Raw genomic sequence first — 57,671 nt, forward strand, 5'->3', positions numbered from 1 at the left:
ATATTGAAATAGAAAAACTATATGTAAAGAAAATGATAACAAAAAAGAAGTCCTATTCTCGTTAAGAGAAAGGACTTCTTTTTTTGTATTAAGACTCTGTTGTAACAACATTTCCGTCTGCGTGAGGTGTATCTTCGCCGGTATTTTGTTGTTGTTGTTGTTGCTCTTGTTGTTTCTTAGCTTCTTCTTCAGCTTTTTTTCTAGCTTCCTCTTCAGCTTTCTTTTGAGCCTCTTCTTGCTGTTTACGTTGTTGTTCTTGTTGTTTTTTAGCTTCTTCTTCAGCTTTTTTTCTAGCTTCCTCTTCAGCTTTCTTTTGAGCTTCTTCTTGTTGTTTACGTTGTTGTTCTTGTTGTTTCTGAGCTTCTTCTTCAGCTTTTTTAGTAGCTTCTTCTTGTTTTAATTTGTCTTCATTGGCCTTTTTCTGAGCTTCCTCATCAGCTTTTTTCTTAGCTTCTTCTTCAGCCTTCTTCTTAGCAGCCTCATCTTCAGCTTTCTTCGCGTCTGGAGTTCCTCCAGGCGCAGTGAAGGATGCACCAACGGCAGGGCTTGTTCCAGTACCTTTTTTCGCTACTACAGAGAAGCTGTAAGTAATGCCTGGTTTAATACCACCAAGAGTAGCTGTCGTACCTTTTATTGATAAACTACCACTTGAACCGTCAGTCGCTTTATAGCTTGCGGCATACGCATCAACTTCTGCTGGTCCAGACCAGTTTAGTGTAACTGTGCTAGCGCCATCGAAAGTGACATTAAGACCACTAGGTGCATCTACTTTAATTTGTTTCACTGCATCCTTTTTAGCGCCTTTTACGTACAATTCACCATTTAATTCTTGTACAGAAGAAGGGCGTTCGAAACGAGTTTTATCTGTAGCGAATTTACTCATCATTACTTGGAACATTTGCTGTGCAATTCTAGTATAACGATCACTAATGTAGTTTTCTGGGCCATTTTTTTCGTACCCAGTCCATACTGCCATTGTATATTGCGGTGTATATCCAGCGAACCAGCTATCTCTGTTTGCATCAGCTGGAATACCATATTCTTTTATAACGTCTGCATCAAAGTTTTGTGTTCCTGTTTTACCGGCAACATCAACACCTGAAACGTATGCTGTTGGACCCGTACCACCAGAACCAGGTTTTACTACGTCACGAAGAACGTCAGTCACCATGTAAGCTGTGTAGTCTTGCATCGCACGTTGTTCTTTCGGTTTAAAACTTTTCTTTTTCCCATCTGGGAAGATAACTTCTTTTACGAAGTGCGGTTTATTGTAGTTCCCACCGTTACCAAAGGCTGCATATGCACCTGCTACTTGTAATGGAGAACTATCGTTACTACCAATTGCTGTTGATTCATATGTTTTGCCGTCTTTAAATGTCATACCTAAACCTTCAGCAAACGCTTGTGACTTAGGAAGACCAACCGCTTGAGCTGTCTTTAAAGCGGGAATGTTTAATGATTTTTTCAAAGCTTCACGTAGTGAAACGTCACCTTTGTAACTATTTGTTGCATTTCGTATTTTTTTACCATCGGAATACGTATATTCTGAGTCATTTAATTGATGGTATGTAGACCATTGTAAATTCTCAATTGCTGGACCGTAGTCGAAAATTGGTTTCATTGTTGAACCAACTTGGCGTTTTAAATCAGTGGCCATATTATGACCTTTGAAAGTAGACTTACTTTCTTTACGCCCAGCTCCAATTGCTCGAACTTCTCCAGATTGTGTATCCATAAATACGAATGATCCTTGGAATTGATCGTTCGGATACTTAATAAGATTGCCATCCATAATTTTATCAGCATAATCTTGCGCATCTTGATCAAGTGTTGTATGAATCGTTAAACCATCTGAACCGATATTTACATCGGGATATTCTTTTTCAACTTCTTTTACAACAGCATCTAAAAATGCTTGATACTTCATCTCCGTTACTTCTGAAGATGGTTGAAGACCTTCAGTTACAGGGATTTTCGTTGCGTTATCCATCTCAGCTTTTGTTATATAACCATGTCGATTCATTAATGATAATACGACGTTTCGACGTTGTGTAGCTCTTTCAACGTTGTCTTTTTTTGTAGGATCATAAATATTAGGACCTTGGGGTAAACCTGCAAGCATTGCAGCTTCATGTAACTGTAAGTCTTTTAAATCTTTGTCATAATATTTTTTTGCTGCTGTTGCAATACCGTACGAACGGTTACCTAAGTTAATCTTATTTAAATACATTTCTAAAATTTCATGTTTAGAGTATTGTTGCTCTAATTTGTAAGATAGGTACCATTCTTGCACTTTTCTCTTTGCAGTTTTGTCCATCGTTAGAAAATAGTTTTTGACTACTTGTTGTGTAATCGTACTACCACCTTGAGATCCGAATCCCCCAGTGACATTTTCCATAACTGCTTTTGTAGTTCGTTTAAAATCAATTCCATTATGATCATAGAAACGTGAATCCTCAGTTGCAAGGAATGCATTTTCAACTACTTTTGGAATTTGATCATACGTAACGTGGGTTCGTTTTTCAGCACCGTATTCATAGAAAAAGTTCCCGTTCTTATCAAGAAACTTTGTTGATAAAGGGTTGACAAGTTTTGATTTGTCTAATTTTGGAGCATCCTTCACCATAACAAAGAAAGCGGACACGCCAGCTACAAGACCAACGATACCAAGAAGTAGACAACCTATAAGGAATTTTTTAAAAAAGGAGCCTTTTTTCTTTGGTTTTTTCTCTGTATTTGTTTCTTGCTTTTGATTTTTTACATGATTTCGTTCTGTACGAGAACGATAATTATCTGACATTATACTTTCTCCTACCTTTCATTCTCTCCCCAAAAGTCGAAAAAAGAGCCTTAGTGATGACTCTATCACGAAAAATAAACCGTGTCTAGTACACGGATATAATCAATCCGAGGGTGATAACCGCATGATAATAAAGATCCATGCTCTTCTATTTCTTCTTTCGTAATCGATTTTCTTCCACCTGTATTTTGACGATTCCAAAATGCAATAATATGTTTTGCATCTAATAAATAAAGTTCATCAAAAAGTGTAAATTTAATAATAACAAATGCAATTCCATTATGAGCGATTACTTGCTTCATATGCTCAATTTGATGAAGGTGGAAGTTTTGAAGTGGAAAACTCGTTTTATTTTTTGTTTCTTTCGCTTCAAAATCGATGTATTTCCCTTTATATACACCGTTGTAATCTGTTGTAGAAGGTTGTTTAAAATACGCTTCTTTTACCACTGCAGCACTTCGAGCGGGGTAATCCACTTTTACAATTTGAAGAGGTGTAGGTTTTTTATGTACGCATGCAATATTATGGGTTAAGTAATATTCATTCGTTTCATTCAATTCCTCTTCAAGGGACATACCTCTATTACTGTAAGTATGTTTTTTAATTGGTGTTTTATGAGGTTGTGAAGCTTGATTGTACCGTTTTCCATTTGGGTAACGAATGGTCATAGTGTGTCCACTCCCAACTTGCTAAGAATTACTTACAAAGGTGATTATAACAAAAAATGAAAAAAGATGTGACCTTTTTCAAGAAAGGTATGAGGACTTCTTTATGTTTACATGGAATGATTATGAAAAAATCAAGCAATATCGTAAAAAGATGATGGTCTGTACAGAAGAGGAAAAAACAATCGTTTACAACATTAAGAGGGAAATAGAAATAGCTAATATGGACAACATTTCTCGAACAGAGTGTTATCAAGAATATTATGTAAGAAATAGTGAGATTAGGTGGGCTTTTTTAGCAAGTATGGTCTCAAGAAATGCAGGATGGAATATGACTGATTTAGAAGGGAGATATTATGCTACTGTTTTACCTCAAACAGTAAAAAAACATTTGTTTTTAACTTACGAAGAAGCAAATTGGATTATTTTTTTAGATGCATTTCCTCAGCTGTTGTTATACGAAGAAAGTAAGAGGAGGCAGATCCCACTATTCCATTTGTTACAATATTTTAACGTATCCATTTTTATGGAAAAAGAATGGATATATTTTTGGGAGAAAAAAGATATAAATAGACTTATGACAGCGCTTATTATAAATGAACAAAATAAAATTCAAAAACCAGTTATTGAGAATGCATACTTTAAAAAACATGTATTCCATACAGCCCTTTTTAAATTACAAGAAATGCTTCATATTAGTGCCGTTATATTCCCAACCGTTGAAGGGAAGGTGTATGGTTTTTCAGTTTATCAATTTGAAACGTTACAGAAGCGTATAGAACTAGGAAAGAAATTAGCAGCGTTACTGTTCCATCCGAATTACAAAAGTTTATTCCATAGATTTGCATCGCAAACGATACACACAGGATCAAGAACAGATTATGAATGTTATGTAAGTGAAGCTAGAAAATCTTGTACACCAGCTCTTAGAGAAGTTTATCCTGCTGTTGCACATGATGAAATAAGTATGAGAGATTGGTTTTGTAGAGATACGGAAATAAATGAACTATTTTTACGAGAAGAGTATACGGGTGAAGTTGATATAACAGAATGGTATAAAAGAAAGAGGGAGCAAATCTATATTGCTTCCACCGTAAATCGTTTTGTTAAAAGGATGGATGAGTTCGTGATATAATAAAAAAGAAGTCCCGTCTTCATAAATGAAGACGGGACTTCTTAATGTGAAGTAACCCTACTATGCGTGGTAAACATTTAATCTCAAAACGTAATGAATATAAGAGATTAAAGAAGTTTCACTTTATGTAGCAGGGAAGTTTGGACCATCTAATTTTGGATTGCCAGTTTCGGGTTTATTTTGTTTATTTTGTTTTTTCTTTTTTTCGTTTTTGTTCTTTGCCATTTTCATGCACCTCCTTTTTGTATTGTTACCATTTCTATAAATGACATACAAAATGATTTCTTTGACGAATAACAACTAGTTTTGTCATGTGGGCAGGAGTGAAGAATCATTCGGCGAAATTACATGACAAAGGAAAAGCAAAGAAGGAGGCGTTTTGTATATGGCGATGGTTCAGAAGGAAGATGTAATGAAAACAATGGATCAAATGTTAAGTTCTCTCGATTTGCTGGAAATGAATATAGGGATTAGAATGAATCATGCATTAAAGGATAAGAGTGAAAAAATATGCAACAAGATAGAAATAACAGAAATGCATATTGAGCATATGGAAAATAAATTAGTGCATCACGAAGAAAAAGGGAATTGGGTGAAGGCATTTCAAAACGTCGTAGTGAGTGCATAATAAGGTGGGAATAAAATGAAGTATGAAGCATTAATACAGTCTTCGGAAAAACTTATGCAACATAATAATGAAGCGAATGTGAAAAAAAGAGAAATGATTGAATACGATTTTTATAAGGATATGAAACCGTTTGTAGATATGGTAGATGAGGAATTAAAAGTGTGGAAAGAATTAGCTTATGAATGGATTAAGGAAGAAAAACCGAAGTATATACATGTACAGCAAATTGATCAAGTGTACGATAATTTACAAACAAATGTGTTGCAATGCTTTGTAAATAAGGGTAAAGGTAAGCGATTCTTTGAAACGCATCAAGCCATTTCGTATACTTTGCAAAATATAATTGAGCAATGTAAGTAACAAGAGGGAAAACCCTCTTGTTTTTTATGCTTCTGTCACTGTTGTAGGTTTTGTTGCCCCGTTTATTTCTAGTTCTTTTATTACTGTTCGGTAATCTGAAATACATATTTTCCCTTCGAGATACCAATGTCTCGCAAAGTCTAACAATTCATTTACATTCTCTGTGTAATACCCCTTTTTTTGAGAAAACGCTTGTTTTAAATCCCCTAATACCATGTTGATTCCTCCCCCATGAGAATCTTCTTCTTTTTTATCATAGCATGGAAGGGTTTTCTTTTATAATTTTTTAAAAATTTAAACTTCCGACAAAAATAGACAGATACTCCGTCACACAAATTATTTTACAAGTACATATTATATATGTAGAAACTTATGTGAAGGAGGAGAGAATGCATGTTTCAACAATCTAACGTATATCAGCAATCTAATCCATATGCACAGCAAAATATGTACCAATATAATACGGATACATATTTACGTTATAATATGTATCCTTTCGAGCCTCATTATGGAAATCAAAATTATTACCAGCCATTTGAAGTATCGTTTATGAATCAACCGCAGCAACCGTATATGAATCAACAACCGCAACCTTATATAAATTCACAATACTATATGCCACCACCATCTCCCTATGGCAATCAACAAGCGATGTTTTATCCACCAAAACAACCGTATCCGACACAAAATAAACAAAAGCAACAGCAGCAACCAAGTCAATTTTCTAGTTTTGTTTCCCAATTTAAAAATTCAGATGGTAACTATGATGTAAATAAAATGATGAATACAGCTGGACAAATGATGAATGCGATGAATCAAGTGACAGGTATTGTAAAGCAAGTGGGAGGCTTTTTTGGTAAGTAATGTCGAAGGTTTGTCTATAAAAAGCATTGGATAGAAAATCAAAGACTAGACAAATTTCCTTAGAATAAATGGGTATATATAACAAGCGGCTTACCCTCTTTTCTCATACTGTAAAGTGTAATCAGATTTTTTTTATGAGAGAGGAGAGAAAAACTATGCATCATTGTCATCCTTGCTTTGGAGGGCATAAGCCTACAGGACCTATTTGTACAACTGCTCCTGTCATTCATCCGACGAAACAATGCGTAACACATTCTTTTTCAACAACGGTGGTGCCACACATTTTCCCGACGCATACAACACATGTACATCATCAACAAATTAAAAACCAAAACTTCTTCCCGCAAACAAATTCAAATGTAAATGTTGTGGACCCAATCGATCCAGGATTCGGCGGATGTGGACCATGTGGCCATGGTCATCACCACCACCACGGTCATCAAATATCCCCATTCGGACCAGGACCGAATGTATCGCCGTTTGGACCAGGACCAAATGTATCACCATTTTTACCAAACAATGTATCACCAGTAGGTCCGAATATTGGACCAAACGTTGGTGGAATATTTAAAAAGTAAATGATATGTTAGAACTAGCGAAATGCTAGTTCTTTTTTTGTAATTGGAGTGTTGATATGAAAGTTATTGCAGTAACAGGCTATAAGCCATTTGAACTTGGAATATTTAAAAATGATCATCCAGGAGTAGAATGTATAAAAAAGGCGCTGCGTCGTAAATTAACTGCTTTTGTAGAAGATGGGTTAGAGTGGGTTATAATAAGTGGCCAGTTAGGTGTAGAATTATGGGCTGCTGAAGTTGTTTTTGAAATACAAGTAGAATATCCAGATTTAAAATTAGCGGTATTTACTCCATTTTTAGAACAAGAAGAAGGTTGGAAGGAAGATAACCGTGAATATTACGAATTTATTCTCTCTCAAGCAGACCATGTTGATAGTATCACAAAACGAAAGTACGAAAGCCCAGAGCAATTTAAATTAAAAAATCAATTTTTTATTGAAAAAAGTGATGCACTTTTAGCTGTATATGATGAAGAAAAACCAGGGAGTCCTAAATATATTGTAGAAGCGGCAAAGAAAAAAGGAGAAATAGAAAATTATCACAGTTATTTCATTCTTTTTTCCGATTTACAAGATATAATAGAAGAGGAACAGTGGAATAATGCTGAGTAATATGTAATATAGTACTCGTATATATGATTGACAAAAAGCATTGTTTCTGAAAAAATTTAGTTAATGAAAGTTTTGGCAAAAATTTGAGGTGAAGAAAATGATTTCGGATAAAATTAAATTAACGGCAAAAGATATTTTAGAAAAAGAATTTAAAACAGGTATGAGAGGTTATCAACAAGAAGAAGTAGACAAGTTTCTTGATATGATCATTAAAGATTACGAAGCTTTTCACAAGGAATTTGAGCAATTAAAGCAACAAAATGCTCGTTTAAAGCGTGAACTAGAAGAACAAAAGCTAGCAGCAACGCAAGTTCCACAACAACCAGTTGTACAAACACCAGTTGCACAACCAGTATATAACAACACGAATACGGACATTTTAAAACGTCTATCGAATTTAGAAAAAGCTGTATTTGGAAGTAAGTTATACGAATAATTTCTGGTGATAAAAAGGTTACAGCATTTTACATAGAAAAAAACATTGCAAAATCTTTTTGTTTCCACTATACTAATGGATGTCATAACGTTTGGGTAATCGCTGCAACGCCAACGTTGTAGAGGAAAGTCCATGCTCGCACGGCCTGAGATGGCTGTAGTGTTCGTGCCTAGCCAATTCATAAGCTAGGGTATTCTGGCTGTAAGGCTGGTTTAACGGCAGGGAAAAAACCTAAGTCCTTTCGGATATGGTTTGACTACCTTTAAAGTGCCACAGTGACGAAGTCCTTGAAGAAATGATAGGAGTGGAACGAGGTAAACCCCACGAGCGAGAAACCCAAATAATGGTAGGGGAATCTTTTCCAAGGAAATGAACGATGGGAAAGGACAGGTTGTATAACCTGTAGATAGATGATTGCCACCGGAGTACGAGGCGTGGGCCGTTTGCAGTACAAAGGAACAGAACATGGCTTACAGAACGTTATGAACCAACTATGAAATAACTCAGCTCTCCTTTGTTAGAGGAGGGCTTTTTATTTGTATGAAGTTATAAATTATGAGTTAAAATGGTTAATGAGAAAATTCTTCGTAAAATGTAATAATTAATAGGATAAATGGCTATTAATTATTGTTTGAATATACATAAGAGGTGAATGCAAATGGGAAAAGTTACTTTAATCGCAACAGCAGCAATGGGTATTGAAGCTTTAGTTGCCCGAGAAGTTCGTGATCTTGGTTATGAATGCCAAGTAGAAAACAGCAAAGTAACATTTGAAGCAGATGAAAAGGCGATTTGTCGCACGAATTTATGGTTACGTACTGCGGACCGTGTGAAAATTAAAGTTGGCGAATTTAAAGCGACAACATTTGATGAGCTGTTTGAGAAAACGAAAGCATTAAACTGGGGAGATTATATTCCAGAAAACGGTGAGTTCCCTGTTATCGGTAAATCTTTAAAATCTGAGTTATTCAGTGTTTCGGATTGCCAACGTATCGTTAAAAAGGCTGTCGTTGAAAAATTAAAAACAACATATAAACGTACAACTTGGTTTGAAGAAGATGGACCGTTATTCCGTATTGAGATTGCAATGTTAAAAGATATCGCAACATTAACAATCGATGCGAGCGGTGTTGGACTTCATAAACGTGGATATCGTGTGGATCAAGGGGAAGCTCCTTTAAAAGAAACATTAGCTGCGTCTTTAATTAAATTAACAAACTGGAAGCCAGATCGTCCATTCGTGGATCCTTTCTGCGGATCAGGTACAATTCCGATTGAAGCAGCATTAATTGGGCAAAATATTGCACCAGGATTTAACCGTGGTTTTGCATCGGATGAATGGGGCTGGGTTGGTAAACAAAACTGGCGTGAAGCTCGTCAAGAAGCTGAAGATTTAGCGAACTATGATCAACCATTGCAAATCATTGGATCAGATATCGATCATCGTATGATTCGAGTTGCTCAAGATAATGCAGAAGAAGTAGGTTTAGGCGATTTAATTACATTTAAACAAATGCAAGTAAAAGATTTCACAACAAAAGAGGATTATGGCTATGTTGTAACGAATCCTCCATACGGAGAACGTTTAAGTGAAAAAGCACTTGTTGAACAACTGTATAAAGAAATGGGACAAGTATTCCGTCCATTAGACACATGGTCGGCGTATGTATTAACAAGTTACGAAGCGTTTGAGAAGTGCTACGGAAAAGATGCATCGAAGAAACGTAAACTGTTTAACGGATTTATCCGTACAGATTACTACCAATACTTCGGAAAACGTCCACCTCGTAATTCATAGTATAAAACTCCTCCAGCGCGCATATACTGGCTATTATGTAATGCGTAAAGGAGGAACTGATATGGATAGTTTCCAATTATCAATGATTCAAAAAGCTATTCACCGTACGTATGATGAGCTCGGAAAAGAAGTGGATAGCCAAGGTGCGATTGTAGATGAAATACAAAAAGCACAAGAAGAATATTTGTCAGCTCTTTCACATGAAACAGCGATTGATAAACGGTATTTAAAGTCATTAATATAGAAGAAAATTTTCCTTTTTCGAAAGGGAAATTTTTTTTCGTGTATTTCTATGTTTTACAACAGGGGAAAGTGGCTGCACACATATGAGTAGCAGTTGCTATATCTTTTATAGAAAAACTTTTTGGTTGGAGGCTAAGGATGTTTACTGAGAAGAGATTACCATTTGAAGTAGGGAAACAAGACAATTTTTATGATAAGTTGAATGAGTGGATTGGAGATGTGTTTTACGACATCCTTCCGGAAAAAGGCTTTGAAGAGCGTGATGAACAAATTTTTATGGCGTTTCAATTAGAGCGTGCTTTCCAAGAAAAGAAAGTTATGTTCGCAGAAGCTGGTGTAGGAACCGGGAAAACAATTGTATATCTTCTATATGCAATTTGTTATGCACGTTATACTGGAAAGCCAGCGATTATCGCTTGTGCAGATGAAACGTTAATTGAGCAGCTTGTGAAAGAAGAAGGGGACATTGCTAAATTATCTGAGGCATTAGGCTTATCGGTAGATGTAAGACTTGCGAAATCAATGGATAATTATTTATGTTTACGTAAACTTGAAGATGTTATGAGTGGACGAGCTCCAGAAGTAATTGAAGATGTATACTACGAATTACCGCAGTTTGTATTTGACCATGGTACGATGCAAAACTTTACTCACTACGGTGACCGAAAAGAATTTCCGCTTTTAAATGACGAGGAATGGTCAAAAGTAAATTGGGATTATTTCCAAGATTGCTTCACTTGTGATTCTCGTCATCGTTGTGGGCAAACTCTATCACGTGAACATTATCGTAAAGCAGCAGATTTAATTATTTGCTCTCAAGATTTCTATATGGATCATATTTGGACGTATGATGCTCGTAAGCGTGAAGGACAAATTCCGTTATTACCAGAAAGTAGTTGTGTTGTATTTGATGAAGGACATCTTGTAGAATATGCAGCTCAAAAAGCTTTAACATATCGTTTAAAGCAAACGATGATGGAGCAACTTTTAACGAGATTATTACAAAATGATATTCGCGAGGAGTTTGCGCATTTAGTAGAAGAAACAATTTGGCAAACAGAGCGATTCTTTGATGTGTTACAAGAGAATAAAAAAGAAATTGCTGGTTCTGATCGTTTAGAAATTACTGTGACAGAAAAAGTAACAGCTGAAGCGAAGCGACTTTATGCGAAAATTGGTGAAGTCGGTGATGCATTAGTATTTGAAAGTGAAATGCATACAGTAAACACGTATGATTTAAATATCGTTGATGAACATTTAGATGTATTAGAGCATTCACTTCGTCTGTTTATGCACGAGAAAAATGTAATTACATGGGGTGAAGAAGGTGATGGAGCTTTCACGTTAGTAATTATGCCGCGTGCAGTTGAAGAAGTATTACAAGAGAAAGTATTCTCGAAGAAAATCCCGTATATTTTCTCTTCTGCTACATTATCTAACAACGATTCATTCGCATTTACAGCAAATAGCTTAGGGGTAAAAGATTACTTATCATTCTCAGTTGCCTCCCCGTTTGATTACGAAGAGCAAATGGCAGTAAACTTACTATCTCATACGAAAGAAAATGAATGGGAAAGAAAGTGTCAATATACACTTGAAAATATACAAAAAACAAATGGACGTACACTTGTATTATTCCGTACAACGCAAGAACTTGCAGCGTTTAAAGAATATGTAAGTAAAGAACAAATGTCAGTTCCGTTCCTATATGAAGGGGACCAAGAAATTAGTCAGCTTGTTTCTCGTTTCCAAAATGAAGAAGAGACTGTACTTTGTGCCGTTCATTTATGGGAAGGTTTAGATATTCCTGGTTCATCATTATCACATGTTATTATTTGGTCATTACCATTCCCTCCAAACGATCCTGTGTTTGAAGCGAAGCGTAAGCACGTAAATGATCCATTCTGGGATGTAGATGTACCATATATGATTTTACGTCTTCGTCAAGGGATTGGCCGTTTAATTCGTACGAGCGAAGATAAAGGTGCTATATCAATCTTCTTATCTGATACAGAAGATGAGAAAGTGGTAGAAGCAGTGAAAAACGTACTACCAGTAGAAGGTAAAGAATTGTAAGGAGAAAGCTTGGCGCTTGCCAAGCTTTTTTTCTATTATAAAAGGAATTTAGATTTTCATGTCGAATTAAGTTTGAGGTAGAAAAAGGAGGCTTTTATATAATGACAGTAGCTACATATGAAGTAGAAAAACAATTTTTAACATATGTGAAGAAGATACAAAATTACGGAGAAGCGTTAAGCTTAATGTTTTGGGACTTAAGAACAGGTGCGCCTAAAAAAGGTGTAGACCAGCGTTCAGAAGTAATTGGCATGCTTTCATCAGAAGTGTTTGCTATGTCGACTTCAGATGAAATGGGAAATTATTTAACAGAGCTTGAAGATTTAATACGTGAAGACAAGCTTTCTGAAACGACGAAGAAAATGGTGGAAGAGTGCCGTAAAGAATATGATAGAAATAAGAAAATTCCACAAGCGGAATATGAAGCGTATGTGAAATTAGAAGCGAAAGCAGAAAGTGTGTGGGAAGAAGCTCGCGAAAAATCTGATTTCGAAATGTTCCGTCCGTATTTAGAACAAATCGTTGAATTTAAAAAGAAATTTATTACATATTGGGGTTATGAAACATATAAATATAATACATTATTAGATATGTATGAGCCGGGCATTACAGTAGAAGTGTTAGACCACGTATTTGGTCAACTTCGTGAGCGTATCGTACCGCTCGTAAAAGAAATATCGGATTCGCAAAAGAGATTAAAGACAAGTGCTTTATCAGAACATTTTTCAAAAGAAAAACAAAAAAACTTTACATTAGAGCTATTAAAGCAATTAAATTATGACTTTGAAGCAGGTCGTCTTGATGAAACGGTACATCCATTCGAAATCACATTAAATAGGGGGGATGTTCGTATTACGACACGCTATGACGAAAAAGATTTCCGTATGGCTGTGTTTGGCACAATTCATGAATGTGGTCATGCTGTATATGAACAAAATATTGCAGAGAAATTTGAAGGTACACCGCTATGTAGTGGAACATCTATGGGTATTCATGAGTCACAATCATTATTCTTTGAGAACTTTATCGGTCGTAATAAATCATTCTGGAAGAAAAATTATGATTTATTAAAAGAGTATAGCGATGGTCAATTCAATGATATATCAGTAGATGAGTTTTATGATGCGATTAATGAATCAAAGCCGTCGTTTATTCGCATAGAAGCAGATGAGCTTACATACCCGCTTCACGTTATGGTTCGTTATGAACTTGAGAAAGAGTTATTTGATGGCACATTACAAGTGAAGGATTTACCAGCGGCTTGGAACGATAAAATGGAAGCATATTTAGGAATTCGTCCGGCTAACGATGCACAAGGCGTATTACAAGATGTTCACTGGGCTGGTGGTTCATTTGGATACTTCCCATCTTATGCGCTTGGTTATATGTATGCAGCGCAATTTAAGCAAAGAATGGTAAAAGACATTCCGAATTTTGATGCATTATTAGAAGAAGGAAACGTAACGCCAATTCGTGAATGGTTAACAGAAAACATTCACCAATACGGTAAAACGAAAAAGCCACTTGAAATTTTAGAAGATGTAACAGGTGAAGGATTGAATGCAAATTACTTAGCAGATTATTTAGAAGCGAAGTATAGAGAGATTTACGAGTTATAAAAAAGGGCTGCTTACTTGCAGCTCTTTTTTTTAAGGGGATAGAAAAATGGAGTATACTTATACAGTGATGACGCAAGAAGAAGCAGAAGAAATTGCATACAACTGGCATTATGAAGGGAAATATTCCTTTTACGATATAGAGGCAGATGAAGAAGATTTAGCCGAATTTTTACAAGATAAGAGTAGAGGGAATCATACATTTTCTGTGAAGGAAAATGGCACTCTCATTGGTTATTTTACTGTTTGTAAAATAAATGATGGAACGGTTGATATAGGTCTTGGAATGAGACCTAATATAACTGGGAATGGATTTGGTTTACAGTTCATAAATGCTATACTAGCTTTTAGTAAAGAAAAATATGGATGCAAGTATATAACACTATCAGTAGCTACATTTAATAAAAGAGCGATTAAAGTGTATAAAAGGGCAGGGTTTGAAGCAGTTGGGACGTTTATACAGAAGACGAATGGTAGTTATTTTGAATTTTTGGAAATGAATTATATATGTAAAAATGATTAAAAAAACAGAAGAATCTCCTTCTGTTTTTTTATGCAGAAATAAATCTTACTATTTGTAATTGGAAGTTTTGTAATTTTGGAAGAGGATGTGTATGATTGAAGTTTAATGGTAAATAGCAAGTTTAGTAAGGAGAGACAGCATGATTACAATTAAAACGAAAAATGAAATAGATTTAATGCATGAATCTGGAAAGTTACTTGCTTCATGTCATAGAGAAATTGCGAAGATAATGAAACCAGGTATTACAACAAAAGAAATTAATACGTTTGTGGAAGCGTATTTAGAAAAACATGGTGCAACGTCTGAGCAGAAAGGGTACAACGGATATCCATATGCGATATGTGCATCTGTAAACGATGAAATGTGTCATGCATTTCCGGCCGATGTTCCTTTGACTGAGGGTGATATTGTAACAATTGACATGGTAGTAAACTTAAATGGTGGTCTTTCAGATTCTGCTTGGACGTATAGAATTGGAAAAGTTTCTGATGAAGCAGAAAAGTTATTACTAGTAGCCGAGAATGCTTTGTATAAAGGCATTGAGCAGGCGATAATCGGTAATCATGTAGGAGATATTGGTTATGCGATTGAAAGTTATGTAGCTGCTGAAGGTTTTTCTGTCGCAAGAGACTTTACGGGACATGGAATCGGTAAAAAAATTCATGAAGAACCAGCAATTTTTCATTTTGGGAAGCAAGGACAAGGGCCTGAGTTACAAGAAGGAATGGTAATTACAATTGAGCCAATTGTCAATGTAGGTATGCGATATTCGAAAGTAGATTTAAATGGATGGACCGCGAGAACGATGGACGGGAAATTATCAGCTCAATATGAGCATACAATTGCGATTACAGAAGATGGACCAATCATTTTAACGAAGTTATAATTGGGAATGAAAGAGTTTACAAAACTCGAACGAAAATGATGTTTTTATAAAATTTGTACGTGTTTTATGAATAAAAGCTTTTCAAAGTATAAAAAGTGCGTTATAATCCTTCTATAAAATAAATAGTTAGCTACACTCATATAATCGCGGGGATATGGCCTGCAAGTTTCTACCGAAGTACCGTAAATACTTTGACTATGAGTGAGGACGAATATATTTGCTTGTTTAGCATTCTTTTTTGCGAAACTCCAAAAGCGCGTCTCTCACTTGTAAAGAGTGGTGGCGGCTTTTGGAGTTTTTTTATTGCATAAGAGGGGGAACAAACATGAAAGTATTACAAGAAAAGATTTTGAACGAAGGAAAGGTTTTATCTGGTGATGTATTAAAGGTAGATGCATTTTTAAATCATCAAATTGATCCAGTACTTATGCAAGAAATCGGAAAAGAATTTGCTAAACGTTTTAAAGAAGAGAACATTACAAAAATCGTGACGATTGAATCTTCAGGTATTGCACCAGCAGTTATGGCTGCATTAGAGCTTGGTGTAAAAGTAATCTTTGCTAGAAAGCGTAAATCGTTAACGTTACAAGATAATATGTATGTTGCAAACATATATTCATTTACAAAACAAGAAACGAATGAAATTTCGTTATCTCGAAATCATATTGATGAAAGTGATCGCGTTTTAATTATTGACGACTTTTTAGCAAACGGTCAGGCTGCTTTAGGTTTAATGAGCCTAGTAGAGCAAGCTGGAGCAAGTATTGCTGGACTTGGTATTGTTATTGAAAAAGCATTTCAAGATGGAGGAAAGAAGCTTCGTGAACAAGGCGTTCGTGTTGAATCACTAGCAGAAATTGCATCACTTCATAATAACGCAGTTACATTTGTACAGCAAGAAACTGCGGAGGTGAAATAAACGATGAAGCAACATCCAATTAAAATCGCATCGCTTGGTATGCAGCATATGCTTGCTATGTATGCTGGCGCAATTATCGTTCCGCTTATAGTGGGCGGCGGACTTGGTTTAAATCAAAAAGAGTTAACATATTTAGTCTCAATTGATTTATTAATGTGCGGCGTTGCGACAATTTTACAAGCATTATCAAATCGCTTTTTCGGTATTGGACTCCCAGTTGTACTAGGTTGTACATTTACAGCCGTTGGGCCGATGATTGCAATCGGAAAACAATACGGCGTATCCTCTATTTATGGAGCAATTATTGCTGCGGGGTTATTCGTTGTTATTTTTGCGAAATTATTTGGAAAGCTTGTAAAGCTGTTTCCACCTGTTGTAACAGGATCTGTCGTTACCGTAATTGGAGTTACACTTGTTCCAGCAGCAATTAATGATATGGCTGGAGGAGTAGGAAGTAAGGATTTCGGTAGTCTTGAAAATTTAGCATTAGCATTTGGTGTGTTACTATTTATTATCATTATGTATCGTTTCTTCGACGGATTTATTCGTTCAATCTCTATTTTACTAGGTCTATTGTTCGGTACAATCGTTGCAGCATTTATGGGGAAAGTAAGCTTGCAAGCGGTTGGAGAAGCGGATTGGTTCCATGGTATCCAGCCATTTTATTTCGGTACACCAACGTTTGAATTAACACCAATTATTACGATGATTCTCGTTGCTTGCGTAGGGATTGTAGAAGCGACAGGTGTTTATTTTGCATTATCTGATATTTGCAATAAAAAGATTGGTGAAAAAGAATTAACAAAAGGGTATCGTGCAGAAGGATTAGCGATGGTGTTAGGTGGTATTTTCAACGCCTTTCCGTATACAACATACTCACAAAACGTAGGGCTTGTTCAATTAACTGGAGTAAGAAATCGCGTGATTATTTACACGTGTGGTGGTATGTTAATCGTTCTTGGATTCATTCCAAAAATCGCAGCTATTACAACAATCATTCCGAAATCAGTACTTGGCGGTGCGATGTTAGCGATGTTCGGTATGGTAATGGCATATGGTATTAAAATGTTAAGTAGCGTTGATTTTGGAAGACAAGAAAACTTATTAATCGTTGCATGTTCTGTTGGGATCGGACTAGGAGTTACTGTCGTTCCTACATTATTCTCACAACTTCCAGAAAGCATTCGTATTTTAACAGATAACGGAATCGTACTAGGAAGTGCGTCAGCAGTCCTTTTAAATATCGTATTTAATATGGTGCCACAGCGTAAAGTGAAAGTAAAAGAAGAGCCGGTGTCTATGCAAAGTGCGGTAAGAGAAGCGTAAAATTGATAAAAGGTTCAAATCGCATGCGATTTGAACCTTTTATTTTTGTGTTGTTTACGAGACCTTGCTTTTCTTTTTAAGTGGCATCATCTTTCCGTACGTACCAAGGCGCCATATATACTCAAGTGGCCCGTATTGGTAACGTGACAGCCACCAGCGGCTAATAAAGATTTGCAGCGTGTAGAAACCGATGCAAAATAGTGGTCCTACCCATAATGGAGCAAGATAATCATTTTTGAACAATATTCCGAATACAAGCAACGTAACAATTGTATGCGAGATATAATTTGTTAATGCCATTCGACCAACGTACTGGAACGGACGTAATATCTTTTGCCATTTTTCTTTTTGTAATAAACGCATGAGCGTGAAAATGTAGAATATGAATAATGTCTTTCCGCTTATCATCGTAATACCCATAAGTGAAAATGGTGTGTATGGCTGATTGTTCATAAAGAAGTAAACCATAATAAACCACATCGGTAATGTTAAAACAAACATAATAATTTGCCATTTCTTTAGTTTTGGATCTAATTCTTTCGCACGGCGGAAAATATCTTTTTTACCGGCATATAATCCGAGTAAAAACAATCCTAGTGTTTCAGGAAGCATAATAAGACTGTTACGTATTGCTTCAGAGTAGAAAGAATAGAATCGGTCTGTGATTTGTAAGCCCCAGTTTTCTAACGGCATAATTGCTGTGGAAAGGCCTAACTCCTCTACTGGCACGATTAACATGACAAGAGAACCTAATAATGTGAACAATTGCATGAAACTTAATAGTACAATTGACCATATTAAAATAGTACGTGGCTTTCTTTTGTAAAATAAAAATAAGAAAAACCCGGTAATTGCATAAGTATGTAAAATGTCTCCGTCCCATAAAAGAACGTAATGTAAGAAACCAAATAATAATAAAATAAGTAAGCGACGAACAAATAAAGTTTTTGGTCGATCTGTTTTCGCTTCAGCACGAGTCATAAAAATGTAAAATCCTAGGCCGAATAAAAACGAAAAGATAGTATAAAACTTTGTTTGAATAAACATATCGTAAAATAGACGGATATAGCTATCTAGCCCCTCGTAAACTCCTGTAATATCACGTGAGTCAATCCCGGCGATAACAGGCCAGTTAACAAGAAAAATACCAAGTACAGCTATTCCTCTAATAATATCGATGGAGTGTATCCTCTCGCCTTGTGAAATGTTTTGTGTCATTATTTTCCTCCTTGTTAAGTAATTCCCTTTTATTATACAAAATGTAAGATGGAGGGTATAGGATGGATTTCCATTTTTTTTAACTATTAAGTTATGTAAGATGAGATATAATAAGAGTGCACAACAAGTTTTACCTTTTTTCAAAACAGGCAGTGAAGCTCCTTCTTATAAGGGGCTTTCTTTATGAAAAAGTGTTGATAATGATTCTCTTTAATGATAAAATGTATTCAAAAGTGATAATCATTATCAAAAAGGTTGGTGCATGAGTATGGTATATGCATTAGTAGCAGGTACAGTCGCTGTATATGCAGTTATTGCAAAGTATGTTTTAAATGGAGTAGGAACAGCAAAATGAGTGATATTACATAAAATCCCTTTCATTTGTAAAAAGAATGAAAGGGATTTTTTATTTTTAATGAGAATATGCTGAAAATTTAGTATGATAGTAAAGTGAAAAGGTAATCAATGAGTAGGTGCATTTCTCACTGATTATTAGCTTGCAAATAGCATATACATCTTGGATAAAGGGGAACAAGGGGATGACAAACATAGTACAGACAAACGGTATGAAAAAGCTTGTTTGTTTTTATGAAGAGTGGCAAAAACACGGCGATGCAGAGAATAGTTTAAAGTTGTTTGAAGTAATTCAAAAATATAAACGAGAGCAGCTTATGATAGCATTCTGCGGTCACTTCTCAGCAGGGAAATCAACGATGATGAATCATCTATATAAAGCGCAGTTGTTACCGACAAGTCCAATTCCGACAAGCGCTAACGTCGTTAAAATTGAAAAGGGATTTGATCGTGTTGTTGTAACGATTAAATCTGGAGAGCAGTACGAATATGACGGTGCATATTCAGCAGAAGAATTAAAACAAATTTGTAAAGATGGCGATGAGGTAATTGGTGTTCATATTTATCGGAATGATGCACCAATTCCTGAAGGTGTTATGTTAGTTGATACACCAGGGATTGATTCAACAGATGATGCCCATCAACTAGCGACAGAATCAACGCTGCATCTAGCAGACGTAATTTTTTATATGATGGATTATAATCACGTCCAATCGGAAGTGAATTTACAATTTGTTAAAGAATTGAAACAACGTAATAAAACGGTTTATCTCGTTGTAAATCAAATAGATAAACATAAAGAAAATGAATTATCGTTTGCAGATTATAGCGATAGTGTAAAACAATCATTCTCTAACTGGGATATTGAAGTAGATGGAGTTTATTATACATCATTACGAATGATGAAACATCCACATAATGAAATTGAAAACCTAGAAACGTTAATTACTTCTATTATGAAAGAAAAAGAGCAGTATGTAAGAGATGGAATGGTGCGAGAAACAGAATATTTAATGGGGGAACATTTCTCGTTTATTCTTTCTGAAAATGAAAAAGCTCTTTTGAAATATGAGGAAGAGTTAGCATCACCGCTTTCCATTTCAGAAATAGTTGAAAAGAAAGAAGAGCTAACGGAAATGAAACATCGCGAGGCTAATAAAGAGTCTCAAATGAGAAATGAATTTATAAAAGGCTTACAAGCTATATTAGATAACGCGTATTTAATGCCATTTGAAATGAGAGAATTGGCAAATGCGTACTTAGAAACAAAATTAACAAAATTTAAAGTTGGTTTGCTATTTGCGAAAGGAAAGACTGAGCAAGAAAAACAGAGACGTTTAGATGCTTTTTATGCTGCTTTGCAAAAGACTGTCGAAACGCAACTTGATTTTCATGTGAAAGAATTTATTGTTGCCTTCTTAAAAGAAGAAGGGTTGTTTACAGAAGAGATTGGGAAAGACATATATGATTTAGAAATTGCTTTTGGACCAGAAATGTTAGCAGAAGTAATTAAACAAGGTGCAGGTTTCACAGGTGATTACTTACTTCTTTATACAGCGGATGTAGCGAATGAATTAAAGAAACGTTATTTTACAAAAGCACAGCAAATTTTTGATAAAAGTGCAGTCGTTTTAAAGCAAAAGGTAAAAGAAGCAGTTGATCGTATTGAAGAAGAGATTGAAACATATACGATGTTGCAAACGGCGAAAGAAACGAAATTGCAATACAGTAACAATTTGGAGGCATATGAAGGCTATTTACAAAATGTTTGGCATGATCGTGTTGCTACACCAGAAGGATTGCAAATAGAAGAGATATTGCAAAGTAAAAAACAAATTGTTAGTGAGAAATTCACACTACAAGAGCAGGAAATTGTAAATGATAACGTAACGGCTCGTGAGGAAGAGATAAAAGGAACGGCAGCTTTAAATATTCAGCGTATATTAGAGAAAGTGAAGAAAGCTGAAACGATATTAGAGCCATTGCCAGCGCTAAAACATGTACAGCAAGAGGTAATAGAAAAAAGGCGCCGTGTGGAAACGAAACAATTTACAGTAGCATTATTTGGAGCTTTTAGTGCTGGGAAATCATCATTTGCCAATGCATTGCTTGGTGAGAAAGTACTTCCAGTGTCACCAAATCCGACGACGGCAACGATTAATCAAATTTTGCCAGTTACAGAGGAAAAACCACACGGAACAGTAATGGTTCAATTTAAATCAAAGCAAGCCTTATTAGAAGATATGAAAGCTGTTTATAAGCTGTTTCATTATGAGATTACTACGTTAGATGAAGCGTTAGCACAGATTGATAAAGTTATGAAATACCCTTCACCAACTGGGAAGCAAAAAACAACATTTAGCTTTTTACGAGCAGTACAAAAAGGGTATGATACAGTTTCTGCACATTTAGGCGAGAAAGTACAAGTTACATTAGAAGAGTTTTCTGATTATGTAGCGAATGAAGAAAAATCTTGTTTTGTTGAGTACATGGAGCTTTATTATGATTGTGCATTAACAAGGCAAGGAGTAGCGCTTGTAGATACACCTGGAGCGGATTCTATTAACGCCCGCCATACAGACGTTGCGTTCCAGTATATTAAAAACGCAGATGCTATTTTGTTTGTCACGTATTATAATCACGTGTTCTCTCGTGCTGACCGTGAATTTTTAATTCAGCTTGGTCGTGTAAAGGATACTTTTGCTCTTGATAAAATGTTCTTCTTAATTAATGCGGCCGATTTAGCAGAGTCTGAAGAAGAACTTGAAATGGTAAAAGGTTATATCGCAGACCAGCTACTACAATACGGTATTAGAAATCCACGTTTATTTGCAATTTCAAGTTTATGTGCGCTTGAAGAGAAACAAGGAAAAAATATTGAGAAAGAGAAGTACGGTATTTTACAAAACTCTGGGATTGCTAAGTTCGAGGAATCATTTACATCCTTTATGATGAGAGATTTAATGCTCGTATCTGTTCATGCTTTATATGGTGCATTGCAAGGGGCAGATCAGCTGTTAGTAAATATGATAAATGGTGCAAAGCAGGGGAATGAAGAGAAAGAGAAGCAAACGAAAAAATATGAAGCAGAGCGTGATCAACTACTTCATATTATTTCATCATATAGTGTGCTTGCTGAAGAACAGGCGATGCAAAATGAAGTGAAAGAATTGCTTTATTACGTGCAACAACGTCTATTCCTACGTTATAACGATGTGTTTACTGAATTTATTAATCCAGCATCGCTTCGAACGGATGGAAATGTGAAAGTGCAGTTGCAGCAGTGTGTTATGGAATTAGTAGCATTTATTCAGCATGATTTATTACAAGAAATGCGTGCGACATCATTACGCCTTGAAAGATGGATAGATGAAGCGATGAAGCGTGCAAAGAATGAAATTGTGGTGAACTGTAAAGTAGAAAATGAATCAATTTCTATGAATGGAACAGTGGAATATGAATATAAAGATATTACACATAAAGAACCGTTTCCTTCAGTTGAAATAAAAGATTTCAAAAAAGCATTGGCACACTTCAAAAACGAGAAAAGCTTTTTTGAAAAGAATGACAAAGCCTTTATGCAAGAAGACGCTAAATCTGTATTAGAACCTCTCGTATCAAACTATGTAGCTGATGAAAAAGATTTATTTGTTCATCATTATAAGCAAGAGTGGGATTTGAAATGGAACTTATTCCAAAAAGTGATGCAGCAAGATGTGATGAATTATTATGAAAGTGTATTATTTGCATTGGCTGAAACGATTGATGTATCACTATATGAACAAAGTAAAGAACAATTGCAAAAGCAATTAGTAGAGATTGAAAAAGAAATGTATGTGATGTAGTCGTTATGAGAAAAAGATTCGTTCGATTTTCTTTTGTAGTACCGTATCTAAAGATTTGACAAATCCAGCAAATTCATCGGTAGAAATCATATGAGTAAGAACGAGTCGTCTGCCGTCTGGTGTTTCACCGCATAAGACGAACGAAGAAAATTCATATGTTTTATTTTCTACTACTAATTTTGGATAGGAATACGTGTCGCTCTTCTTCTTCTTTCCATCAATAGAGATGACGTTGCATTTTTTCTCATTGTTGTCCATGGTGAATCCCTCCTTTCTATTACTTATGGTAGACAAGGAGGGTTTAGAACAATAGAGAAGGGGGAATTTTTTATGACTGTTGTAATAGAACGTATTTCAAAAGAAGCTATACCGAAGTCTTTATTACTACTTGCTGATCCAAGTGAACAGCAAATTGGTGCATATGTACAAAGAGGATTAACATACGTAGCTAAGCAAGAGGATAATGTAATCGGTGTATATGTAATTTTGGAAACAAGGCCGAAGACGATGGAAATTATGAATATTGCGGTTGTAGAGCATTTGCAAGGAAAAGGGATTGGAAAGAAGCTAATAAGTCATGCTATAGAAACTGCTAAAGGATATGGTATGTCAAAACTTGAAGTTGGTACAGGCAATTCTAGTGTTTCACAACTTGCTTTCTATCAAAAATGTGGATTTCGTATTTTTTCTATTGATTTTGATTACTTTTCGAAGCATTATGAAGAAGAGATTATTGAAAATGGGATTGTATGCCGTGATATGATTCGGCTTGCAATGGAATTAAATCAGAACGTATAACTTATTTAGGGGGAAGAGAAGATGGAAGTACATAAAGCAATTACAGCACATTCTCGTAAACAAAATGAAAGTGTAAAAGCATGTTTACAATTAGATGCGCAGCGTGAAGCAGCTATTGAAGCAGCCGTATCTCTTGCGTCAAATGGGAAAGAATTTTCGGTTGATGTCATTAATGTTGTAACGAAGCAAATTAATGCTCTTGCAAAAAATGGTGTTACACTAGAGCGTAAATATGTTACAAAAGAAATGGTTATGGAGTATGTAAGTCGTTTGAAAGAGAAAGAAGGTCGTTAAAGATGTTAGTTACAGTCGAATGGTTACGTGAGCATATAGAAGATGAGAACGTCCGTATAATCGATTGTCGTTTTGATTTAGCGAATCCTAATTGGGGTAGAGAAAAGTATGAGGAGGAACATATTCCTCATGCATTATATTTTGATTTGAATGTAGATTTATCAAGTCCTATAACAGAACATGGTGGTCGCCACCCGTTACCAAATATTGAGGAGTTTGCAGACAAGCTGTCGCGAGCTGGTATTGATGAACATACGACAGTGATTGCATATGACAGTGAAGCGGGTGCAAATGCTTCTCGTCTTTGGTGGTTATTAAACTATGTAGGACATGAGAAAGTATATATATTAGATGGTGGATTTCCAGCATGGAAAGAGAATGGACTACCGGTAACAACAGAAATTTCTGTTGCTAAACGAAAAGCATTCAAAGAAAATATACAAAATCATATGCTTGTAACGATGGAAACGGTGAGAGAGAATATCTATGCAGGTGCAGATGTTACGTTAATTGATTCTAGAGAGCCAAAACGTTATGCTGGTGTAGAGGAACTTGTTGATCCGAAAGCAGGACACATTCCAACAGCAGTAAATTATTTTTGGAAGGATGGAATGCTGCAATCAGGACAATTTAAGAATGAAGCTCAGCAACAAGAACGATTCCAAAATCTTTCGAAAGATAAGGAAACAATTGTATATTGTGGTTCTGGTGTTACAGCATGTCCAAATATCGTTGCATTGAAATTAGCTGGATTCCAAAATGTTAAATTGTATGCAGGTAGCTGGAGTGATTGGATTTCTTATCCAGAAAATCAAATTGCAAAAGAAGAAGATTAATCACTTGCATGCAAAAATAATTTGTATTAAAATAAGGTCACAAGCAAGAGATTGCTCGAAAAACTTTGTATTTTACACATTGGAAACAATGTGATAATATAACGACAAGTAAATAATACATCCTGCGGTGTACGTAACTTATTTATGTCTAAAACCGATGTTAGTTATACGGAAGCTCAATATTTAGTGACCATCATCAAGCCTTCCTTGTGGAGGAAGATGTACGGTAACTGTGAGGGCATCCACCTGCGAGTAGCGGGTTTTTGGACATTTACGAGGAGCGGCACGTGCGGGGGTCTTATTTCAACTAACATTATATAAAATTCCTACGGTGTACGTAGCTTATGCATGTCTTAAACCAATAAGTTTAATATGGAAGTTCAATATTTAAATGTAGCTAACATGCCATCTTTTTAAGAAGGAAGTTACAAACATTTGTGAGAGCATCCACCTGTGAGAGCAGGTTTATGGACATCTAGAGATAACGGCATATGTGGGGCTATATAAAAACCTTACGTTTTATACGTAAGGTTTTTTTGTTGTATACATATATCCATGTTATCTCGATTCACCTGTGAAGTTTCCATAATAAATGTAGCACTTTCTGTCTTCATCAATCTCTCTTGAATCTAAAGTAAACTCCATATGCATGCCGTCCTGCTGAATATATATAATATCTGAATGAAGAGATGGTAAAATTTCTTCATAGTTCCATACATCTTTACTTTCAATCAAGTTGGAACTCGTATCCTTTAGCTCTCTAATTTCAAAACCGATGTGGAAGTAAGTAGGATCTGAAGGGTCGTTAGAAAAAGTTTCTTGTTGAATATATATAACTACTGTTCCATCTGGATCTACTGAAGTTGCAGTAACAACATATGTATTTTTATCTTTTATAAAATATTCACAAGTCATGCGTGCGATAATTTCAGAATTAGAAATATTTGTGTAATTCCATAAAGCAGGATACCCTTTTGTTTCATCATTAAGTCGATATTCTAAGCGCATTTCATCCCTCTTCTTCCTTTTTCTTCTACTTTATCATGGCTTCTTATATAATAGAAATATATTTTATAAAGGGGAGTGCGAAGGTGACAAAAACGAAATGGCTAGTAGGTGGTGTCGTAACGTCTTTAATGACTGGCACCTTATTTGGCTGCGCACAAGATTTACCCCCAAAACCGAATGATAAAAGTTGTTCAGATTGGGATTGGGATGATGAACTTGGGGTATGGCAGTGTGATGATAGTAGTTCAGGTTATCGTGGACATTATTTCTATGGCGGAACATACTATCAAAATAAATCCACTTTTAAAAATTCATCGGCATTTAAATCGTATCAATCGTCTGCGGAATTTAAAGGTGGAATTGGAAGCGGTTCAAAGGGAGGATTTGGGGGCTAACATATGTCGCAATACATAAGGGATCGAAAAGAGTTTTATTCAAAATATCAGGATTTCTGGTCGGATTTATATGAATGTGAGTATAGTTTGTTTCATGTTTTTCCTATAACAAATGAGACTATGAAACAATTACAAGTTGCAACTGAACGAATGGGGAAAATATTTTTTAAGACTGCTAGACTTTTGCGTAATTTAAGTGACGAACAGCTTCTTGAACTTGGATTTCCCCCCGCAAGCTTATCGTTCATTAGAATGAAAGGATTATATCCTGAATCTGTTATTTCACGATTTGATTTCGTTTTAACAGGCGATAACCAAATGAAAATGCTTGAGTTTAATAGTGATACACCTACCTTTATTATGGAATGCTTTCAAATGAATGGGGAAGTTTGTAAAAAGCTAGGTTATGATGATCCAAACTTAGGCCAAGAGCGATTGCTATCCTCTGGTGTTACAAAAGCTGTAATGGAAGCGACAAAGGGAATAGACAACCCAAATGTTGTTTTTACAGCGCATCATGAGCATATTGAGGATTGGAATACGACTATGTATTTAAGTCAGTTATGCCGTGTTGAAAATAAAGTCGTGCCAATGTCAGAACTTAGAATTACAAAAGATTCTTTAGTGGATAGGGATGGAGTGCAAATTGATGTTTTATATCGTCAAACATATCCGATAGAAGATTTAATTGAGGATCAAGATCCTGAAACAGGGGATTTGGTAGGTGTGGAGTTGTTGCAACTCGTAAAAGCCGGAAAGCTGTTTATTATAAATCCTTTGTCAGCATTTTTACTTCAGCCTAAATCAGTTCAGTGTCTTATTTGGGGATTAGCAGAAGAAGAGGTCTTTTATACAAATGAGGAACGACAGTGGATTAAAGAATATATGTTACCTACATATTTAGAACCAGATTTATTTTTAGGAAAAGGTTCTTTCGTTCAAAAACCTTCATTTGGTAGAGAGGGAGACACGATTACCATTCGTGATAAGGACGAAAATATTATGATTCAAAATGCACACCAAACGTATAAAGCGTCACTGCCGATATTTCAAAAGTATACAGAACTTCCAGTCGTATCTTTGGAAACAGAGAAAGGGATGGAGAAACTGTCGTATGTGTTTGGTTCGTTTTTAATTGCAGGAAAAGCAAGTAGTATCGGTATTCGTGCTGGTGAAAAAATTACGGGGAATGAATCGTACTATTTACCAGTAGGTATAAAAAAGGAGGAAGTATATGATTAATTTTTTATTATATTTAGCAGTAACACTTGGTCTTTTATGCATAGGTCTTTTCCTGATGGAAGTGACAACGAAAGTAAAAGAATTTAAGTTAATGGCCCAAGGGAATAAGGCAGTAAGCTATGTACTTGGAGGGCGATTACTTGGGTTAGCTATTGTTTTATATTCAACAGCAGCTAATTCCATTTCACTTCTTGATATGGTTTCGTGGGGAGCGGTTGGGATTTTGGCTCAAATTATCGTCTTTTATTTAGCTGAGTGGCTTACACCACGCTTTAATATAAATAAAAGTCTTGAAGAAGATAATCAAGCGGTCGGTCTTTTTCTTATGTTTTTATCGCTTTCAATTGGGATTGTAATTGCTGGTTGTATAACTTATTAAAAACTTTACGTTTAAACGTAAGGTTTTTATTTTTACTAATTTTAAAATATGTGCTTCATTCATTTGATACGTAGAAAGAGAAATAGTATGTATATGAGAGGAAGTTGTTGTAATAAGGAAAAGATTCCATTCAAGGTGTTGACATCTATTTTAAATAAGAGTAACATTTTCTATGTAATAAAAATAAGTCTCTGTTAGGTGAGGCTCCTGTATAGAGAAATGCTACTGCCCAAAAATGTCGAGAGACGCCAATGGGTCAACAGGAATGATCGAATTAAGGTTTTTCTTAATGTAGCTGGTAATGTACCTATGCTATACAGTGCTAAAACTCGGCGAGGGAGAGGTCCGTAGATTTCTAATTGTATTAGGAATCGTTTATTTGTGTATGTCATGGCCTTTACTCTTTTCGGAGTAAGGGTCTTTTTGTTACAAAGCTATGAGTAATTTCATAGTATAAACTATAAAATAAAACGAGGAGGTGAGGAGCATGTCAAATTCTGACTCGGTTCCGTTACCCATATACTTCAAATCAAAAATATATGATGTAGGCAGGAAACGACTTGTTCCTCCCTCTATATTTATCATCATGTAGCGTTTATATGTATGTTTAGGCGCTAGACACTTTCACCGTAAAGTGGATAAATTGAGAAACAAAGCGTTTCTTCCTACGTTGTAAAGGAGGAGACGATAATATGTTATATGCAAACAAAACTGTGGGTAACACGTCATATAAATTAAGCAAAAAATCAATGAAAGAACAAACGATGCTTCAAAAAAATAAAGATTTATTAATTGAAATCGCAACGAGAGATGTAAAATCTGTATTTGCGTATTTTAAAACAACAAGAGATGGATTATCTATGAAAGAGGCACAAAAACGTATTCAAGTATACGGCCGAAATGAATTAACTTCAAAAAGAGCTCGTATTGCAGAAGTGATGATGAAGCTAGGTGGAATGATCCCAGGTTTTTCAAAACAACATGTGAGAGATGGATTACAATGTGAGAAGATTACTGTGTCTCGAGTAGAATGTTCTAGTGTAACAGGTTTAAACGGTGAATTAAAAATGATGGATTTGCCAGTACAAGAGCTTGTTCCTGGAGATATGATTTTCCTTTCGGAAGGTGATACAGTACCAGCAGATGTACGTATCATTTATGCAAATGATCTATTAGTAAATGAATCTGTGCTAACAGGAAACGATGCGAGTATTGAGAAATTTGAAAGTTGCTATCATCTTGAACGCAAACGATTTATTCCTTTGAAAAGAATGAAAGACTATAATCCACTTGAACTTGAAAATGTATGTTTCAAAGGGACGTATATTGTTAGTGGAAATGCAAAAGCTGTAGTAGTTTCAACTGGGAAAAATACGTATACAGGGATTCTTCATACTTGTTGTAGTAAAACGTCTTAATGTGTAAATGATGCTAAATATACAAAAACAATGTATAATAGACAAAGTTGAAAAACGTAGAATGGTAATCTATTTATATAACCTTACGTGATGACGTGGGGTTATTATTTTTTTGGTAGGAGAGGAATTATGAAAAAAGTATTATTAGTTGATGGTATGGCACTATTATTTCGTGCTTTTTATGCAACAAGTGTCTACGGGCAGTTTATGAAACGACAAGATGGTACCCCTACAAACGGGATTCATGGTTATATGAAACATTTATTAACGGCAATGCAAGCAATTGAACCGACACACATCGTAACATGCTGGGATATGGGAAGTACAACATTTAGAACAGAGTCGTTCTCAAATTATAAAGCGAATCGTGCAGCGCCACCTGAAGAATTAATTCCGCAATTTGATCTAGTGCAAGAAATGACTGCAAAATTATCTGTTCCAGTTATCGGCATGAAAGGGTATGAAGCGGATGATTGTATCGGTACACTAGCAAAACAATACTGCAATGAAGCGGAAGTTTATATTTTAACAGGTGATACGGATTTACTTCAACTTGTTGATAAGAACGTTACAGTTATGCTTCTGCGCAAAGGAATTGGAAATTACGAGTATTACACACCAGAGAAAATTATGGAAGAAAAAGGTGTAGAACCGTGGCAAATCGTGCATGCGAAAGCTTTCATGGGAGATACGAGCGATAATTACCCAGGTGTAAAAGGTATCGGTGAAAAAACAGCGTATAAGCTTATTCAAGAACATGGTACAGTAGCAACTGTACTAGAAAATGTGGCATCATTAACGAAAGCGCAACGTACGAAGATCGAAAGTGATTTAGAGAATTTAAATATTTCATTACAATTAGCGCAAATTCATTGTGAAGTTCCTATTTCCTGTTCACTAGAAGAAGGATTACACACAATAGATGAAGAAAAATTACGATTCGTTTGTGAAGAAATGAATTGGGGAAGACCTGAAATGTTAATCAATATGCTGTAAATAGTTTGGAAAGAAGGATGTTGCATAAGTCGAACTTAGACTAGGTGACACCTTCTTTTTTATTTTGAAAAAAAGAATTTTAGTAGATGAAAGTATATGGAATGCAGCTTAAAATATATAAATATTTCGACAAGGTAAATTGATATAAGATGATGCAAATGGCGATTTATGTAATTGAATGAAACGACTATAAAATTGTTTTAGGAGACTCTTTTTTGAGTGTTCACAAAGTTGTCAGAAAATAAACGGAATTTCCATATGAAGTTCAAATGGAATTCACAACAATCAATTATTATAAGAACAACCAGATAATTCTTTATCTTTTATATAAATCATCCCCCAAGGAGGACAATGAAAATGAGAAAAAAAGTGAGAAAATCTTTTAAACAATTATTAATTGAAAATAAACAATCACTATTAAATAATAAAGAAAATATGAAAGAAATTGAGGAACGAATTGAGAAACGACATGTAGCATATAGTGGTGCTAGTAATTAAATAAAATAAAAAAGATAGCCTATAAAGGCTATCTTTTTTATTTTATATTGGAAAAAATGCTATTCCTATCTTTAATTTTGTAAATATACAAGATATTTTTATAGTGCTTTTCTAGCAATCTTTTTCATTTTTCGAGGTTGAAATTGGTATATACCAATTAAAGGGATTGACTATTCATAATATTACAAAAAATGTTACAATACATTAAAAATTACGCTATAAATCATTTTAATATGAAAAATTGGAATGAAAAGAAAGGAGAGGAATATGAATAATGGTGTCGCTTTGAAATGATTATTATCATTTCATTAGGAGTTGATATAAAGCGATGAATAGGTATGAAGAACTGGATTCAATTAGAGGGATTTCTTCATTAGTAGTAATGATTGGCCATCATTTAATGATTTTTTCAGTATTTCAAAATTACAGTTATGAAGATAATAAACCATTTGTTATGTATCTATTAAAAGAAACACCTGCTCGTCTTGTTTTTAGTAGTGGTAACGAATCTGTTATTATCTTTTTTGTTTTGAGTGGATTTGTTTTGTATGAATCTATTCAAAAAAAATATGATAGCTATAGGTCATTCCTTGTAAAGCGTATATGAAGAATTTATATTCCATATATCGTAGCGATACTTATAGCTATTTTATGCCAAACTACAATGAGTGAATATGGAATTTCTCATTTAAGTGAATGGTTTAATCGCTCATGGACGATTGAAAGTTCTTTAAGCCTAATCGTGCAGCATATATTATTGGTTGGGAAATATAATACAGATGCATATAACGGCGTAATTTGGTCACTTGTTCATGAAATGCGAATATCAATCATTTTCCCGTTAGTTTTGATGGTTTGTTTAAGAAAAACGTTGAGGGATTCGTTATTGACATTGTTTAGTTTTAGTATATGCTCTGTTGCGATATTATTTTTATTTCGCTCGAGTTTAACATTAACAAGCTATATGTTAACACCACATTACACGGTGCTATTTTTACTAGGAGCACTAGTTGCGAAGTATAAAAATAATGTAATAATTTTTTATAGTAATCGTACTAAAAATGAGAAAATTGCATGGTTTTTATTAGCGATTTTACTTTATATGTATGAAGGGCTTATCGGAGAAATTAAAGTGCTCAATAATTTTATATTGCGAGACTACGTAGTAGCGATAAGTGCATGTTTATTTGTCATATTAAGTCTATCAGTATCAACTTTGTCATCGTTGTTGCGTAATAAATACTTGTTATATTTGGGGAAGATTTCTTACAGTCTTTATTTATACCATATCATATCGTTATTTTCCCTTATATACATGCTTCATGAAATATTGCCGTTGCCTATTATTTTAATTTTTTCACTCGTTTTTTCGTTTATACTTGCGATGCTTTCGTATATATTTGTAGAAAAATTTGCATTCAGAGTCGGAAAGTATGTAACAAAGCAAGCGAATAGAAAGAAGAAAGGGTTATCTGTAAAGAATGATGTTCAGAATATGAATCAGACAAAGGCGGTGAAATAATTGAAGCAAGAAATTAGTATGAAGGATTTTCAACAGTTATTGAAAAGAAGGATAGTAACAATTATTTTGACGATGTGCTGTTTAACTGTTTCTCTAATTCTTATCTCTATGTACGTATTAAAGCCTTCATATCAATATTCAACACAAATTCTCGTTGGGAATTTAGATGAGTTTAATAAGGAAAATTCAACAAATAAAACACAGGAAAATAAGCAACTGGTAACATCTTATGTTGATATATTAAAAAGTCCACTCATTATTTCAACAGTGAAAAAAACTTTGAAATTAGAGCAATCAAGTCATGAACTAGCACAAAAAATTTCAGTGGTGAATATGGACAACTCACAAATTGTTACTGTTACAGTAAAAGATTCGGATCCTATAATCGTAAAAGAAATTGTAAAGTCATTGGCAGAACAATCTCAAAAAAGCTTTCAACAGTATACGAATGTGCAGGGGGTAAAAATATTAACTGATCCTGAGTTACAGGAAAAAGCTGAAAAGTTGTTTCCGAAAATTCAACTTATCATTCCTATCTCTTTAATTGTTAGTTTTTTTGTTGGTATAGGTTTAGCCGTATTTCGAGATTATTTTGATGAACGTATATACGTGGAACAGGATTTAGAGAAGATAACAACAGTTCCTGTAATTGGTCACATAAATATGGAACCGAAAAGAAAAAAGGAATCTACAGAAGTTGATCCGCAATCAGCTATATATCGAGGTGAACATGTCGATGTTTAAAACAAAGAAACAGCTTCTATTTAATCCGCATGATGCTCTAATGAAAGAGCAGTTTTATACTGTATATCACGAGTTGAAAAAAACAGGAAAACAAGTATTCACAGTTATTTCAACGAAGGATAGAGGCGTTGTTGCTCAGCTTATAGTAAATATAGGGCTAGTGTTTGCAGAAATGAAAAAAAAGGTGTTACTTATCGATGTGAATTTTTCTGATCCTAAACTACATCTACTATTACAAAGTAATCATACGAAAACAGTGAATGATATAATAAGCGATTTCACCTGTAGTTATGAGTCTTTTTCTAGTAATTTATCTAAATACTTATATTGTATTCCTGCCAAAAAAACAGTACACACCGGAACGACTTTAGTTTCTATGGATGAATTTGATCGTGCAATTGCGAAGTGGAGAGAAGATTTTGATTATATTCTCTTGTATTCTTCTGAAGTATTTGAGCTTCCTGTTACGCACATTAGTGCAGGGAAATGCGATGGAGTGATCTTAGCAGTCAAAAAGCGAAAAGATTCCCTACGTACCGTGCAAAAAGCAATAACTGATATAAAAAAGAAAGAATGTGAATTAATGGGTATAGTTTTATATTCTTGAATGTGGGGGTAACGAACTATGATTCGTGAAACAAATCAAGCCAAGTTGTATGCGATTCCGGCCCAAGAAAAGACCAGTATTTTGAATCGAAGTATAAAGCGCTTGTTTGATATTACATTTTCACTCATATTGTTACTAGTAACGCTACCAATTATGTTGTTCTTTTGTATTATGATTGCTTTCGAAACAGCAGGAGCTCCAATCTATTTTCAAGAACGTTTAGGTATTAATGGGAAGAAATTTAATGTATTTAAATTAAGGTCGATGGTAAAAGAGGCTGAAATAAATGGACCACAATGGGCAGATGAAAATGATTCAAGAATTACTAAAGTTGGATCATTTATAAGAAAAACGAGAATTGATGAGTTACCGCAACTTTTAAATATTTTAAAAGGTGATATGTCTTTTGTGGGACCTAGACCAGAGAGAGAGTATTTTTATAAACAATTTGATACGTATATTCCAGAATTCAAAGACCGCTTAATCGTGAAACCAGGGTTAACAGGATGGGCACAAATAAATGGAGGGTATAATCTTGATGCAAAAGAAAAATTGAAGTTGGACATAGAGTATATTGAAATGAAAACGATCAGGATGGATATTCGTATTTTATGTAAAACTGTTTTAATTGTATTGAACGGTAATGGTGCAAGATAAATATATGTAAGTAGGCTAGGTTGCTTGCAAAGGAGAGCAGGTATGGGTAAATCTATTTTAAATAATATTATCCATCTATTTTATAGCACGATTTTAGCTAATCTTTTTCAGGCTGTAAGTTTAATTGCTTTAGCAAATTTTTTTAATGCACAACATTATGGAATGTTTAGTGTTGCCATAGCAGTGACGTTTGTTATGTTATTTTTCACAGATTTAGGACTTACTAACACGTTTCTTCGAGAAGGGGCAAAAGATGGAGTAGACTTAGGGAAGATTTTATCGTCGTATATAAAAATAAGGATGATCCTACTTATTTTTATTTCTATAATCGGTTATATTGCTATTCATTATATGTATGCGGATAGAAATGTAATTTACATGATGATAAACGTAATGTTTTTCATGTTAATAGGATTAACTTTCCAAAATATAGGGATTGCCTACTTTCAGTTGATGGAACGAATGAAGTATATAGCACTTATTAAAGTTGTATCAGCGTCAGTTGTTATCATCATTACATGTTTTTGTATTTTCGGAGAGTTACCGGTGTATGTAACAGCTCGTTTATATGCTTTTGGGTATATGATCGGTGGTTTGTTCAGCATATATATCATGAGAAAAAAGACGAAAATGAATATGAAAGTCGTAATCCATAAAGCATTATTTTGGCAATTAACACCTTTTATTATTAGCGGTTTTTTAATAATGAGCACCCCGCAATTAGCGCCTATCTTACTTAACTATACATTGCCACTAAGTATGGTCGGTGTTTTTGCAGTGGCGTACCGGATGCCAGCAGCTTTATATCAAGTGCCAGGGGTAATTGCAGGTGCGTTTTACCCAGTGCTTTTTAAGCATTATAATCAAAAAAATTTAGAAGAGCATACGAAATTAAACTTACTTCAAATAAAATCAATGGCGATTGTGGGAGTCTGTATGACAATCGGTTTATATCATTTAGCACCATACTTTATTTCTATATTTTTTTATGAGGAATGGAGCAATGCAGTAGAGCCACTCCAAATATTATCCTTTCTCATTGTGCTACAAAGTTTAAATATTGCTATAGCTGACGGCTTAACAACGAGTGGACGTCAAAATAAAAGAACTGTTGTGCAATGTATAGCATTAGTGGTAGGTGGGATTATGCTTTATAGTTTTAGTAGTATTGGTGGAGTAATAGGAGCAGCATATGCTATGGTTTTATTTGAAATTGTAGCTTTAGTTGGGTATATAGCAGTAAGTGTAGTGAAGAAAAAAATTGTATTCCAAATTGTCATGCCTTATACAATTTATTTTGGCGTAACCTTTATTGGAGTGCAATATATATTGCATACATATTATTTCATTGCGCTCGTTCTTAATACGTTAATCGTAGTAGTTGGGATATTCCTATATGATTATGAGCTGAAAAAACTTCTTCTTTCGCTTATAAGAAAAACACGCAAAAAGGATTATATTACGAAACAGGGGATATAGCCTATGGAAAATAATGTGAAAATATCGATGAAATGGATTATGCTTCTAATATTATTTGTTATGTTAAGTAAATACAACATATATATTGGATTTTCGTTGAAGATATATATGATTTTTTTAGTCATATATTTTTGTTTAACAATTAAAAAATTTCATATTCAAAAGCTATATTTTCATGAAGTTGTATTCTTACTATTTTATTTCATCTATTGTTTGAGTGGAATTCTTTCTATATATTTAAATGCTAGTATTCGTATGATTTTTGGCGTGCTACTTGTTTTAGGGTGCTATTTTATCATGAGAAATTTATTAGGAAATGTTGAAATAGCACCACTTGAATCATCCATTGTCTATGTTGGATTATTATTTAATATTGTAAGCCTAATACTTTATATAGTCGGTTTACAGCACTTTGGATTATACGGTGGAGAAGAGAGAGAAATTTTTGCCGGACTATTAGTTGATAGAGGATATCCAAGGTTAATTGGATTGCTAGATGATCCTAACATTTTTATTTTTTATAATACAATATTTTTTATGTATTATATGACAAATTTACATAATATGACGAACATTATAGGATTGATTTTATGTGTTACGACGAGTTTATTAACTTTTTCAAGGGGAGGTATATTAGCACTTGTGCTTGTCGTTTTTGTATATGTATGTACTTCTAGTTTTGCAAAAAAAATAAAAATAATGATGAGTTTACTATTGTTTAGTGTAGTAATTTTTAGCTTATCGAATAGTGTCATGGGTGGTCAATTAGATGACATATTGAATAAACGAATCTCTGATTTTTCGCACGATAATGGGAGTGGTAGATTTACATTATGGGAAGCTGCTTTTAAATATTATATATCCAATCCATATATCGGAATCGGTGCGTTTAATTTTTCGAATTATTATGAGTTTCAATTTAATGAAAAATTATATGTGCACAATACATTTTTAGAAATTTTGTCTGAATCGGGTACAATTGGTTTTCTTTTATATAGCGCGTTTTTAATTATATTAATGTTCAAGTTAACGCAGTATACTTTATTTCGTGAAAAACCGTATCTTTTATTGACTATGGTTGCATTTTTATTTCAGATGATGTCATTGTCACTCATTATTAACGAAGCGTTCTTTTTATTTTTAGCAATTGTTGTGAAGTACATTTCAATCTATGAAGGAAGGGGAAAGATAGATGGTAAAATGTCTATTAGCACATAATAAGGCGCCTCATGTTTCCATAATAACACCTTCTTATAATAGTATACGATTTATAGGTGAGACGATTTTATCTGTACAGAATCAATCATATGAAAATTGGGAAATGATTATCGTTGATGACGCGTCAACTGACCAATCTCTTGCAAAAATTAAAGAGATAATAGAAGGAGACTCGCGTATTAGGTTATTATCATTAAAAGAAAATGTTGGTGCTGCTAAAGCTCGGAATTTAGCAATTAAAGAAGCACGAGGAAGGTATATTGCTTTTTTAGATAGTGACGACATTTGGTTACCAAATAAATTGGAGGCGCAATTGATATTTATGGAAGAAATGAATGTGGCCTTTTCATATGCATCGTATAGTTTAATAGATGAAAACGGTAATGAACTAAATCGAGAAGTGAATGTACCAAAATCTGTTGACTATCACTATTTGGCAGGGAATACAATTATCGGTTGTTTAACAGTAATGATTGATCGTGAAAAAATTCCGCATATTGAAATGCCTAGTGTACAGCCAGAAGATACAGCGTTATGGTTGTACTTATTACATGAAGGGCATGAAGCGAAAGGGATACAGCAAGTGTTAGCGAAGTATCGAATTGTTGCAAATTCTGTTTCAAGAAATAAAATGAGAGCAGCTTTTCGGTATTGGAAATTATTAAGGGAGCAAAAATGTCTTAATGCAGTGCAAATTTTTTACTATTTTAGTAAGTATGCTTATCATGCCTATAGAAAAAATAAAATCAATGTAGTTGGGAAGACGCAATTATGAATATACTGTTGATGACAGATAAATTGATAACTGGTGGAGCCGAAAATTATTTCTGTAAATTGGAAAGCAATTTGCGTTATGAGGATTTTAAGGTTTATACAGCTGCAGGTGATGGAGAACTATATGAATCTCTTACTAGAAAAGAAAATTTTATGTTACTGAGTCGATGGAATCATTTGAGAAATCTTTATTACTTACGAAACGAAATTTGTAAACGAAAGATAGAACTTATACATGCAAATAGTTTGCGAATGGTATTATATGCTTTTCTACTTCAAAAATTTATGAAAAAAAAGATGAAAATTGTGTATACGAAACATAATGTAACAATATTAGAAAGGAAAATGCCAATTCTTTTTCGTTATTTTATGAATGAATATGTGAACAATATTATTACAGTAAGTGAGTTTGAAAAGAATAATTTAATTTCAATGCATGTAGCAGAAGAGAAAATAAAGACCATTTATAACGGTGTTGATATAGAAGAGTTTTTATTCCAGCAGAAAAAGAAAGAATCTATTTATAAAATAGGGATATTAGCTAGACTATCCAAGGAGAAAAACCATCAACTATTTGTAAAAATTGCAAATGTGTTGAAAGAGAGAAATGATTTTAAGTTTTATATTGCTGGTGATGGGCCAGAGAAAGAATCTATTATGAAAGAAATAGAAAAGTATGGATTGCAGCAAAGTGTAAAGATGTTAGGGAATATTTCCGAGCCGCATAGGTTTATAGGGAATATGGATGTCTTACTTTTATTATCTTTTCGCGAAGTATTTCCAATGGTAGTAATTGAAGCAATGGCTACAGGAACACCAATTGTTTCAATAGATGTTGGTGGCATAAATGAAGCAGTAATAGACGGAGAATCAGGTGTGTTGATACGTGAATATTGCGAATCTAAATTCGCAGATGTACTGGAGAAATTACATGGAAATGAAGAAAAGGTGAATGATATGAGAGAGAAAGCGCGAGAAAAAGCGGAAAGAAATTTCTCGTTATTTAAAATGATAGAAGAAACGAAAGATATATATGAATTAAACAAATGACTGTCGAAGTCGTTTGTTTTTTTTATTATAGAAACTTTTAAGAGAAAACTCACATATTATATGAAAAAGGTAATATGAGGAGTGAATTTATTTTGTCAGAATATATTTCTTCCCAAGAAGATTGTGCACCAGAAAATAGCGTTCATATTGACTGTTTTGGAGCAGTTCCGAACTCGGGAAATGATAGTTCATTAGCAATTCAGCAAGCTATAAATTATTGTGTAGCGAATCAAATTTCTACGGTTAGAATTACAGGGGTAAATACGTACAAAATTGGAAAGCCGGTTGTTATTAAATCAAATGTAAGGTTAGAGCTAGATCCTACTGTTACGGTGCAAATCGATGGAGATTTTAATGCGTTTGAATTGCAACAAAATGCGTCTATAACAGGTGGTACAGTTCAAGTTATTAATCCAGTATTTCAATCTTCTGTTATTTATGTTTCCGGTTCACAACAAATAGAAGTTCCTAATCACTCTCTTATATCAAATATAAATATAATAAATGCAACGTCGTCATATAAAGGTAAAGCTATACACTTTTATTGTCAAAAAGCATGGGATTATATTAGTTTCTTTCAAGTTAACTTTATTCAAATTAAAAACTTTCAAACTGCTATACACTTGAAGACAGAATATATAGATGATATCAATACACCTTGCTGGATTAACGCAAATGTATTTCAATCTATATTTATTGATGGATGTCAGTATGGGATAGAAGTTGATGGAAATAGTGATTTACCAAATGAAAGTTCAGGAAATACGTTTCATGATATTCAAGTGCAATGTAGACAGCAAACGAAAAAAGTCATTCGTTGTACGGGTGCCTATAATACATTTGATTGTATGATTTGGGATACGTACCGGATGAGTAGCGAACCGATTGTCATTGAATTTTCTTCTAATTCTCATCGTAACTACCTTTTTTCAAATTTACTTTCCACAACTATTGTAGATAAAGGGCAATACAATGTTTGCAAGTCTACCTATGAAGAATCTCTTCGAATTCAATTACCGATTACGTTAAATAAACCACATTTAATAGGGAATCAAGATGATATTTTAGTAAACGCTCAGCAGAAATATACTGTTAAACAAGTAAGTGGGAAAGTACCGTATGGGGGAAGTCTCGCAAATTGCTTTAATTTAATAGATGAACAAAGTGTAAATTATATTGATGTTCCAGATAGCAATCCAGTTGTCATTGAACTAGATTTTACGAAAAATCCAATCAAAATGTTAAATTGTTTTGGAATGTATTTTGGGTGGGGAGAGAGTCCGAAGAAAATTAAAATTGAATATGCATTAAGTGCAACTGGAAATTGGGTGGTTGCATTAGATGTACCATTAAATGTAGGGGATACAATTATATCGAATATGAAGGCGACTCAACTATATAAAGTAAGAATAACACTGAGTGGTTACGCTCAAGATCATAAGCGTTTTCGGATCAATCGTATGTTTGCAAGATCGTCGATGGAAAATGGGAATGCTTGGTTAGCGACAACTGGCGGAAGAATGTTTGGAGATATTGAAATAGAAGCAAGTAAAGGTATCGTTATGAAGACTGCTAGTGGAGCGAAATGGAAAGTTACTATGAATGAAGCTGGCCAACTTATTACGACGAAAATAACTTGAGATGATGATTGGTTGTCAATGCTTGGACGAGTTATTGGGTAGCACGATAAAAGTAATGAAAAAGAGATTGTAATTTGGTTGAAACCAAATTACAATCTCTTTTTTGTTTTAATTAATCCCACCAAATCCAAGTCCAAAGGTGATTTCTTACATTTCGAGGAGTGATCCGTATGAAGTGTTCACCGTCAAAGAAGCAATTGAAATTTGGAAGTGTTTCATCCGGATTTTCTGGAACAAAGGTGACAATGTTTTCGTTACTTAAAACAGTTACTGTAATTGGTGGATCGGTAGGCGAGACTTGAAGTTGTAACGAAATATTAGCTGTATTTTTAAATTCATTAGTAACAGGTGGACTTATTACTTGTACTGTGAATAACACAATAATTGTTTCGTTTGGCTCCAAATTAGTAGCGACTAGGAAACCAATATTCGGATTCGCTAGTGGAGAGCGTTCTCCGTTAATGGAGACAGTGCCGTTCATAAACTGTAAACCTACTGGAATAGTATCCTGTAACGAAATATTTAAGAGTGAAATTTCAGAAGTATTTGTAATACGCACCGTGTAATCAAAATATTGATTGAAATAAGCTGAGCTGACGGAAGCGTTTTTCGTGACTGTCGCAGTTACAAATTGAACTGGTATACGAACAATATTTGAATTAACAACGAAAGTAATAATCGGAGCCTGTGGTGTCAATTGGAAAGCGGCTGTAACTGATGCAGAATTTATAATTGTACTGTTTGAAGGAATAGAAGTGACGAGAACTTTAAATGTTATCGTTGCTACTCCATCTGCAGGTAAAGAGCCGATATTCATACCAGTGTCTGGACGGATATTTGGAACTTGAGTACCGTTAATTGATACGCTGTTTTCTATAAATGTTGTACCGGCTGGAATTATATCTAGGACGGAAGTACTGATTGTAGGAATTGGTGAATGATTTATCACCTCTAACGTGAAAGTTATGATGTCCCCTGTCGCCACGATAGATTTATCGGCTGTTTTTTCAATACTAACCATTGGATCAACTATTATTGTTGTAACAGTATTTGTTTGCTTTGTAACGGTATTTATTTGCCTTGTAATCGTAATAGGAGGTTCGATTGGACCGACAATAGGCGTATAAGAAATAGTAGCATCGTTATTGATTGTAGATTGGAGAGTAGAAGAAGATATTGTCACTTGGAATGTAATAATAACAGATTCATTTGGAGCAAAATTTCCTAACGTAATACCATTTTCAGGATTCGCATTAGGTTGATTGATTCCGTTAATCGTAACACTACCAATAACAAATGTCGTATCTACTGGCGCTATGTCTACTAGAAGAAGGTCCTCAATAGTGATGTTACCATTATTAGTAATCGTAATGGTATACGTTAAAGTTTGACCAGGTAAGGCACTCGTGAAATCAACAGCTTTAATCGCAATGACATTATCATTTTGTACGGTTGTTGTAACAGTATTTGTTGTAGTCGTATTTGTAACAGGTACGTTATTTGGGTTGACTATATAGTTAAAAGTAGTGATTGCTTGGTTGTTGAGTTCGTTTTGTATTGGAATAGAAGTCACAGTTACTTGGAATGAAGCGATAGCGTCTCCATCTACAATTATAGTACCAATTGGTATGCCACTTACTGGATTAACTCCCGGAAGAGTTTCTCCGTTTACAATAACGCTATTTTCTATAAATGTGGTACCTTGAGGAATCATATCTTGAATGATTACATCATTTACTGCAACATTACCAGTTTGATTGAGTGTAATCGTATACGTTAACGTATCACCGACAGTTGCAAATGCAAGGTCAACAGCTTTATTACTATTTAAAGTCGCGTGATTAATTTCTGTTACGGCAGCTGATGAAATAATAGTTTCGGTAATAGGTGGTCGATCTGGTAACGTGTATTGAAATTCAATTGTACTCGTGTTAGAGATTGGATTTGTTTGTGGAATCGAAGTAACTCGTACTTGGAATAGAATAGTTGCTGTTGTATTAGGCGGAATGTTCTCAATTTGTATCCCGCTAAGTGGATTGTCATTTGGACGAGCGTCGCCATTCACAATAACACTGTTCTCTATAAAGTTCGTATTTGCTGGGATGATATCTGTCACGATAATGTTTTCTACTTGTATATTCCCATTGTTTGTGATGGAAATTGTGTAAGGGATAATCGTTTGTAGGTCAGCGTATTGGATAGGCGTTGTTTTTGTTACGACTACAGTAGCAGTAATAACTTCAGTGAAGGTAATATTACTAGTCGATATTTGTTCTTCTCCATTTATCGTATAACGAGAAGTTGATTGATTTTGAACATGGCCGCTAGCTGGAAGCGCTATGACGGTAACAGAAAATGTGACTGGGATAGAAATGTTAGGAGCAATCGTTCCTACAAGTATACCGGTACTTGGATTGGCGTTAAGCTGCGGAATGTTATTTACTAAAACGCTACCGTCAATAAAGGTAGTTCCACCAGGAATATTGTCTGTAAATACAACAGCAGTGGCATCTGTATTCCCTGTATTCGTTAAAGTTGTTGTATAAGTTAAAATGTCACCAATTGTTACAGAAGTCAAATCAACAGTTTTAAGTGAAACGATATCAGCATCATTAATTTGAACGAAAGTAGTGTTGGAATTAGTCGATTTTTGAATTGGTGCAAAATCAGGGTTGAAAATAAAGTCGTAGACGATGTTTGCAGTATTAGGTGTTGGGTTTATAGCAGGTAAATTCGTAACGGAAACTTGGAACGTTATTGTAGTCGCTTGACTTGACGCAATATTAGGAATAGAAAAACCGATATTTGGATCTGCTGCAGGAAGTACCGTGTTGTTAACTATTACACTTCCTGGAATAAAGACTGCTCCATCTTCTATCGTATCTGTAAAAAAGATGGAGTTAGTTGTAGTGGATCCGTTATTTTGAATGAGTACTGTATATTCAATAGTTTCATCAATATTAGCTAATATTGTATTAGCAGATTTTGTAGCGATAAGAATAGCATCAATAAATTGTATATTTGTAGTATTGGAAGATGTCGTTTCTGAAATTGGTGGTAAGCTTGGGTCCGGCTGATACTCATAGTGGATGACGGCGATATTATTAATGTTATTTTGAGGAGGTATAGAGACTACATTTACTTGGAATGTAACGATAATTGTATTGTTTGGGAGGAGAATATTAAGGGTGATTCCGGTAATTGGATTCTCGTTAGGTCTTGGTATACCATCTACAAGAATGCTATTTGGAATGAATGTGGTGCCAGCAGAAATTGCGTCAATTAGGAGAGTATTTGTAATAGGTACTGTACCAGCGTTTGTAACGGCGACTGTATATGTGATGATTTGACCTATGCGTGTAATAGATCTGTTAGCAGATTTAAGTGCACTAACATTGGCTGTACGGACTTCAGTAGTTACTGCATTTGATAACGATCTACGCTGAATAATTGGAGAACTAGGCTCAATTTGGTATTCATACGAAGTGTCTGAAATGTTAATGACTGTATTGCCAGGAGGTATACTTGTAAGTTGTACTTGGAATGAAATAGTGACTGTTTCATCTGGTTGTATCGTGCCAAGAGTTATTCCATTTTCAGGGTTCGCACCAGGCTGAATGACATTATTTATTGATAAGCTATCTTCAATGAATATAGTACCTTCTGGAATATTGTCAATGAACAATGTATTGTTAGCCGGAACAGTTCCTATATTTTGTAGTGTATTTGTGTAGGTAATATTTTGCCCGATGGATACGAAAGTAACATCTGCCTGCTTAACAGAAATAATATTTGCATTTTGAAGTGATGTTGTAACGATATTAGAAGTTGCAGAGCGATTCACTGGGGGAGCTGTAGGAATGCTTACATATTGGTACGTTGCTGAAGATTGATTTACAATTTCGGTTTCAGTAGGTGGATTGTTTGTTTGTACTTGAAATAGTATTGTTTTGGAACTATTTGATGGGATCGTTCCAATTGATATTCCGTTTTCTGGATTTGTATCAGGCTGAAGTACACCGTTAATTGTGACACTGTCGGGAACGAATGTAGTCCCAGCTGGAATCGAATCTGTAAAAATAATATTTATTGCGTCAACATTGCCGATGTTTTTCACTTCAGAAATATAAAGTATCGTTCCACCAATATCTACAGTTGTTGGATTGGATGTTTTTGTAATTGTTAATTGTGCTTGCACGAAATTTGTAATGACGATATTACTAGTAGATGTTTCCGTAATAGGCGGTTGCCCTGGATCTGGTTGAATTGTATATGTTGTATTGGATTGATTTGTAATCGATTGTTGCGAGAATGGATCGTTAATAAGAATTTGGAACGAAATAAGGTGAGTAGCGTTTGCTGCTAGGTTAGGCAAAGTAACACCTGCATTTGGATTTGCACCAAGTATAGCTGTTCCGTTAAGTGTAAAACTATTTTCTACGAATGTAGTCCCTTCTGGAATCGTATCTGAAAATAAAAGATTAGTAGCTGGAATATTTCCGGTATTTTCTAGTGTTATCGTATAGGTCAAAATATCACCTGTTGTTGCTTGTTGTGCATTGACTGCTTTTAATGAAAGAACATTCGCATCCGAAATTTGTGTGACTGCTGGATTAGACGTTATTGTTCGAGAGATGATAGGAGCGGTTGGATCGGCGATAAAAGTATAGGCAATACGGGCTATATTAGAAATTGGATTCACGCTTGGAATGGATTGAACGATCACTTGGAATGTTATGGTGATAATGTCTGAAGGCGCTATGGAGTTTAATGGTATCCCTACGTTTGGATCGGCACCTGGAGCTGAAACGCCATTAATGGTTACGCTATTCGGAATAAATGCAGTTCCTTCTGGGACCAAATCTGTTAAAGTAACTGTATTTGCAGTTGTATTCCCGTTATTTTGAACGACTACAGTGTAAGTGATTGTACCGTTAGTAGATTGTACGAGAGAATCTGTATTTTTAATTACAGACAGCGATGCATCAACGACAGCTGTACTAACCGTATTAGATGAGGAGGTTGCTGTAACTGGAGGTTGACTCGGATCGACAATATACGTGTAACTTGTAAGTGCTTGATTTATAATTGCTCCTTGCGGTGGAATAGAGTTTGCAAGAAATTGGAACGTAATCGTAGCAGAATCACCTGGTGCGATAATACCAACTGGAATACCGAGAGTTGGACTTGCATCTGGAAGTGAAATCCCGTTAAGCGTGACACTATTTGGAACAAATAATGCCCCTTCAGGAACACCGTTAATGAGTAATACAGAGTTTGCAGGGAAGTTCCCAGTATTCGTTAATGTTGCTGTATACGTAATGATATCTAAGGTAGATACGATTGTTCGATTTGCCTCTAAAATAGTTGTAACAGTCGCGTTATTAATTTGTGTTGAAGCGCTATTAGAAGTTATTGTGCCGGTAACAGGAGGAGCCGCCGGATCAACGATGAATGCATATTGAATAGATGCAACGTTTGTAATTGGATTTGAAGGTGGGGTAGATGTAACTATGACTTGGAAAGTAACAGTTAAGGAACTACCCGCGCTAACGGTCCCGATAGTAACTCCACTATTTGGATTGGCACCTGGAATGGTATTTCCATTTACAGTAAAACTATTTTCAACAAAGGTCGTTCCTGCTGGAATGAGGTCTGAGAAATTTACATTCGTAGCATTTGTATTGCCGCTATTTTGAATTAAAACGGTATAAGTGATTGTGTCGCCAATATTTGCAAAGGCTGTACTAGCAGTTTTTACAGCTGAAAGTATTGCTGAATGAATAGAAGTAACGAAGACGTTCGTTTCCACGTTGCCAGGCTGAGCCTGTAATGCATTGCCTACGTTATATTGGAAGTTCACAAATCCTAAGTTTTGGAGTTCAGGAGTGAATGTTGTCGGATTGCTTACAATTTGAACTTGGAATATGATTGTTACAGTTTGATCTGGATTGACTGTATTTATGCTAACACCATCAATGATAGAAGCGGATGGTAATGAAGTACCGTCAACAACAACTGATCCTGTAACAAATTGTGTCCATGAAGGTAAAGGGTCTGAGAAAACAACGTTGTTAGCTGGAATATTTCCTGTATTCGTAATCGTAGTTGTATACGTAATCGTATCACCAATCGTTGCAAAAGCTTTATCTCCGATTTTAATCGTGTTTAAAATTGCACTTTCGATTTTTGTTGAAACAGTAGTAGAAGTAATATTTTTTGAAACTGGTGGATTAGCCGGATTAACGATATGTTGAAAGTTAACGCTAGCTTGATTGGTAATTGGATTTATAGGCGGGATTTCATCTGCGATAATATTAAATGCCACAATGACAGATTGGTTTGGCGCGATATCACCAATTGGAACCCCTGTAACGATATCTGCAGTTGGGATGCTAGTTCCGTTAAGTGTAAAACTATTCGGTTCAAATGAAGTTCCATCTGGAATAAGATCGGTAAAAATAACATTTGTTGCACTAACATTTCCGCTATTTGTAATTGTAACGGAGTAGACAATATCTTGCCCAATGTCAACCGTAGATACATTTGAATTTTTTTGTGCAGTAAGGATAGCGCTATTAATTTGTGTGGTTGTTGTATTAGATTGATTAGAAGTTGTAATAGATGGCTGGCTAGGGTCAACGACATAATGATATGTGATAGAAGCAGAATTAGAAATAGGATTAAGTGTAGGAAGTGTAGTAACAGTTGCTTGGAATGTGACAATTGCCGTATTACCACCATTAATGGAACCGATATTTACACCAGTAGATAAATCAGCATTTGGAATGGTTTGCCCATTAACTGTGAAACTATTTGGAACGAAACTTAAATTGCTATCAAGTATATCGATGACGGTAACATCAGTTGCAGCCACATTCCCGGTATTAGGGAGGTTAAGTGTAAATGTTATTGTATTACTAACATCCGCAAAGGTAAGATCTGCCGTTTTTGTACTTATAATATTTGCATTATTTATTTGAAGAAGCGTAGTGTTGGAAGTAGCTGAACTCGACACTGGAGGGTTAACAGGATCAACAGTAAACTCATATGTCGTTGATGCTGTATTCGGTGCTGGATTAATAGGTGGAATGCTGCTAACTGTAACTTGAAAGACGATACTATATATTTCATTTGGTGGAAGTGCTGCAAGTAATACACCTGTATTTGGATTCGCGTTAGGTTGTAAAACGCCATCGACGGTTAATGTGTTAGGAACAAATGTGAGTCCACTTGGTAATACATCTGTGAATACTATATTAGTTGCATCCGTATTTCCTATATTGGAAATAGAAGTAGTATAAAAGGCAGTTTGCCCGATATCTGCAAAGGATGCACTTTCATTCTTCGTCATAGATAATATGGCTTCTTTAATTTGCGTTGAAACAGGATTGCTAATTGAAGTTTCTGTATCAGGCGGTGAGATTAATTGATAAGATGTTGATGAGAAATTTACCATTGGGTTTTCGGTTGGTAATGAGATCACGTTTACTTGGAAGGAAACATTTACTGTAGCCCCCGCTGTTATCGGTCCAATATTTACACCGTTTACTGGATTCGCACCACTTTGAGAAACTCCATTAATGGAAAATGTGTTTGCAATAAATGTAGTTCCGCTCGGCATAGTATCTGTGAAAATAACATTTTGTGCAGATGAATTTCCATTGTTTGTTAAAGTGACAGTATAAGTGAGTGTATCTCCGATGTGGCTAAATGCTTTATCAACTTGTTTAGATGAAAGAATGGTAGCTGTATTAATTGTAGTAAATGTTGTGTTTGAAGTAACATTTCTTGAAACAACTGGTGCATTTGGATCAGCGATAAATGTGTAAGAAGCAGTAGCGGAATTGGCAATAGGATTTTGGGCTGGTGTAGAAGTAGCGGTAACTTGAAATACTATAGATATTGAGCTGTTAGGAGCAATTGATCCAATTGTTATGCCGGTATTAGGATTGAGCCCGATTTGTGTAATGCCACCTATTGTAACACTATCAGTAATAAACGTTGTACCATTTGGTATAAGATCAGTGAAAGTAATATTCGTAGCGTTTGTATTACCGATATTTGTCAAAAGTGTCGTATAGGTAATGGTATCACCTAGTGTTACAAGTGTTTGATCTATAGATTTCACCATCGTTATCATAGCATCTAGTACCGGGTTTGTAACGATATTCGTTGAAGTAGAAGTTGTAATAGGAGTTCCGTTTGGATCGACAGTATAAGAATATAAAATTGTGTCACTACCCATAATTGAACTTGAAGGGGGAACAGAAAGAACAGTTGCTTGGAAAGTAACGGTTACTGTTTCACCAGGCGCGATATTTGGTATAGTTACTCCAAGTGCTGGTTGCGCACCAGATTGCTGAACCCCATTTATTTTGACTGAGTTTGTTATAAAGGTAGTGTTAGCTGGAATTGCGCTCGTGAACGTTATATTCGTTGCAGTCGTATTTCCTGTATTTGTAATAGTTGTTGTATACGTAATCGTATCTCCAACAGAAATGATAGATTTATCAACGCTTTTTTGGGTCGTTAATATTGCACTATTAATTGTTGTCGAAACAGAATTAGATACATTCGTTTGTGTTACGGCAGGTTGGCTAGGATCAACCACATGTGCAAATTGTACAGAACTAAAATTAGAAATTGGATTTATACTTGGAATGTTTGTAACAAGTACATTAAGAGTAATCACGGCCGTTCCATTTGGGTTTATATTTCCAATCTGAATCCCGTTAGATGGATTTCCGATTTGCTGTGTACCAGAATCGTTTGTAAGAGTGCCAGATATGAATGCCGTTCCATCAGGTAAAGTATCCGTGAAAATTATATTTTGTGAAGTGACATTTCCAGGGTTGCTTAATGTAATTGTATAAGAAATTGTATCGCCAATCGTTGCGAAAGTTTTATCTACAGATTTGATTGCCACAATTTCCCCAGAATTTATTTGTGTCGAAACAGAATTAGATGTCGTATTTCGTGAAACAAGTGGTAAATTAGGTCCTGTCATAAATTGATAATCAATAGAAGCACCGTTTACAACTGGTGAGTTTGGTCCTCCAGGTCCGATTGTAAAAATAGGATTTGGGATGCTAACTACTTGCACACGGAAGGTAACATTTATAAAATCTCCTGCAATAATATCTCCAATTGGTATCCCGTTCGCTGGACTTACTCCAGGAAATAAAACCCCACCTACTCGAACGCTATCTTCTATAAATATTGTATTATTTGGAATCGGATCTGTAAAAATGATATTCGTAGCAGTTGTGTTCCCTATATTTTCTAATAAAACAGTATACGTTAAAAATGAATTTCCAGGTGCGATGTCAGAAAATAGTCGATCCACACTTTTCGTTGCTTGAATAATCGCTTCGTTAATTTGAACTAAAGTTGGATTACTTGTAGCTGTTTCTGTCACCGGCGGCTGGGTAGGATCAACAATGATAGAGTATGTTGTGCTAGATTGGTTCAATGTTGGATTTGTAGCTGGTATTGAGCCAACAATAGCTTGAAAGCTAATTGTTATCGTTCCTCCAACTGGAATTGCGTCTAAAGAGATTCCGCTATCTGGTCTAAATCCAAGTTGTGGGATGGAGTTAATTTGTACACTATCAGGAACGAATGAAAGTTCGGGTGGTAATATATCGATAAAAACAGGTGTGTTTGCGGTAGTATTTCCGCTATTAGTGAGGGTAGTTGTATACGTAATTATATCTCCAACAGCAGCAAATGCGCTGCTTGCAGTTTTTGTTGCGATAACGGAAGCTGTATTTACTTGTGTAAAGGTTTTATTGGATTGAACTGTTCGTGAAACAGGCGGCTCATTTATATCAACAATAAAGCTATATTGAAGCGATGATTTGTTAGGAATTGGATTAGGGTTGGGTAGTGTTGTAATGTTTACTTGAAAACTGAGTGTAATCGATGCATTTGCATTCAAGTTACCAATATTGATACCGTTTTGTGGATTTGCATTCGGGACGGTTACACCATTTATCTTAAAGCTATTTGGGACAAAGGCAGTACCATTTGGAATTGTATCTGTAAACACAATGTTGTTCGCAGTAGTATTTCCTGTGTTTGTAACAGATGAAGTGAATGTAATCGTATCACCAATTGTAGCGAAAGTTGTACTCGCATTTTTATTTAAAACTAATGTAGCATCAATAATTGGAGTAACCGTTGTATTTGTAATTGTACTATTAACAGCAGGTGATTGGTTTGGATTTACGGTATATTCATAATTTACAAGAGCATTATTTGTTAATGTGCCACTAGGTGGTATCGCTAAAATTTGTGCTTGAAAAGTAATGAATACAGTATCTCCTGGGGGAATATCTGCTAAGTGAATACCAAGTGATGGATCTAACCCCGGCTGCGGAATATTATTGATAGTTACAGAGTTTTGGACAAATGAAGCGCCTGCGCCGAGTCCATCTGTTAAAACTGTAGCACTAGCAGTAATATTTCCTGTGTTCGTAACTGCAATCGTATAAGTAACGATATCCCCAATTGCAGCTGTCGGTGTATTTACTGACTTCGTAGCGACGATTGTAGCGTTATTAATTTGAGTTGTTATTACGTTACTTAACGCATTAGCGGATGCTGGAGGTAAGTTAGGATCTATGACATATTGGTACGCTGTATTGCTTTGGTTCGGGATTGGATTTGGATTAGGAATGGAATTTACTATTATTTGAAATGAGATTGTTGCACTTGTATTAGGGTTTATTGGATCAATTGCAATTCCACTTGCTGGATTTGTATTAGGGAGTGTATTTCCATTTACTGTTACACTATTAGGGATAAATGATGTTCCGTTTGGAATTACATCTGTAAAAATTACATTTGTTGCAAGTGTGTTCCCGTTATTCGTTAAAGTAGTCGTGTACGTAATAATATCATTTACGTTAGCAAACTGTTTATCTGCCGATTTCACAGCGGCAATCGTAGCATTATTAATAGTTGTCTGTACGGTGTTAGAGGCCAACATCTGCGTTACAACTGGTTTGGATGCATCGTACGTGTATTGGAATGTAGTGCTCGATTGATTCGTAATCGGATTTGGACTAGGAATAGTTGGTACAGAAACTTGAAATGAAACAGTACGTGATGAATTCGCTCCTATCGTACCAATTAAAATGCCATTAGCCGGGTTTGCATTAGCTATAGGGACGCCGTTAATCGTTACAGTGTTAGGAAGGAAGATGGTACCAGCTGGAATGATATCTGTAAACGTTACATTAGAGGCAGGGATATTGCCGTTATTCGTTAAAATCGTTGCATAAGTTATGACATTACCAACATCAGCGAAATTTGTACTTGTTAGTTTCGTAGCGACAATATTAGCAGTATTAATTTGTGTCGTTACTATATTACTAGTAGCATTTCTCACAACAGCAGGTAAATTTGGATCGGCAATAAAGCTATATTGAAGTGCGGCGCTGTTTTGAACTGGATTTGGTGAAGGTAAACTGGTTGCACTAATTTGGAAAACAATTGTTGTAATTCCGCCTGCTGGAATCGTACCAACTTGAAGGCCAACACTTGGATCCGCACCTAGCTGTAAAGCACCACCTATAAAAATACTATTTGGTACGAGAGTCGTACCAGGAGGTAGTATATCAGTAACAACAACATTATTTGCAGTAGTATTTCCTGGGTTAGCTAGGGCAATGGTATATGTGATTGGTTGCCCAACATCAGCAATAGTTAAATCTACCTGTTTGACAATAACTACATTTGCTACATTAATTTGTGTACTTACAGTATTACTTAAAGATGTTTCTATAGTTGGTGGATCGCCCGGATTTAAAATAAAACTATACTGTGTACTAGATGAATTTATTGTTGGATTTTGTGTTGGTAAAGAGGTGACAGTTACTTGATAAGAGACGGTAAGTGAGCCGTTCGCAGGAATGGAAGGTAACGGAACACCGACATTTGGATCGGCGTTATTTTGGAGTACACCATTAATAAGGAAAGTGTTTTGGATAAAGGTAGTACCGTCTGGATTCGTATCTACGAAAGTAGGGCTATCAGCAGAAACACTTCCTGCATTCGTTAAAACGACGGTATAAGTTAATACATCTCCTACAGTAGCGAACCCTTTATCTACTGTTTTGGCTGAAATGACATTTGCATCGTTTACTTGCGTAAATGTAGTAGTTGAAGTAGTGTTCTTACTTACAGGCGAAGCGTTTGGATCAACAATAAAGTTATAAGAGATGGAGGCACTATTTGAAATAGGGTTTGGGTTTGGAATGCTAGTGATTAATACTTGGAATGAAGCTGTAATCGTAGTATTAGCATTGATGCTACCAATATTGATGCTAGCTGGTGTTGCGCCCGGCTGAGTAACACCGTTAACGATAACACTGTTCGGTACAAAGGAAGTCCCGTTCGCTATTGAATCGGATAGTACTACATTGTTTGCTGTAACATTCCCATTGTTTGTAAGAGCGAAGGTGTAAGTTAATACATCTCCAACTTCCGCAAACGTTTTATCTACAGATTTAGTAGCTTGAAGGTTTGCTAGTCTAATTGTTGATGTAACAGAATTAGAATTTGCTGTTTTTGAAGTTGGTGGCAGACTAGGATTTACAGTGTATAAATAAGAAACGAAAGCATTATTAATGATAGGATTTTGGGCGGTAATATTGATGACAGTTACTTGGAAAGAAAGTGTAAAAGTAGCTCCGCCAGGAATTGTACCGATAGGTAAAGCAACGAGAGAATCTACATTTTGCAAAATGCCGTTTAGTGTTACAGTACCAGGAGTTAAAATTGTTCCATTTGGAAGTGGATCTGTTAATTGCACGTTAGTTGCAGCTGTATTTCCACTGTTTGTAATAAGAATTGTATAACTGATTGTTTCGCCAATTGTAGCAAATTGTTTATTTGTTGATTTTGTTAATGTTACATTCGCATTATTAATTTGAGTGGAAACGAGATTAGAAGAAATATTTTTTGTAACGGGTGATTGGCTAGGGTTGACGATGTATTGATAAGAAGCGTTTGATCCATTAGATACGACATTTGACGCGGGTATTGTATTTACTACTACTTGAAATGAAACGTTTTTTGTTGTACCAGTTGGGATCGATCCAATGTTCACGCCGTTAGCGGGATTTGCTCCCACTTGTGTTGTGCCATCTATTGTTAAACTGTTAAGGACAAAAGTCGTTCCAGTAGGAATAGCGTCTGTAAAAATAATGTTGTTCGCATTTGTATTACCTGTACTTGTAAAGGAAACGGTGTACGTTAGTGTATCACCAATATCAGCGAAATTTTTATCTACTGCTTTTGCCATAGTGACAGTAGCGTTATTCACTTGAGTGGAGACAATATTCGTTGTATCAGTCCCACTTACTGCCGGTTGATTTGGAACAGGAATGTATTGGTATGTTGTTGTACCACTATTTAATATTGGATTTGTTTGGGGAATAGAAGGAACAAATACTTGAAATGCAACAGTAGTCGTAGAATTAGCAGCAATAGATCCAATTGATATACCAGTAGCGGGATTTGCTCCTGCCTGAGTAACACCATTAACAGTTACACTCCCTGGAATGAAAGTAGTTCCGCTAGGAATCGGATCCGTATATATAACGTTCGTTGCGGCGATATTTCCTATATTAGCTAAAGCGATACTGTAAGTTAGCGTTTCGCCAATATCGGTAAAAAGTTTGTTAACTGATTTTGTTCCATTAATATCTGCGAGGTTAATTTGTGTTCCAGCAGAGTTGCTTGTAGCAAGACCGTTAAAGGTTGTTCCTCCAGCAATTGGTGTATATTGAAATGTAATATTAGCAGTGTTAGAAATCGGATTTGGATTTGGAAGTGAAACGACAGTCGCTTGGAAAGTTACTGTACGAGAAGCACTGTTATTAATTGTTCCAAGAGATATACCAGCAGCCGGATTAGCATTTGTTTGTGGTACGTTATCTACCGTTACAGTGCCAGGTATAAAGGAAGTACCGGTAGGAAGATTATCTATAAAAATAACGTTATTGGCGGGAAGAAGCCCTGTATTAGGAATCGTAACGGTATAAGTGACGACATCTCCAATTGCAGCGACACTTTTGTTTACGCTTTTCGTTGCTTGTATGTTAGGTGAATTTATGTTGATTTGTAAACCGACTGTATTTAACATATACGCGTCTCCGTTAGTAGTTAAACGGATGGCGGCGGACACTTGGGAATTTGTTAAATAAGGAGAAATATCAATAGAAGTAATGTCCCAGCCCTGTCTCCCGGCTGAGATGTTTGTACCTGTAGAGGCACTTTGATTTCGCGTTCCAAATGTCCCAGTTGTATCTAAGTTTCCAGCAGCATTATTGACCTGAGAACCAAAAAAATTATTTACAGCATTATTTGGCCCAGATAATGCATTTAATGAACTGAAATTGGGTCCAAATAAAGCTTGATCCCCCGTTAAATCAGCATCTCCTTCGGTAGAACTTAAAAATAATCTCCCGCTTACAGGGCCTCCTGAAGGTGTTAAAAATCCTGAGACAGATACATCGGCACTACCAGTTTCTGCAGAAACACGGTTGCCTGCTACATAAATCGTTAAGTTTCTTGCGGGTAATGTCCCGTTCTGATAAGCGACGATAAGCGTCCATCCAGCTGAATTAATTGTTCCATTAGAAGCATCTATAGGATCTACAAGTCCAGGGACAGCTCCTGTAGTATAGGAACCAGAACCTCCAGCTTGAATAAGAGTGGTTACGTCTGCTGAACGAGTGTAAAAGCCAAATGTAATAGAATTTGAAACGAAAGTTTGATTTGAAGCTGTAACAGCTGAAGGAGTAATCGAGTATGTTGAAACAGGTGTTGTAAAAGAAACCGGGTTTCCTAATACACTCGTAATGTTTTGATCACGAGATAAATAGTTTCCACCCCAAACGAGTTCCGCGTAAAGAATTGTACTACCAGCAGGGATATTTAAAATAGCGGTAGAACTATTTTGTGTATAGTTTAACGTTGTACCAGCAGGAAAAGTAGGTACTTGTAAAGCGGTATTCGTAGTTGCGAATGCACCAATTGCCCCGATTGTACCAGCACGGTTTTGATTACTAATTTTACTTAAGCCTAAAGTATTTCCTGTAATAGCGAGTGCGCCGTTAGTGGTGGTAGAAAATCGATTCGTAATGGGCATGTTGTCACCTCATTTACAATATAGTCTTGGTCAAAATAGGATATGTGTGTGACAAATAAAGGGTAACATGTACAAGTTGATTTAGTAATAATGATTTAAATGTCTAAATAAGGGGATGGAGAATGACTGGATTGAAAATAAGAGTGGAGCGTCTTAGGGAAGAACAAATAGGCGATATTGTATCATTATCTTCTTATATTGAGTGGGATTATAACAGAGAAGAAATTGAGACTATTTTTAACGCAGGGATTGTATACGGTGTTTGGAATGAGAGAAAGGAACTAATTGCTAGCGCGGCAATAATATTATATGGAGAGAAATTAGCGTCTATCGGAATGGTGATTGTACATCCAGATTATAAGGGGAGAGGGATTGGAAAAGCGATAACGAATTCATGCATTAAGAGCGTATCAGCTCATACTCCCATTATGCTGATTGCTACGGATGAAGGGAAACCTTTATATGAAAAATTAGGATTTAGGGCAGTAAGTTATGTTTCTAAATACATATGTAACTCGTACGATGCGAATGATTATTGTGTAAGAAATGAAGATTATATGATGAATTATAAAGAGGGTGATTTAGAAAAAATAATAAAAATAGATGAATATGCGTTTGGAACAAATAGAAAACAGTTTTTAAAGAAAAGAATTATGCAAAGTGATCAGTGTGTTGTTGTAAAGGATATAAAAGAAAATGTAATAGGATACGGTATAAGTATACAAACACCAGAAAATAAAATAATAGGGCCGGTTGTTGCTAAAAATGATGAGATGGCAATGAGAATTGTACATGATTTAGCAAAAGGGCATAATGATAAATTAAGAATTGATGTACTAGAAGGAAAGAAAGGTTTCATGAAAGTATTAGAGATTACCGGTTTCAAAAAGGTTAATACACCACCAATTATGATGAAAAATAGCGGTCAATTATTAAAAAGGAATAATGAGTTATATAGCATTGCAGCACAAATTTTTGGATGAAAAAGAATCCTTCTGGACGAAGGATTCTTTTTCGTTAATCACGATATTGATCGTGAGTTGGCTGAAAGAGGTCTTCCTCGATATCTCTCACCATAGAAAAATGATCAACATTATAATGACCATGGAGAATTTTATTATGGTGAGAGATAATTTGTTCTGCAGTCAATACGTCAGAATCAGTTGTGGAATGACCGTTTTTAATTAATGTAACATCAAAGCCTTGTACAGTTGCTGTCCTCACAGCAGTATCAATACAATGCTCTGTTTTACATCCGCCGATAACAATATGGTTAATCTTTTCTTCTTTTAAAAATTCAAGTAAAGAAGTGCTGTAGAATGCGTTTGTTGCTGCTTTATTAATAAGGATTGCAGACTGAGGTACTTGAATTTGATTATGTACTTCAAAGCCTACGCCACTACCAGAAGCAACATCAATATCTCTTACGAAAACAATAAGGGCATTTGAATCTATTGCTTTTTGCACGGCTGTATTTAATGTAGATAATAATTCGGTTTTATGAAAAACTTCACTTTCTTGTTCATTTCCATCCATTAATTCTTGCTGAGCATCGATAATTAATAGTGCTTGTTTCATCATGTCTCCCCTTTAATATGAAATAAGTTCCACTGTACATATTCCTTCATATTGTAAAGAAATCCTCCATTTATAAACGAAGTAGACGATTGATTTACAAAGTTGTCAAAGAAATTTCATTCTCATAGCTTATAAAAACATGTATGATAGGAAGTGGAGAATTTTTGAGTAGGTGGGAATAACATGCAAACAGTAGAAGATTATCTTTCATTCTTACATACGAAAGGATTTAAATTATCAGAGGAAGCACAAGGATTTATTATGTTCGGACAAGGATATACTGGTGCATCTGATGGCATTGTAAACGCAGCAATAGAAGCGACAATTAAGCATCAATTGCAGTTTGATGGCAGTTATTTTGTTGCGTTATTAGAACGATTGAAAGAAGAAGAGATTACAGATAAAAAAAGCGCGAAGGCTTTTATGCGGAAGTTACAAGCGTAACTTCACGCAGCCTGCGCTTCTTTTTTTGTTTTAGAAGGTAATTCAAC

46 protein-coding genes, 3 other RNA genes, 1 pseudogene and 2 riboswitches (2 of these 52 running past the window's edge) are annotated in these 57,671 nt (G+C 35.2%); of the genes and pseudogenes, 40 read left to right on the plus strand and 10 right to left on the minus strand.

All coding sequences use genetic code 11. The features are described 5' to 3' along the window. Nucleotides 1–65, plus strand: partial view of a YpoC family protein gene (locus PQF83_RS02515; RefSeq protein ID WP_000442682.1) — the final stretch only. It extends 454 nt beyond the left edge of the window; 65 of the gene's 519 nt are visible here — the last part of the coding sequence; the start codon falls outside the window, past its left edge; the stop codon is at nucleotides 63–65. Nucleotides 66–88: 23 nt separating this feature from the next. Here PQF83_RS02515 and PQF83_RS02520 read toward each other — a convergent pair whose 3' ends face one another. Both PQF83_RS02520 and recU read right to left on the minus strand, forming a co-directional pair. Continuing rightward, nucleotides 89–2,800, minus strand: a complete 2,712-nt coding sequence (locus PQF83_RS02520) for a PBP1A family penicillin-binding protein (RefSeq protein ID WP_001283132.1) — start codon at nucleotides 2,798–2,800, stop codon at nucleotides 89–91. A gap of 65 nt (nucleotides 2,801–2,865) precedes the next feature. Continuing rightward, on the minus strand, nucleotides 2,866–3,468 hold the full coding sequence (gene recU, locus PQF83_RS02525; RefSeq protein WP_000155592.1) for a Holliday junction resolvase RecU: 603 nt from the start codon (nucleotides 3,466–3,468) through the stop codon (nucleotides 2,866–2,868). Nucleotides 3,469–3,571: 103 nt separating this feature from the next. On the opposite strand from recU, the gene PQF83_RS02530 reads away from it, so the two are divergent. Further along, nucleotides 3,572–4,600 carry a DUF2515 domain-containing protein gene (locus PQF83_RS02530; RefSeq protein ID WP_000495633.1) on the plus strand — a complete coding sequence of 343 codons (1,029 nt, stop codon included), beginning with the start codon at nucleotides 3,572–3,574 and terminating at the stop codon, nucleotides 4,598–4,600. Nucleotides 4,601–4,723: 123 nt separating this feature from the next. On the opposite strand, the gene PQF83_RS02535 is transcribed toward PQF83_RS02530, so the two are convergent. Then, nucleotides 4,724–4,900 carry a hypothetical protein gene (locus PQF83_RS02535; protein WP_001982922.1) on the minus strand — a complete coding sequence of 59 codons (177 nt, stop codon included), beginning with the start codon at nucleotides 4,898–4,900 and terminating at the stop codon, nucleotides 4,724–4,726. Between the two features lie 85 nt (nucleotides 4,901–4,985). Here PQF83_RS02535 and PQF83_RS02540 point away from each other — a divergent pair, with 85 nt between their 5' ends. Next, nucleotides 4,986–5,228 carry a hypothetical protein gene (locus PQF83_RS02540; RefSeq protein ID WP_001252039.1) on the plus strand — a complete coding sequence of 81 codons (243 nt, stop codon included), beginning with the start codon at nucleotides 4,986–4,988 and terminating at the stop codon, nucleotides 5,226–5,228. Nucleotides 5,229–5,243: 15 nt separating this feature from the next. Then, nucleotides 5,244–5,588, plus strand: coding sequence for a YppE family protein (locus PQF83_RS02545; protein ID WP_000872959.1), 345 nt, complete (start codon nucleotides 5,244–5,246; stop codon nucleotides 5,586–5,588). A gap of 24 nt (nucleotides 5,589–5,612) precedes the next feature. Here PQF83_RS02545 and PQF83_RS02550 read toward each other — a convergent pair whose 3' ends face one another. After that, nucleotides 5,613–5,804 carry a YppF family protein gene (locus PQF83_RS02550; RefSeq protein WP_000242664.1) on the minus strand — a complete coding sequence of 64 codons (192 nt, stop codon included), beginning with the start codon at nucleotides 5,802–5,804 and terminating at the stop codon, nucleotides 5,613–5,615. Between the two features lie 177 nt (nucleotides 5,805–5,981). Between PQF83_RS02550 and PQF83_RS02555 the strand changes: the two genes are divergently transcribed. From PQF83_RS02555 to pbuX, 13 genes are all read left to right on the plus strand, one after another. After that, nucleotides 5,982–6,452, plus strand: a complete 471-nt coding sequence (locus PQF83_RS02555) for a YppG family protein (protein WP_000487707.1) — start codon at nucleotides 5,982–5,984, stop codon at nucleotides 6,450–6,452. 155 nt (nucleotides 6,453–6,607) lie between these two features. Further along, nucleotides 6,608–7,030 carry a CotD family spore coat protein gene (locus PQF83_RS02560; protein WP_000546264.1) on the plus strand — a complete coding sequence of 141 codons (423 nt, stop codon included), beginning with the start codon at nucleotides 6,608–6,610 and terminating at the stop codon, nucleotides 7,028–7,030. A 56-nt stretch (nucleotides 7,031–7,086) separates the two neighbouring features. Beyond that, on the plus strand, nucleotides 7,087–7,641 hold the full coding sequence (locus tag PQF83_RS02565) for a DUF1273 domain-containing protein (protein ID WP_000862921.1): 555 nt from the start codon (nucleotides 7,087–7,089) through the stop codon (nucleotides 7,639–7,641). Between the two features lie 97 nt (nucleotides 7,642–7,738). Beyond that, a complete protein-coding gene (gpsB, locus tag PQF83_RS02570) occupies nucleotides 7,739–8,077 on the plus strand; it encodes a cell division regulator GpsB (RefSeq protein ID WP_000622430.1) in 339 nt (112 codons plus the stop codon). Nucleotides 8,078–8,164: 87 nt separating this feature from the next. Continuing rightward, nucleotides 8,165–8,555, plus strand: an RNA gene (gene rnpB / locus PQF83_RS02575) — RNase P RNA component class B. Between the two features lie 180 nt (nucleotides 8,556–8,735). Then, nucleotides 8,736–9,875 carry a THUMP domain-containing class I SAM-dependent RNA methyltransferase gene (locus tag PQF83_RS02580; RefSeq protein WP_000521234.1) on the plus strand — a complete coding sequence of 380 codons (1,140 nt, stop codon included), beginning with the start codon at nucleotides 8,736–8,738 and terminating at the stop codon, nucleotides 9,873–9,875. Nucleotides 9,876–9,936: 61 nt separating this feature from the next. Next, nucleotides 9,937–10,119 carry a DUF3921 domain-containing protein gene (locus tag PQF83_RS02585; protein ID WP_000376895.1) on the plus strand — a complete coding sequence of 61 codons (183 nt, stop codon included), beginning with the start codon at nucleotides 9,937–9,939 and terminating at the stop codon, nucleotides 10,117–10,119. 137 nt (nucleotides 10,120–10,256) lie between these two features. Continuing rightward, entirely contained in the window at nucleotides 10,257–12,194 is a 1,938-nt protein-coding gene (locus PQF83_RS02590; protein WP_000493701.1) for an ATP-dependent DNA helicase, read from the plus strand. Between the two features lie 101 nt (nucleotides 12,195–12,295). Beyond that, the gene (gene ypwA / locus PQF83_RS02595) at nucleotides 12,296–13,813 is read left to right on the plus strand and encodes a carboxypeptidase (RefSeq protein ID WP_000215095.1); all 1,518 of its coding nucleotides are present in this window, start codon (nucleotides 12,296–12,298) and stop codon (nucleotides 13,811–13,813) included. A 46-nt stretch (nucleotides 13,814–13,859) separates the two neighbouring features. Further along, nucleotides 13,860–14,333, plus strand: coding sequence for a GNAT family N-acetyltransferase (locus PQF83_RS02600; protein WP_000456876.1), 474 nt, complete (start codon nucleotides 13,860–13,862; stop codon nucleotides 14,331–14,333). 139 nt (nucleotides 14,334–14,472) lie between these two features. Further along, the gene (locus tag PQF83_RS02605) at nucleotides 14,473–15,219 is read left to right on the plus strand and encodes a type I methionyl aminopeptidase (RefSeq protein ID WP_000628427.1); all 747 of its coding nucleotides are present in this window, start codon (nucleotides 14,473–14,475) and stop codon (nucleotides 15,217–15,219) included. 116 nt (nucleotides 15,220–15,335) lie between these two features. Then, nucleotides 15,336–15,437: riboswitch (purine riboswitch) on the plus strand. A gap of 107 nt (nucleotides 15,438–15,544) precedes the next feature. After that, the gene (locus PQF83_RS02610) at nucleotides 15,545–16,138 is read left to right on the plus strand and encodes a xanthine phosphoribosyltransferase (RefSeq protein ID WP_000866480.1); all 594 of its coding nucleotides are present in this window, start codon (nucleotides 15,545–15,547) and stop codon (nucleotides 16,136–16,138) included. A 3-nt stretch (nucleotides 16,139–16,141) separates the two neighbouring features. Continuing rightward, complete coding sequence (pbuX, locus tag PQF83_RS02615; protein WP_000809240.1) at nucleotides 16,142–17,464, plus strand: xanthine permease PbuX; 1,323 nt, start codon at nucleotides 16,142–16,144, stop codon at nucleotides 17,462–17,464. A gap of 54 nt (nucleotides 17,465–17,518) precedes the next feature. On the opposite strand, the gene PQF83_RS02620 is transcribed toward pbuX, so the two are convergent. After that, nucleotides 17,519–18,682 (minus strand): DUF418 domain-containing protein, encoded by a 1,164-nt coding sequence (locus PQF83_RS02620; protein WP_000193094.1) that lies wholly within the window; start codon nucleotides 18,680–18,682, stop codon nucleotides 17,519–17,521. Between the two features lie 539 nt (nucleotides 18,683–19,221). On the opposite strand from PQF83_RS02620, the gene PQF83_RS02625 reads away from it, so the two are divergent. Then, nucleotides 19,222–22,881, plus strand: a complete 3,660-nt coding sequence (locus tag PQF83_RS02625) for a dynamin family GTPase (RefSeq protein WP_000182152.1) — start codon at nucleotides 19,222–19,224, stop codon at nucleotides 22,879–22,881. Between the two features lie 3 nt (nucleotides 22,882–22,884). On the opposite strand, the gene PQF83_RS02630 is transcribed toward PQF83_RS02625, so the two are convergent. Beyond that, the gene (locus PQF83_RS02630) at nucleotides 22,885–23,139 is read right to left on the minus strand and encodes a DUF3931 domain-containing protein (protein WP_000369740.1); all 255 of its coding nucleotides are present in this window, start codon (nucleotides 23,137–23,139) and stop codon (nucleotides 22,885–22,887) included. 72 nt (nucleotides 23,140–23,211) lie between these two features. Between PQF83_RS02630 and PQF83_RS02635 the strand changes: the two genes are divergently transcribed. The 5 genes from PQF83_RS02635 (at nucleotide 23,212) to ssrS (PQF83_RS02655) (ending at nucleotide 25,313) form a co-directional block, all read left to right on the plus strand. Beyond that, on the plus strand, nucleotides 23,212–23,679 hold the full coding sequence (locus PQF83_RS02635; protein ID WP_000219274.1) for a GNAT family N-acetyltransferase: 468 nt from the start codon (nucleotides 23,212–23,214) through the stop codon (nucleotides 23,677–23,679). A 21-nt stretch (nucleotides 23,680–23,700) separates the two neighbouring features. Further along, complete coding sequence (locus PQF83_RS02640; RefSeq protein WP_000451811.1) at nucleotides 23,701–23,973, plus strand: YpbS family protein; 273 nt, start codon at nucleotides 23,701–23,703, stop codon at nucleotides 23,971–23,973. A 2-nt stretch (nucleotides 23,974–23,975) separates the two neighbouring features. Then, nucleotides 23,976–24,809: a sulfurtransferase gene (locus PQF83_RS02645; RefSeq protein WP_000961784.1), complete on the plus strand. Its 834-nt coding sequence runs from the start codon at nucleotides 23,976–23,978 to the stop codon at nucleotides 24,807–24,809. A 116-nt stretch (nucleotides 24,810–24,925) separates the two neighbouring features. Then, nucleotides 24,926–25,108: non-coding RNA, 6S RNA (gene ssrS / locus PQF83_RS02650), on the plus strand. A 21-nt stretch (nucleotides 25,109–25,129) separates the two neighbouring features. After that, a non-coding RNA gene (gene ssrS, locus PQF83_RS02655) (6S RNA) lies at nucleotides 25,130–25,313 on the plus strand. Nucleotides 25,314–25,367: 54 nt separating this feature from the next. On the opposite strand, the gene PQF83_RS02660 is transcribed toward ssrS (PQF83_RS02655), so the two are convergent. Then, complete coding sequence (locus PQF83_RS02660) at nucleotides 25,368–25,817, minus strand: hypothetical protein (protein WP_001235530.1); 450 nt, start codon at nucleotides 25,815–25,817, stop codon at nucleotides 25,368–25,370. 83 nt (nucleotides 25,818–25,900) lie between these two features. Between PQF83_RS02660 and PQF83_RS02665 the strand changes: the two genes are divergently transcribed. The 15 genes and pseudogenes from PQF83_RS02665 to PQF83_RS02735 all read left to right on the plus strand — a co-directional run bounded on the left by PQF83_RS02665 (nucleotide 25,901) and on the right by PQF83_RS02735 (nucleotide 40,436). Further along, nucleotides 25,901–26,212 (plus strand): hypothetical protein, encoded by a 312-nt coding sequence (locus tag PQF83_RS02665; protein ID WP_000169022.1) that lies wholly within the window; start codon nucleotides 25,901–25,903, stop codon nucleotides 26,210–26,212. 3 nt (nucleotides 26,213–26,215) lie between these two features. Further along, nucleotides 26,216–27,454, plus strand: coding sequence for a glutathionylspermidine synthase family protein (locus PQF83_RS02670; protein ID WP_000084961.1), 1,239 nt, complete (start codon nucleotides 26,216–26,218; stop codon nucleotides 27,452–27,454). Further along, nucleotides 27,447–27,833, plus strand: a complete 387-nt coding sequence (locus PQF83_RS02675; protein ID WP_000606860.1) for a DUF350 domain-containing protein — start codon at nucleotides 27,447–27,449, stop codon at nucleotides 27,831–27,833. Before PQF83_RS02670 ends, PQF83_RS02675 begins: the two co-directional genes overlap by 8 nt. Before the next feature lie 183 nt (nucleotides 27,834–28,016). Beyond that, nucleotides 28,017–28,182, plus strand: a riboswitch (M-box (ykoK) riboswitch). Nucleotides 28,183–28,525: 343 nt separating this feature from the next. Then, nucleotides 28,526–29,251, plus strand: coding sequence for a P-type ATPase (locus PQF83_RS02680; protein WP_000964968.1), 726 nt, complete (start codon nucleotides 28,526–28,528; stop codon nucleotides 29,249–29,251). 129 nt (nucleotides 29,252–29,380) lie between these two features. After that, nucleotides 29,381–30,247 (plus strand): 5'-3' exonuclease, encoded by an 867-nt coding sequence (locus PQF83_RS02685; protein ID WP_000757054.1) that lies wholly within the window; start codon nucleotides 29,381–29,383, stop codon nucleotides 30,245–30,247. Between the two features lie 357 nt (nucleotides 30,248–30,604). Beyond that, a complete protein-coding gene (locus PQF83_RS02690) occupies nucleotides 30,605–30,745 on the plus strand; it encodes an FbpB family small basic protein (protein ID WP_001228048.1) in 141 nt (46 codons plus the stop codon). A 328-nt stretch (nucleotides 30,746–31,073) separates the two neighbouring features. Next, nucleotides 31,074–32,267 (plus strand): annotated as a pseudogene (locus tag PQF83_RS02695) (acyltransferase family protein). Next, nucleotides 32,268–33,011 carry a YveK family protein gene (locus tag PQF83_RS02700; RefSeq protein WP_000806898.1) on the plus strand — a complete coding sequence of 248 codons (744 nt, stop codon included), beginning with the start codon at nucleotides 32,268–32,270 and terminating at the stop codon, nucleotides 33,009–33,011. It abuts the pseudogene before it with no gap. Further along, nucleotides 32,998–33,618, plus strand: a complete 621-nt coding sequence (locus PQF83_RS02705) for a CpsD/CapB family tyrosine-protein kinase (RefSeq protein ID WP_002163715.1) — start codon at nucleotides 32,998–33,000, stop codon at nucleotides 33,616–33,618. Before PQF83_RS02700 ends, PQF83_RS02705 begins: the two co-directional genes overlap by 14 nt. A gap of 18 nt (nucleotides 33,619–33,636) precedes the next feature. After that, on the plus strand, nucleotides 33,637–34,275 hold the full coding sequence (locus PQF83_RS02710; protein WP_000617630.1) for a sugar transferase: 639 nt from the start codon (nucleotides 33,637–33,639) through the stop codon (nucleotides 34,273–34,275). 42 nt (nucleotides 34,276–34,317) lie between these two features. Further along, nucleotides 34,318–35,754: an oligosaccharide flippase family protein gene (locus PQF83_RS02715; protein ID WP_000520306.1), complete on the plus strand. Its 1,437-nt coding sequence runs from the start codon at nucleotides 34,318–34,320 to the stop codon at nucleotides 35,752–35,754. 3 nt (nucleotides 35,755–35,757) lie between these two features. Continuing rightward, on the plus strand, nucleotides 35,758–36,972 hold the full coding sequence (locus PQF83_RS02720) for an O-antigen ligase family protein (RefSeq protein WP_000431113.1): 1,215 nt from the start codon (nucleotides 35,758–35,760) through the stop codon (nucleotides 36,970–36,972). Beyond that, complete coding sequence (locus tag PQF83_RS02725; protein WP_000237673.1) at nucleotides 36,947–37,747, plus strand: glycosyltransferase family 2 protein; 801 nt, start codon at nucleotides 36,947–36,949, stop codon at nucleotides 37,745–37,747. Before PQF83_RS02720 ends, PQF83_RS02725 begins: the two co-directional genes overlap by 26 nt. Further along, nucleotides 37,744–38,796, plus strand: a complete 1,053-nt coding sequence (locus PQF83_RS02730; protein WP_001023688.1) for a glycosyltransferase family 4 protein — start codon at nucleotides 37,744–37,746, stop codon at nucleotides 38,794–38,796. Before PQF83_RS02725 ends, PQF83_RS02730 begins: the two co-directional genes overlap by 4 nt. A 92-nt stretch (nucleotides 38,797–38,888) precedes the next feature. After that, complete coding sequence (locus PQF83_RS02735) at nucleotides 38,889–40,436, plus strand: hypothetical protein (RefSeq protein WP_000006039.1); 1,548 nt, start codon at nucleotides 38,889–38,891, stop codon at nucleotides 40,434–40,436. Between the two features lie 112 nt (nucleotides 40,437–40,548). Here the strand turns inward: PQF83_RS02735 and PQF83_RS02740 are convergent, their stop codons facing one another. Continuing rightward, complete coding sequence (locus PQF83_RS02740; protein WP_001123077.1) at nucleotides 40,549–55,602, minus strand: beta strand repeat-containing protein; 15,054 nt, start codon at nucleotides 55,600–55,602, stop codon at nucleotides 40,549–40,551. A gap of 122 nt (nucleotides 55,603–55,724) precedes the next feature. Here PQF83_RS02740 and PQF83_RS02745 point away from each other — a divergent pair, with 122 nt between their 5' ends. Further along, the gene (locus PQF83_RS02745; protein ID WP_000147214.1) at nucleotides 55,725–56,585 is read left to right on the plus strand and encodes a GNAT family N-acetyltransferase; all 861 of its coding nucleotides are present in this window, start codon (nucleotides 55,725–55,727) and stop codon (nucleotides 56,583–56,585) included. 34 nt (nucleotides 56,586–56,619) lie between these two features. On the opposite strand, the gene PQF83_RS02750 is transcribed toward PQF83_RS02745, so the two are convergent. Next, nucleotides 56,620–57,180 (minus strand): isochorismatase family protein, encoded by a 561-nt coding sequence (locus PQF83_RS02750; RefSeq protein WP_000806348.1) that lies wholly within the window; start codon nucleotides 57,178–57,180, stop codon nucleotides 56,620–56,622. Nucleotides 57,181–57,363: 183 nt separating this feature from the next. Between PQF83_RS02750 and PQF83_RS02755 the strand changes: the two genes are divergently transcribed. Further along, complete coding sequence (locus tag PQF83_RS02755; protein ID WP_001195212.1) at nucleotides 57,364–57,624, plus strand: DUF6123 family protein; 261 nt, start codon at nucleotides 57,364–57,366, stop codon at nucleotides 57,622–57,624. A gap of 2 nt (nucleotides 57,625–57,626) precedes the next feature. Here PQF83_RS02755 and PQF83_RS02760 read toward each other — a convergent pair whose 3' ends face one another. After that, nucleotides 57,627–57,671: the final stretch of a DMT family transporter gene (locus tag PQF83_RS02760; protein ID WP_000711157.1), read on the minus strand. 861 nt of this gene lie beyond the right edge of the window; 45 of the gene's 906 nt are visible here — the last part of the coding sequence; its start codon lies off the right edge, out of view — the gene reads right to left on this strand; its stop codon occupies nucleotides 57,627–57,629.

The sequence above is a fragment of the Bacillus sp. FF-1 genome (assembly GCF_028548245.1).
Lineage (GTDB): Bacteria > Bacillota > Bacilli > Bacillales > Bacillaceae_G > Bacillus_A > Bacillus_A paranthracis.

Bases quoted from the DNA above. Each gene is read 5' to 3' on its own strand.
- PQF83_RS02670 (WP_000084961.1), top strand. From the start codon at position 26,216: ATGTCGCAATACATAAGGGATCGAAAAGAGTTTTATTCAAAATATCAG.
- PQF83_RS02745 (WP_000147214.1), top strand. From the start codon at position 55,725: ATGACTGGATTGAAAATAAGAGTGGAGCGTCTTAGGGAAGAACAAATA.
- PQF83_RS02725 (WP_000237673.1), top strand. From the start codon at position 36,947: ATGGTAAAATGTCTATTAGCACATAATAAGGCGCCTCATGTTTCCATA.
- PQF83_RS02585 (WP_000376895.1), top strand. From the start codon at position 9,937: ATGGATAGTTTCCAATTATCAATGATTCAAAAAGCTATTCACCGTACG.
- PQF83_RS02680 (WP_000964968.1), top strand. From the start codon at position 28,526: ATGTTATATGCAAACAAAACTGTGGGTAACACGTCATATAAATTAAGC.
- PQF83_RS02540 (WP_001252039.1), top strand. From the start codon at position 4,986: ATGGCGATGGTTCAGAAGGAAGATGTAATGAAAACAATGGATCAAATG.
- PQF83_RS02620 (WP_000193094.1), bottom strand. From the start codon at position 18,682: ATGACACAAAACATTTCACAAGGCGAGAGGATACACTCCATCGATATT.
- PQF83_RS02550 (WP_000242664.1), bottom strand. From the start codon at position 5,804: ATGGTATTAGGGGATTTAAAACAAGCGTTTTCTCAAAAAAAGGGGTAT.
- PQF83_RS02645 (WP_000961784.1), top strand. From the start codon at position 23,976: ATGTTAGTTACAGTCGAATGGTTACGTGAGCATATAGAAGATGAGAAC.
- PQF83_RS02730 (WP_001023688.1), top strand. From the start codon at position 37,744: ATGAATATACTGTTGATGACAGATAAATTGATAACTGGTGGAGCCGAA.
- PQF83_RS02750 (WP_000806348.1), bottom strand. From the start codon at position 57,180: ATGAAACAAGCACTATTAATTATCGATGCTCAGCAAGAATTAATGGAT.
- PQF83_RS02720 (WP_000431113.1), top strand. From the start codon at position 35,758: ATGGAAAATAATGTGAAAATATCGATGAAATGGATTATGCTTCTAATA.
- PQF83_RS02640 (WP_000451811.1), top strand. From the start codon at position 23,701: ATGGAAGTACATAAAGCAATTACAGCACATTCTCGTAAACAAAATGAA.
- PQF83_RS02705 (WP_002163715.1), top strand. From the start codon at position 32,998: ATGTCGATGTTTAAAACAAAGAAACAGCTTCTATTTAATCCGCATGAT.
- PQF83_RS02565 (WP_000862921.1), top strand. From the start codon at position 7,087: ATGAAAGTTATTGCAGTAACAGGCTATAAGCCATTTGAACTTGGAATA.
- PQF83_RS02675 (WP_000606860.1), top strand. From the start codon at position 27,447: ATGATTAATTTTTTATTATATTTAGCAGTAACACTTGGTCTTTTATGC.
- PQF83_RS02545 (WP_000872959.1), top strand. From the start codon at position 5,244: ATGAAGTATGAAGCATTAATACAGTCTTCGGAAAAACTTATGCAACAT.
- PQF83_RS02590 (WP_000493701.1), top strand. From the start codon at position 10,257: ATGTTTACTGAGAAGAGATTACCATTTGAAGTAGGGAAACAAGACAAT.
- PQF83_RS02660 (WP_001235530.1), bottom strand. From the start codon at position 25,817: ATGCGCTTAGAATATCGACTTAATGATGAAACAAAAGGGTATCCTGCT.
- PQF83_RS02560 (WP_000546264.1), top strand. From the start codon at position 6,608: ATGCATCATTGTCATCCTTGCTTTGGAGGGCATAAGCCTACAGGACCT.
- gpsB (WP_000622430.1), top strand. From the start codon at position 7,739: ATGATTTCGGATAAAATTAAATTAACGGCAAAAGATATTTTAGAAAAA.
- PQF83_RS02715 (WP_000520306.1), top strand. From the start codon at position 34,318: ATGGGTAAATCTATTTTAAATAATATTATCCATCTATTTTATAGCACG.
- PQF83_RS02610 (WP_000866480.1), top strand. From the start codon at position 15,545: ATGAAAGTATTACAAGAAAAGATTTTGAACGAAGGAAAGGTTTTATCT.
- PQF83_RS02625 (WP_000182152.1), top strand. From the start codon at position 19,222: ATGACAAACATAGTACAGACAAACGGTATGAAAAAGCTTGTTTGTTTT.
- PQF83_RS02635 (WP_000219274.1), top strand. From the start codon at position 23,212: ATGACTGTTGTAATAGAACGTATTTCAAAAGAAGCTATACCGAAGTCT.
- PQF83_RS02520 (WP_001283132.1), bottom strand. From the start codon at position 2,800: ATGTCAGATAATTATCGTTCTCGTACAGAACGAAATCATGTAAAAAAT.
- PQF83_RS02755 (WP_001195212.1), top strand. From the start codon at position 57,364: ATGCAAACAGTAGAAGATTATCTTTCATTCTTACATACGAAAGGATTT.
- PQF83_RS02600 (WP_000456876.1), top strand. From the start codon at position 13,860: ATGGAGTATACTTATACAGTGATGACGCAAGAAGAAGCAGAAGAAATT.
- PQF83_RS02580 (WP_000521234.1), top strand. From the start codon at position 8,736: ATGGGAAAAGTTACTTTAATCGCAACAGCAGCAATGGGTATTGAAGCT.
- PQF83_RS02710 (WP_000617630.1), top strand. From the start codon at position 33,637: ATGATTCGTGAAACAAATCAAGCCAAGTTGTATGCGATTCCGGCCCAA.
- PQF83_RS02685 (WP_000757054.1), top strand. From the start codon at position 29,381: ATGAAAAAAGTATTATTAGTTGATGGTATGGCACTATTATTTCGTGCT.
- PQF83_RS02690 (WP_001228048.1), top strand. From the start codon at position 30,605: ATGAGAAAAAAAGTGAGAAAATCTTTTAAACAATTATTAATTGAAAAT.
- PQF83_RS02530 (WP_000495633.1), top strand. From the start codon at position 3,572: ATGTTTACATGGAATGATTATGAAAAAATCAAGCAATATCGTAAAAAG.
- PQF83_RS02555 (WP_000487707.1), top strand. From the start codon at position 5,982: ATGTTTCAACAATCTAACGTATATCAGCAATCTAATCCATATGCACAG.
- PQF83_RS02630 (WP_000369740.1), bottom strand. From the start codon at position 23,139: ATGGACAACAATGAGAAAAAATGCAACGTCATCTCTATTGATGGAAAG.
- PQF83_RS02740 (WP_001123077.1), bottom strand. From the start codon at position 55,602: ATGCCCATTACGAATCGATTTTCTACCACCACTAACGGCGCACTCGCT.
- recU (WP_000155592.1), bottom strand. From the start codon at position 3,468: ATGACCATTCGTTACCCAAATGGAAAACGGTACAATCAAGCTTCACAA.
- ypwA (WP_000215095.1), top strand. From the start codon at position 12,296: ATGACAGTAGCTACATATGAAGTAGAAAAACAATTTTTAACATATGTG.
- pbuX (WP_000809240.1), top strand. From the start codon at position 16,142: ATGAAGCAACATCCAATTAAAATCGCATCGCTTGGTATGCAGCATATG.
- PQF83_RS02605 (WP_000628427.1), top strand. From the start codon at position 14,473: ATGATTACAATTAAAACGAAAAATGAAATAGATTTAATGCATGAATCT.